At 60.6% G+C, this 54,450-nt stretch carries 61 protein-coding genes, 2 tRNA genes and 1 pseudogene; 27 read left to right on the forward strand and 37 right to left on the reverse strand.

Annotated elements, in window-relative coordinates:
- Positions 1 to 889: 889 nt before the first annotated feature.
- The 4 genes from Q1K70_RS06385 (at position 890) to Q1K70_RS06400 (ending at position 2,935) form a co-directional block, all read left to right on the forward strand.
- Positions 890 to 1,132: a hypothetical protein gene (locus tag Q1K70_RS06385; RefSeq protein WP_300157029.1), complete on the forward strand. Its 243-nt coding sequence runs from the start codon at positions 890 to 892 to the stop codon at positions 1,130 to 1,132.
- A gap of 74 nt (positions 1,133 to 1,206) precedes the next feature.
- On the forward strand, positions 1,207 to 1,503 hold the full coding sequence (locus Q1K70_RS06390) for a hypothetical protein (protein WP_300157032.1): 297 nt from the start codon (positions 1,207 to 1,209) through the stop codon (positions 1,501 to 1,503).
- Between the two features lie 453 nt (positions 1,504 to 1,956).
- Positions 1,957 to 2,415 carry a universal stress protein gene (locus tag Q1K70_RS06395; protein WP_300157034.1) on the forward strand — a complete coding sequence of 153 codons (459 nt, stop codon included), beginning with the start codon at positions 1,957 to 1,959 and terminating at the stop codon, positions 2,413 to 2,415.
- A 34-nt stretch (positions 2,416 to 2,449) separates the two neighbouring features.
- Positions 2,450 to 2,935: a VOC family protein gene (locus Q1K70_RS06400; protein ID WP_300157036.1), complete on the forward strand. Its 486-nt coding sequence runs from the start codon at positions 2,450 to 2,452 to the stop codon at positions 2,933 to 2,935.
- Between the two features lie 109 nt (positions 2,936 to 3,044).
- Here Q1K70_RS06400 and Q1K70_RS06405 read toward each other — a convergent pair.
- Positions 3,045 to 3,556: pseudogene (locus Q1K70_RS06405) on the reverse strand (transposase); the annotation flags it as partial.
- Positions 3,557 to 3,691: 135 nt separating this feature from the next.
- Here Q1K70_RS06405 and Q1K70_RS06410 point away from each other — a divergent pair.
- Complete coding sequence (locus Q1K70_RS06410; RefSeq protein WP_300157038.1) at positions 3,692 to 5,266, forward strand: glucan biosynthesis protein G; 1,575 nt, start codon at positions 3,692 to 3,694, stop codon at positions 5,264 to 5,266.
- Positions 5,263 to 7,713, forward strand: a complete 2,451-nt coding sequence (mdoH, locus tag Q1K70_RS06415) for a glucans biosynthesis glucosyltransferase MdoH (protein ID WP_300157158.1) — start codon at positions 5,263 to 5,265, stop codon at positions 7,711 to 7,713. The genes Q1K70_RS06410 and mdoH overlap by 4 nt, the downstream gene beginning before the upstream one ends.
- A gap of 88 nt (positions 7,714 to 7,801) precedes the next feature.
- Here the strand turns inward: mdoH and Q1K70_RS06420 are convergent, their stop codons facing one another.
- Positions 7,802 to 8,083, reverse strand: coding sequence for a PAS domain-containing protein (locus Q1K70_RS06420; protein ID WP_300157040.1), 282 nt, complete (start codon positions 8,081 to 8,083; stop codon positions 7,802 to 7,804).
- Positions 8,084 to 8,580: 497 nt separating this feature from the next.
- On the opposite strand from Q1K70_RS06420, the gene Q1K70_RS06425 reads away from it, so the two are divergent.
- Positions 8,581 to 9,705 carry a PQQ-dependent sugar dehydrogenase gene (locus Q1K70_RS06425; RefSeq protein WP_300157042.1) on the forward strand — a complete coding sequence of 375 codons (1,125 nt, stop codon included), beginning with the start codon at positions 8,581 to 8,583 and terminating at the stop codon, positions 9,703 to 9,705.
- A 411-nt stretch (positions 9,706 to 10,116) separates the two neighbouring features.
- Here Q1K70_RS06425 and Q1K70_RS06430 read toward each other — a convergent pair whose 3' ends face one another.
- From Q1K70_RS06430 to Q1K70_RS06570, 29 genes are all read right to left on the reverse strand, one after another.
- Positions 10,117 to 10,818: a hypothetical protein gene (locus Q1K70_RS06430; protein WP_300157044.1), complete on the reverse strand. Its 702-nt coding sequence runs from the start codon at positions 10,816 to 10,818 to the stop codon at positions 10,117 to 10,119.
- Positions 10,819 to 11,001: 183 nt separating this feature from the next.
- Positions 11,002 to 12,603 carry a hypothetical protein gene (locus tag Q1K70_RS06435; protein ID WP_300157046.1) on the reverse strand — a complete coding sequence of 534 codons (1,602 nt, stop codon included), beginning with the start codon at positions 12,601 to 12,603 and terminating at the stop codon, positions 11,002 to 11,004.
- A 9-nt stretch (positions 12,604 to 12,612) separates the two neighbouring features.
- Positions 12,613 to 13,530 (reverse strand): hypothetical protein, encoded by a 918-nt coding sequence (locus Q1K70_RS06440; protein ID WP_300157048.1) that lies wholly within the window; start codon positions 13,528 to 13,530, stop codon positions 12,613 to 12,615.
- Positions 13,531 to 18,438, reverse strand: coding sequence for a hypothetical protein (locus Q1K70_RS06445; protein ID WP_300157050.1), 4,908 nt, complete (start codon positions 18,436 to 18,438; stop codon positions 13,531 to 13,533).
- On the reverse strand, positions 18,438 to 19,586 hold the full coding sequence (locus Q1K70_RS06450; RefSeq protein ID WP_300157052.1) for a hypothetical protein: 1,149 nt from the start codon (positions 19,584 to 19,586) through the stop codon (positions 18,438 to 18,440). The genes Q1K70_RS06445 and Q1K70_RS06450 overlap by 1 nt, the downstream gene beginning before the upstream one ends.
- A complete protein-coding gene (locus tag Q1K70_RS06455; RefSeq protein WP_300157054.1) occupies positions 19,587 to 21,194 on the reverse strand; it encodes a hypothetical protein in 1,608 nt (535 codons plus the stop codon).
- The gene (locus Q1K70_RS06460; RefSeq protein WP_300157056.1) at positions 21,185 to 21,637 is read right to left on the reverse strand and encodes a hypothetical protein; all 453 of its coding nucleotides are present in this window, start codon (positions 21,635 to 21,637) and stop codon (positions 21,185 to 21,187) included. Before Q1K70_RS06460 ends, Q1K70_RS06455 begins: the two co-directional genes overlap by 10 nt.
- Before the next feature lie 7 nt (positions 21,638 to 21,644).
- Positions 21,645 to 24,008 carry a hypothetical protein gene (locus Q1K70_RS06465; RefSeq protein WP_300157058.1) on the reverse strand — a complete coding sequence of 788 codons (2,364 nt, stop codon included), beginning with the start codon at positions 24,006 to 24,008 and terminating at the stop codon, positions 21,645 to 21,647.
- Positions 24,005 to 24,565 (reverse strand): hypothetical protein, encoded by a 561-nt coding sequence (locus tag Q1K70_RS06470; protein WP_300157060.1) that lies wholly within the window; start codon positions 24,563 to 24,565, stop codon positions 24,005 to 24,007. The genes Q1K70_RS06465 and Q1K70_RS06470 overlap by 4 nt, the downstream gene beginning before the upstream one ends.
- 45 nt (positions 24,566 to 24,610) lie before the next feature.
- Positions 24,611 to 24,811, reverse strand: coding sequence for a hypothetical protein (locus tag Q1K70_RS06475; protein ID WP_300157062.1), 201 nt, complete (start codon positions 24,809 to 24,811; stop codon positions 24,611 to 24,613).
- 13 nt (positions 24,812 to 24,824) lie between these two features.
- Positions 24,825 to 25,217 carry a Bbp16 family capsid cement protein gene (locus tag Q1K70_RS06480; protein WP_300157064.1) on the reverse strand — a complete coding sequence of 131 codons (393 nt, stop codon included), beginning with the start codon at positions 25,215 to 25,217 and terminating at the stop codon, positions 24,825 to 24,827.
- Positions 25,218 to 25,266: 49 nt separating this feature from the next.
- Entirely contained in the window at positions 25,267 to 26,262 is a 996-nt protein-coding gene (locus Q1K70_RS06485) for a major capsid protein (protein WP_300157066.1), read from the reverse strand.
- 24 nt (positions 26,263 to 26,286) lie between these two features.
- A complete protein-coding gene (locus tag Q1K70_RS06490; RefSeq protein ID WP_300157068.1) occupies positions 26,287 to 26,940 on the reverse strand; it encodes a hypothetical protein in 654 nt (217 codons plus the stop codon).
- On the reverse strand, positions 26,933 to 27,319 hold the full coding sequence (locus tag Q1K70_RS06495; RefSeq protein WP_300157070.1) for a hypothetical protein: 387 nt from the start codon (positions 27,317 to 27,319) through the stop codon (positions 26,933 to 26,935). The genes Q1K70_RS06490 and Q1K70_RS06495 overlap by 8 nt, the downstream gene beginning before the upstream one ends.
- On the reverse strand, positions 27,316 to 29,028 hold the full coding sequence (locus tag Q1K70_RS06500) for a portal protein (protein WP_300157072.1): 1,713 nt from the start codon (positions 29,026 to 29,028) through the stop codon (positions 27,316 to 27,318). The genes Q1K70_RS06495 and Q1K70_RS06500 overlap by 4 nt, the downstream gene beginning before the upstream one ends.
- A gap of 2 nt (positions 29,029 to 29,030) precedes the next feature.
- Positions 29,031 to 29,669 carry a hypothetical protein gene (locus Q1K70_RS06505; RefSeq protein ID WP_300157074.1) on the reverse strand — a complete coding sequence of 213 codons (639 nt, stop codon included), beginning with the start codon at positions 29,667 to 29,669 and terminating at the stop codon, positions 29,031 to 29,033.
- Positions 29,669 to 30,142, reverse strand: a complete 474-nt coding sequence (locus Q1K70_RS06510; RefSeq protein ID WP_300157076.1) for a hypothetical protein — start codon at positions 30,140 to 30,142, stop codon at positions 29,669 to 29,671. The genes Q1K70_RS06505 and Q1K70_RS06510 overlap by 1 nt, the downstream gene beginning before the upstream one ends.
- A 23-nt stretch (positions 30,143 to 30,165) precedes the next feature.
- Entirely contained in the window at positions 30,166 to 31,626 is a 1,461-nt protein-coding gene (locus Q1K70_RS06515; RefSeq protein ID WP_300157078.1) for a terminase, read from the reverse strand.
- Entirely contained in the window at positions 31,613 to 32,044 is a 432-nt protein-coding gene (locus Q1K70_RS06520) for a hypothetical protein (protein WP_300157080.1), read from the reverse strand. The genes Q1K70_RS06515 and Q1K70_RS06520 overlap by 14 nt, the downstream gene beginning before the upstream one ends.
- Complete coding sequence (locus tag Q1K70_RS06525) at positions 32,044 to 32,295, reverse strand: hypothetical protein (RefSeq protein ID WP_300157082.1); 252 nt, start codon at positions 32,293 to 32,295, stop codon at positions 32,044 to 32,046. Before Q1K70_RS06525 ends, Q1K70_RS06520 begins: the two co-directional genes overlap by 1 nt.
- A 1-nt stretch (position 32,296) precedes the next feature.
- Positions 32,297 to 32,836 carry a hypothetical protein gene (locus tag Q1K70_RS06530; protein WP_300157084.1) on the reverse strand — a complete coding sequence of 180 codons (540 nt, stop codon included), beginning with the start codon at positions 32,834 to 32,836 and terminating at the stop codon, positions 32,297 to 32,299.
- Positions 32,833 to 33,189 (reverse strand): hypothetical protein, encoded by a 357-nt coding sequence (locus Q1K70_RS06535; RefSeq protein WP_300157086.1) that lies wholly within the window; start codon positions 33,187 to 33,189, stop codon positions 32,833 to 32,835. Before Q1K70_RS06535 ends, Q1K70_RS06530 begins: the two co-directional genes overlap by 4 nt.
- The gene (locus Q1K70_RS06540; RefSeq protein ID WP_300157088.1) at positions 33,182 to 34,027 is read right to left on the reverse strand and encodes a glycoside hydrolase family protein; all 846 of its coding nucleotides are present in this window, start codon (positions 34,025 to 34,027) and stop codon (positions 33,182 to 33,184) included. The genes Q1K70_RS06535 and Q1K70_RS06540 overlap by 8 nt, the downstream gene beginning before the upstream one ends.
- 325 nt (positions 34,028 to 34,352) lie before the next feature.
- Positions 34,353 to 34,859 (reverse strand): VRR-NUC domain-containing protein, encoded by a 507-nt coding sequence (locus tag Q1K70_RS06545; protein ID WP_300157090.1) that lies wholly within the window; start codon positions 34,857 to 34,859, stop codon positions 34,353 to 34,355.
- A gap of 180 nt (positions 34,860 to 35,039) precedes the next feature.
- Complete coding sequence (locus Q1K70_RS06550; protein WP_300157092.1) at positions 35,040 to 35,690, reverse strand: DUF6475 domain-containing protein; 651 nt, start codon at positions 35,688 to 35,690, stop codon at positions 35,040 to 35,042.
- Entirely contained in the window at positions 35,677 to 36,675 is a 999-nt protein-coding gene (locus Q1K70_RS06555) for a hypothetical protein (protein ID WP_300157094.1), read from the reverse strand. The genes Q1K70_RS06550 and Q1K70_RS06555 overlap by 14 nt, the downstream gene beginning before the upstream one ends.
- A 2-nt stretch (positions 36,676 to 36,677) precedes the next feature.
- Positions 36,678 to 36,956, reverse strand: a complete 279-nt coding sequence (locus Q1K70_RS06560) for a hypothetical protein (protein ID WP_300157096.1) — start codon at positions 36,954 to 36,956, stop codon at positions 36,678 to 36,680.
- Complete coding sequence (locus Q1K70_RS06565) at positions 36,953 to 38,896, reverse strand: DNA cytosine methyltransferase (protein ID WP_300157098.1); 1,944 nt, start codon at positions 38,894 to 38,896, stop codon at positions 36,953 to 36,955. Before Q1K70_RS06565 ends, Q1K70_RS06560 begins: the two co-directional genes overlap by 4 nt.
- Positions 38,897 to 39,089: 193 nt before the next feature.
- Entirely contained in the window at positions 39,090 to 39,374 is a 285-nt protein-coding gene (locus Q1K70_RS06570) for a hypothetical protein (protein WP_300157100.1), read from the reverse strand.
- A 10-nt stretch (positions 39,375 to 39,384) separates the two neighbouring features.
- On the opposite strand from Q1K70_RS06570, the gene Q1K70_RS06575 reads away from it, so the two are divergent.
- The 20 genes from Q1K70_RS06575 to Q1K70_RS06670 all read left to right on the forward strand — a co-directional run bounded on the left by Q1K70_RS06575 (position 39,385) and on the right by Q1K70_RS06670 (position 50,983).
- Positions 39,385 to 39,612, forward strand: a complete 228-nt coding sequence (locus Q1K70_RS06575) for a hypothetical protein (protein WP_300157102.1) — start codon at positions 39,385 to 39,387, stop codon at positions 39,610 to 39,612.
- A 419-nt stretch (positions 39,613 to 40,031) separates the two neighbouring features.
- The gene (locus tag Q1K70_RS06580) at positions 40,032 to 40,688 is read left to right on the forward strand and encodes a S24 family peptidase (protein WP_300157104.1); all 657 of its coding nucleotides are present in this window, start codon (positions 40,032 to 40,034) and stop codon (positions 40,686 to 40,688) included.
- The gene (locus tag Q1K70_RS06585) at positions 40,667 to 41,071 is read left to right on the forward strand and encodes a hypothetical protein (protein ID WP_300157106.1); all 405 of its coding nucleotides are present in this window, start codon (positions 40,667 to 40,669) and stop codon (positions 41,069 to 41,071) included. The genes Q1K70_RS06580 and Q1K70_RS06585 overlap by 22 nt, the downstream gene beginning before the upstream one ends.
- Before the next feature lie 137 nt (positions 41,072 to 41,208).
- Positions 41,209 to 41,598 carry a phospholipase D family protein gene (locus tag Q1K70_RS06590; protein ID WP_300157108.1) on the forward strand — a complete coding sequence of 130 codons (390 nt, stop codon included), beginning with the start codon at positions 41,209 to 41,211 and terminating at the stop codon, positions 41,596 to 41,598.
- A gap of 44 nt (positions 41,599 to 41,642) precedes the next feature.
- Positions 41,643 to 42,068 (forward strand): nucleoside 2-deoxyribosyltransferase, encoded by a 426-nt coding sequence (locus Q1K70_RS06595; RefSeq protein WP_300157110.1) that lies wholly within the window; start codon positions 41,643 to 41,645, stop codon positions 42,066 to 42,068.
- A 285-nt stretch (positions 42,069 to 42,353) separates the two neighbouring features.
- Entirely contained in the window at positions 42,354 to 42,908 is a 555-nt protein-coding gene (locus tag Q1K70_RS06600; protein ID WP_300157112.1) for a HEAT repeat domain-containing protein, read from the forward strand.
- Between the two features lie 70 nt (positions 42,909 to 42,978).
- A complete protein-coding gene (locus Q1K70_RS06605; RefSeq protein ID WP_300157114.1) occupies positions 42,979 to 43,179 on the forward strand; it encodes a hypothetical protein in 201 nt (66 codons plus the stop codon).
- Positions 43,180 to 43,182: 3 nt separating this feature from the next.
- Positions 43,183 to 43,662 carry a hypothetical protein gene (locus tag Q1K70_RS06610; protein ID WP_300157116.1) on the forward strand — a complete coding sequence of 160 codons (480 nt, stop codon included), beginning with the start codon at positions 43,183 to 43,185 and terminating at the stop codon, positions 43,660 to 43,662.
- Positions 43,659 to 43,853, forward strand: coding sequence for a hypothetical protein (locus Q1K70_RS06615; RefSeq protein WP_300157119.1), 195 nt, complete (start codon positions 43,659 to 43,661; stop codon positions 43,851 to 43,853). Before Q1K70_RS06610 ends, Q1K70_RS06615 begins: the two co-directional genes overlap by 4 nt.
- A gap of 23 nt (positions 43,854 to 43,876) precedes the next feature.
- Positions 43,877 to 44,401, forward strand: a complete 525-nt coding sequence (locus Q1K70_RS06620) for a hypothetical protein (protein ID WP_300157121.1) — start codon at positions 43,877 to 43,879, stop codon at positions 44,399 to 44,401.
- A gap of 2 nt (positions 44,402 to 44,403) precedes the next feature.
- Positions 44,404 to 45,141 (forward strand): hypothetical protein, encoded by a 738-nt coding sequence (locus Q1K70_RS06625; RefSeq protein WP_300157123.1) that lies wholly within the window; start codon positions 44,404 to 44,406, stop codon positions 45,139 to 45,141.
- Positions 45,142 to 45,144: 3 nt separating this feature from the next.
- Positions 45,145 to 46,389, forward strand: coding sequence for a recombinase RecT (locus Q1K70_RS06630; protein WP_300157125.1), 1,245 nt, complete (start codon positions 45,145 to 45,147; stop codon positions 46,387 to 46,389).
- A 2-nt stretch (positions 46,390 to 46,391) separates the two neighbouring features.
- The gene (locus Q1K70_RS06635) at positions 46,392 to 46,625 is read left to right on the forward strand and encodes a hypothetical protein (RefSeq protein ID WP_300157127.1); all 234 of its coding nucleotides are present in this window, start codon (positions 46,392 to 46,394) and stop codon (positions 46,623 to 46,625) included.
- 99 nt (positions 46,626 to 46,724) lie between these two features.
- Positions 46,725 to 47,594 (forward strand): hypothetical protein, encoded by an 870-nt coding sequence (locus tag Q1K70_RS06640; protein ID WP_300157129.1) that lies wholly within the window; start codon positions 46,725 to 46,727, stop codon positions 47,592 to 47,594.
- A gap of 58 nt (positions 47,595 to 47,652) precedes the next feature.
- A complete protein-coding gene (locus Q1K70_RS06645; protein ID WP_300157131.1) occupies positions 47,653 to 48,066 on the forward strand; it encodes a Gp49 family protein in 414 nt (137 codons plus the stop codon).
- A gap of 3 nt (positions 48,067 to 48,069) precedes the next feature.
- Complete coding sequence (locus Q1K70_RS06650) at positions 48,070 to 48,267, forward strand: hypothetical protein (protein WP_300157133.1); 198 nt, start codon at positions 48,070 to 48,072, stop codon at positions 48,265 to 48,267.
- Between the two features lie 458 nt (positions 48,268 to 48,725).
- Complete coding sequence (locus Q1K70_RS06655) at positions 48,726 to 49,250, forward strand: hypothetical protein (RefSeq protein ID WP_300157135.1); 525 nt, start codon at positions 48,726 to 48,728, stop codon at positions 49,248 to 49,250.
- Positions 49,247 to 49,798 (forward strand): hypothetical protein, encoded by a 552-nt coding sequence (locus Q1K70_RS06660; protein WP_300157137.1) that lies wholly within the window; start codon positions 49,247 to 49,249, stop codon positions 49,796 to 49,798. Before Q1K70_RS06655 ends, Q1K70_RS06660 begins: the two co-directional genes overlap by 4 nt.
- Complete coding sequence (locus tag Q1K70_RS06665) at positions 49,795 to 50,118, forward strand: helix-turn-helix domain-containing protein (RefSeq protein WP_300157139.1); 324 nt, start codon at positions 49,795 to 49,797, stop codon at positions 50,116 to 50,118. Before Q1K70_RS06660 ends, Q1K70_RS06665 begins: the two co-directional genes overlap by 4 nt.
- A complete protein-coding gene (locus Q1K70_RS06670) occupies positions 50,105 to 50,983 on the forward strand; it encodes a site-specific integrase (protein WP_300157141.1) in 879 nt (292 codons plus the stop codon). Before Q1K70_RS06665 ends, Q1K70_RS06670 begins: the two co-directional genes overlap by 14 nt.
- Positions 50,984 to 51,067: 84 nt before the next feature.
- On the opposite strand, the gene Q1K70_RS06675 is transcribed toward Q1K70_RS06670, so the two are convergent.
- The 6 genes from Q1K70_RS06675 to panC all read right to left on the reverse strand — a co-directional run bounded on the left by Q1K70_RS06675 (position 51,068) and on the right by panC (position 54,427).
- A tRNA-Glu gene (locus Q1K70_RS06675) sits at positions 51,068 to 51,145 on the reverse strand.
- A 13-nt stretch (positions 51,146 to 51,158) separates the two neighbouring features.
- A tRNA-Gln gene (locus Q1K70_RS06680) sits at positions 51,159 to 51,232 on the reverse strand.
- Between the two features lie 72 nt (positions 51,233 to 51,304).
- On the reverse strand, positions 51,305 to 51,652 hold the full coding sequence (locus tag Q1K70_RS06685; protein WP_300157143.1) for a hypothetical protein: 348 nt from the start codon (positions 51,650 to 51,652) through the stop codon (positions 51,305 to 51,307).
- Between the two features lie 44 nt (positions 51,653 to 51,696).
- Complete coding sequence (locus Q1K70_RS06690; RefSeq protein WP_300157145.1) at positions 51,697 to 52,191, reverse strand: DUF721 domain-containing protein; 495 nt, start codon at positions 52,189 to 52,191, stop codon at positions 51,697 to 51,699.
- Between the two features lie 67 nt (positions 52,192 to 52,258).
- Positions 52,259 to 53,428, reverse strand: a complete 1,170-nt coding sequence (gene metK, locus Q1K70_RS06695) for a methionine adenosyltransferase (protein ID WP_300157146.1) — start codon at positions 53,426 to 53,428, stop codon at positions 52,259 to 52,261.
- A gap of 144 nt (positions 53,429 to 53,572) precedes the next feature.
- Positions 53,573 to 54,427 carry a pantoate--beta-alanine ligase gene (panC, locus tag Q1K70_RS06700; protein ID WP_300157148.1) on the reverse strand — a complete coding sequence of 285 codons (855 nt, stop codon included), beginning with the start codon at positions 54,425 to 54,427 and terminating at the stop codon, positions 53,573 to 53,575.
- Positions 54,428 to 54,450: the final 23 nt, after the last annotated feature.

Here is a 54,450-nt window from a genome sequence, read left to right on the forward strand (position 1 = left end):
CTCCTCCAACCTTGCGTTTATATTGCTTTTCATCGTCCCTCTTTGGCCTAGGGATCAAAGGCTCAACTATCTCCCAAAACGCGTCCGACACTTCCCATGATTTTATGCTCATATGCCTGCCTCCGTTGGAGAAAAGCATACCAAAATCTGAATCCAACAGCAACTTATTTATGGATAAGTCCTAATTTATCAACAGCAATCATCCCGCCCCGGCATGACAATAGAAAGGGTGCGCCGGGGCGGGGCACACTTTGTGTTACACATGGCATTCTCCTTTCGCCCAGATCCCTCTATGCTTTCTTTTCTCGCATAACCCTAGACAGCACCCGCTTTAATTCCTCAAAATCTATGGGCGCGGCATAATTTACTCCATGTTCGTCACCTTTCGAAGGATATTCAGTGAGTCATCTTGCGTGTCTATGTTTATGTAAGCCGTAAATGTTTAGGTCCCAAGTTCGTCTCCGTTCGTCCTAAACTGCCCGCCGCAGACAGTTCGGATTTTTCGGCTTGTTGGCAGCATACTAATAGAAAGCAGTCCATACCGAAGTTGTTCATCGATCCGCCAACAGGTCTAGATTCATAACCAAATCGTCTTTCGAAGGACAGGACCGAGTCGACATGTCGGCCCGAGGATATGATCGTGTCGACAGATACTGGGTTGGGAGATGCTTATCGACCATCGCATGCCTTCACCCGCGACCTGGAAGATGCCAAAAAAAACTGTCTCTTTGGAAAATATAAGTTGTAACTATCTGGGGATATTTGTTTTCAAGTGTGCTCGCCTGGATGTGAGGCCTTTATTTTCGCCCAGTAGTTCCCATAGCCGATATCCTGTGGTATGGCGTCGGCAAGGTCTTTCTTGTCCAAACCTCTAAACCGGGAGGGATCTATGTCCGCCGATTTGCAGACATTTGTGAACATGCTCAAGAGCGCCATGCCTCACTGCATCAAGAGCGAGGACGACGCTAATCAGGTGATTACAATCATCGGTTCCGTCATCACCAATGCTATCAAGAACAAGGACACCGTTTACCTAGAGGGTATCGGCGAATGGCGTAGTGAAGCAATCGCTGGCAAGAAGAACGTCATTTTTACCCCTGACCGCATACTTATCGATGCAGCCAACGAGTAGCTCGGTATTATAGACGATGTAATTGAGGAGTCAGGATTGTTTTGACGCTGTGTGTAGCGATAAAGGAGTTTGTCATGCCGGATAACATGCCGTCCACCCCAAGGAAAACGGATTTCGTGACCACAACGCCACTCATGCCGAGCAGTTTGGATATCAAATGCAAATGTGGGAAAATGCTCAGTGTTTCCCTTGACGACCCTCATCTCAAGGAGACCATCATGGCCCATCCTTGCTGCAACGAAGACGCGCCTCTCGAAGAGTTGAAGCAGACCATCGAGCTCTTCTCGCAGTACATAGAAGCCAGGGCGACGCTTGAGGGCCGGGGATGGGATGTCGAGCTGTACGCCCCCCCGTGGAATTGCAAGGCCTAGGAGAGGCGTTCTCGGAGAACGTGTCACGAATACGTGGGAAACCCGGCGGCTTCCTTCCCATGAAAGCTTCCTTCCCATGAAACTTGATGAGAACGATCATGGTGAGGCCACACCACAACCAGAGTAATACATGCATCAACGTTCTGGAGGATATCTCCTGGGGATTTATAAAGGCTGATGAGATGGCCGGCCGCATTCACAGTACGATCTTGTCCGTCGCGTTGGAGGTCCTGGAAAATTGGGATGCTGCCAAGATTCCGGGGCCGGTGCCACCAGGATCGATAAGCCAGGGGACGGATGGACATTTTCTATGAGCTGAGTCTGGCTCTGCTTGAATGTGTCTCGAAGTAGTCCGGCGCCAGTGGACGCCCTGCCCGATCGATGAAGGCCAAGCTTCCTGTGTGGAAGTGGCGATACACCACCGGGCAGGGCTTCTAACCAATGGAGAACGCCATGGATCCAGTTACCATCCTTTGGCCTACTGACCTTTCCAAAGGTTCGCTCAAGGCCACGAGCCAAGTGCTCACCCTAGCGGAAAAACTGAACGCCCGAGTGGTGGCCTTGTACGTTTCGTTGGATTTGTGTTCGCTTTTTCCGGCGTACGGCAACTATCCAAGCCCCGAGCGTGTCCAGGAATTCCAGAGCTGGGATTTGGAAGCCGCCAGGATCAATCTAGAAGACATCTGCAATAGTCTGCTAAATGGTTGTCCGAACCTTGACCTTCGACTGGTGCGCGGTGACGCAGTCGAACAAATTCTCAAGGTGGCCCAAGAGGAAAAAGCTTCCCTCGTTGTCATGACCAGCCGGGGACAGAGCCTGGACAAGGACCCCGGCGCTGCGACTGGTCTTGGCAATGTTGCCAGGCAGGTGCTGGAGAAGTCCAGGGTGCCAGTGCAAATAGTTTATCCGTAATACCCCTCTCCACTCAAGATAAAGGAGAAGTGGCATGGTGAGGCCAGAAATGATCACGATTTGCCTTTGGTTCGACCGCGACGCAGAAGATGCAGCGAGATTTTACGCCAAGACCTTTCCTAATTCGTCAGTTGGTGCAGTGCACCTCGCACCTGGAGACTATCCATCTGGAAAGAAAGGTGATGTGTTGACGGTCGAGTTCACAGTGATGGGAATTCCCTGCCTCGGATTAAATGGCGGCCCAGAAGTCAAGCATAATCTAGCTTTTTCGTTTCAGATCGCAACCGCTGACCAAGCCGATACGGATCGCTACTGGAACGCTATCGTCAGCAATGGCGGCGAAGAGAGTGTCTGCGGCTGGTGCAAGGATAAATGGGGCCTGTCCTGGCAGATTACGCCACTGGCTCTGACGAGAGCGATTACCGATCCCGATCCAGCAGCCGCAAAGCGCGCATTTGATGCGATGATGCAGATGAAAAAGATCGACATAGCTGTAATCGAAGCAGCACGACGCGGTTGAAGCAGATTGCCGCTATCGTCGTCATAGGCTGGGGTTGTATTGGCCCAAAACGCAGTTCCCTGCATTTTGGGGCTTCCCCTGAACCAGGAATTGCAGGTCACTCCCATGACAACGCCAACAGGGGCGCATCTTCGGCCTTGTCGTAGCGCGGTGGCCGCTTGGTCGGGGACTTGGACACGCGTTCGGCCAGACAAGAGCGCGCGAGCTCAATCGCTTCGGCGATGCGCTTCATAGAGTATCGCCCGCGAAGGGCAAGGGTGAGCACAAGATCAGTTTTTTCTCACTCGATCTCGATGGCGTCCTTGAGGATTTCCACCTCCATCGTCTTCTTGCCCAAAAGCCGTTCGAGTTCACGAACCTGTTTACGCAGAGTCCGAACTTCGGCTGCGCTCACCACCTCGTCGTCAGGGAAACCGCCTTTTTACCGCCCTCGCTCGTGAGCTTCCTCCAGCGGAAGAGAAGATTGGGCGCGACGCCATGCTTTCTGCCACAAACGAGACGCTCAGGCCTGGCAAAAGCGACTCCTCGACGATGCGCAACCTCGGCCAATGCCCAGCCCCGATGCTGGACCATCTGCGCCACCTCGACAGCTGGGAACTCGTTAGCGCTCTGTCTGGACATACCTCCAGCACGACCTCCTAGGCTGGCGGACGTGTCCAGTCGAAATGAGGGCTACTCTATCCGGCTCGCAATTTTGTTGTTTCCAGAAAGAAATATGCTATCCTCCGACTATGACTATAGCAAGGAGGCAACATCGTGCTCAGCAAAGCCTCAATGCCCCCCTGGCGGTCGATAAGCCTCGGTTTGGCGATCCTACCCCTGGTACTGCTCCTGGTCCAGCCAGTCCGAGCCGAAGAGGCTTTTTCCTTCGAGAAGCTCACCGCCATGGCCCGACAATTGGCGGTCACGCCTTATCAGGCCCCGGGTCAAATCCCCAAGCCTCTCGGCGGCATCAGCTACGACACGTGGCGAAAAATCCGCTTCAAGCCTGAGGCCGCCTTGTGGCGCAAGGAGAATCTGCCTTTCGAGTTGCAATTTTTCCCTCCGGGATTCCTCTATGATCGCACGGTCACGGTCAACATCGTATCCGGCGGCATGGCGAGTCCCCTGGCCCTGGGCACCGACAGCTTCGATTTGAGCCAAGTGGAGGATCTGGCGCAACAACTTCCGTCCCGGATCGGCATTGCCGGCTTCCGAGTCCATACCGCTATCAACACCCCGACCTATCTTGACGAATTCCTCTTGTTTCTGGGTGCTTCCTATTTCCGGGCCGTGAGTCGGGGGGAAAACTACGGGCTGTCGGCCCGGGGATTGGCCGTGAACACCGCCTCACCCTCGGGCGAAGAATTCCCCTGGTTCCGGGAATTCTGGATCGTCAAACCGGCCAAGACCGACAAGGCCATCCGGATTTTCGCCCTGCTCGACAGCCAGAACCTGACCGGCGCTTATGCCTTTGCGGCCACGCCGGGCCAGGAAACCATCATCGACGTCAACGCCCGGATTTTTTTGCGCCAACCAGTGGCCAAACTTGGCATTGCTCCCCTGACCAGCATGTTTTTTTACGGCGAAAACTCCTTGCCGGGAACGCGCCAGGACTGGCGTCCCGAGGTCCACGACTCCGACGGCCTGCTCGTCCACTTCCGAAACGGGGAATGGCTCTGGCGACCGCTTGTCAATCCCGTCCATCTCCAGGGGAACTTGTTTACCGCTGGCCACGTCCGAGGCTTCGGCCTCCTGCAGCGGGATACGGACTTCGCCGACTACCAGGACCTGGAGGCCCGAATGGAAAACCGCCCCAGCGTATGGATCGAACCACAAGGAAACTGGGGAGACGGCGGGGTGGAGCTGGTGCTCATTCCCTCGGACAAGGAAATCCACGACAACGTGGTGGTTTTTTTTCGGCCCAATACGACGCCCGAGCCTGGAAAGGCCCTGGAATTCGCCTATCGCATGCGCTGGGGCAAGGCCCCGGACGATTTGCCGCCCGGGCCCCGGGTCACGGCTACCCGGACATCCGTTCCGAATCCGGACCAGCGCCTATTCGTCGTGGATTTCGGGGGCAAGGCCCTAGCCAGGCTCAAACCGGACGCCGTTGTCCAGGGCATCGTCAGCGCCGGCTCCGGCGGTACTATTCTTGAGCACCAAGTCTATCGGAATCCGGTCACTGGTGGGTGGCGTCTTACGTTTACCGCCGCCCTTGACAAGAGCGGCGCTCTGGCGGGCGTTTTGCCCGACAAGAGGCCGCCCGTGGAGTTGCGGGCCTTTCTAAAGCTTCCGGATGGACGCGTAAGTGAGACATGGAGCACTTCCATGACCCCGGTCGCTCCATGACGACAACAGTTGCCAATACGTCAGGCGCGGCCTCAAAGCACGCATCGCCGGCCGAAGCTGTGAGTCGCAGGTTGCTCGCCTATCTGCGCCGCCTGCCCATGGCCGAAGAACAGCGGTTGGAAACGGCCCAGGAGCTGACGCATGCGTTCTCGGCCGAGGGCAACGCTCCCGAGGACGCCGCGTCCCGGGCCATGGCCGCATTTTTTCGGCAGACCGGTGCTCCCGGGCCCCGACAGGACGCTTGCCCCACCCCCCGGATCCAACGCACCCCCATGGCTCCGCGATTCGGACCCGCGACGGGCAGTCACTGGGCTGGTCCACGTTTCCGGCCTGGGTCTGCGTGTTCGGACATCCCCTTGGAACATCGCCACCGTTTATGGACCAGGGTGGCCAACCGGCGACGTCTATTCCTGGCATTTTTGATCGTCGCTCCCACCCTGGCCGGGACCCTCCGCATGCGTGAGCTTTTCCCGAGCCAGGGACACACCGGCCTGGAAGTCGTTCTGTTGATCGCATTTTCGTTCCTGTTCGCCTGGATATCCATCGGCTTCTGGACGGCCATGGCCGGTTTCGTTCTCCTGGCCCGTGGCGTCGACCGTTTTGCCGCGACGACGGCAAGGGAGACCGACGCGATGGTGCGACCCGGCGTGCGCACGGCAGTGGTCTTTCCGGTCTATGGCGAGGACATGGACCGGGTAGCTGCCGGCATCGAGGCGGTCGCCCGCTCTCTGGGCGGGGCTGCAGGCGGGAATTTCGATTTTTTCATCCTGAGCGACACCAGGGACCCCGACGCCTGGGTGGAGGAGGAGAGAGCCTTTGCCGCCCTGAGGAATAGATTGATCGGGGTCGTTCCGGTCTTCTACCGACGCCGGCGGGCGAACATCAAAAAGAAAAGCGGCAACATTGCCGATTTCTGCCGTGGGTTCGGGGCCGGATACACCTACATGTTGGTCATGGACGCCGACAGCATCATGGCTGGAGAAACCATAAACCGCCTGGTGCAAATCATGGAGCGCCGCCGGGACGTGGGCATCCTCCAAACCATCCCTAGGCTCGTGGGAAAGGCCACGTTGCTGGCCCGGGTCCAGCAACTGGCGAGCAGCCTTTATGGTCCCATGTTCGCCGCCGGACTTCATTACTGGCTTATGGGCAACGCGCTCTACATTGGCCACAATGCCCTCATCCGGCTGCGACCGTTTACGCGCTACTGCGCCCTGCCTAGGCTGCGGGGTTCTCCCCCTCTGGGCGGAGAGATATCGAGCCATGATTTCGTGGAAAGCGGCCTGATGCGGCGGGCCGGCTGGGGCGTCTGGATGGTCTATGATCTGCCCGGGAGCTACGAGGAAACCCCGACGAACGTTCTGGCTGAGCTTGAGCGCGACCGGCGCTGGTGTAAGGGAAATCTCCAGCACTTACGCTTGGTTTTCAGCAGCGCCGTGTTTCCCGCTTACCGAATGCTGTTTGTCAATGGTGTCATGGTGTACGGCGCGGCCCTGCTTTGGTTCATCTTCCTGGCAGTGTCTTCGGCCGAAGCCGTTTACGAATCCTTCACCCCTCTGACCTATTTCCCCCCGACCAGATCCCTCTTTCCGAACTGGCCGATCTGGGAGCCCTGGTGGGCGGTGGGCTTGCTTTTGACCACAGGCGGGCTGCTTTTTCTGCCGAAGCTCGCCGGCGTCCTGCTGGTGCTCCTCAAGGGCCGGGCCCACCTCTTCGGCGGTCTGGCAAAACTTCTCGTAGGAGTCGGGATCGAGATTGTGGTGTCGACCTTACTGGCTCCCGTCCGCATGTTGGCCCATAGCAAGTTCCTGGTCTTGACTCTGCTCGGCCGGGATACCGGCTGGGGACGCCAAGTCCGGGAGGATAAGTCCCTCTCCCCGGGCGAAGCCGTCCGGCTGCATCTGGGCGGCACGATTCTGGCCACTTTGTGGGCCATGGCCCTTTATCTCCTGAACCAGCGATTTTTCTGGTGGGTAAGCCCTATTTTTCTTCCACTCCTCCTGGCAGCTCCTCTGTCCATGGTGACGAGCTCTCCCGGGGTCGGGCGCTGGCTGCAACACTTGGGGCTGCTCCTCATTCCCGAGGAAGTCGAGCCCCCCCAGGTACTTTTGGATCTCGCCAAGCACCATCGCGCCAACCAGGAAGCCGACCGGCCTCTGGGCATTCCCAGAGACCAGGGCTTTGCCTTGGCCGTGGTCGATCCGGCAAGTTGCGGATTGCGCCTGGGCATGATCCACCGACCTAGCCGGACAGGGGCGGACAGGGAAGCACGGCGTGAGGCGCTCGTAGCCAAGGCTGTCGCTCTCGGCCCCCTCGGCCTGGATATTGGAGATAAAACCAAAGTGCTCGACGATTCGGCCGCTCTGATCGAGTTGCACCGTCAGATATGGAGGCTGCCCGCTAAGGAAGTCCGCCGCTCCTGGTTGGCCCAGATCGATTGGCCGTGAAGCCATCAGCGAGGGGGAGGTGAGAGCGATGCTGCTGCTGACTTATCTTCAAAAATTGGCATAGCACTTACTGCAATCCATCTGTCTGTCACGATGCATGACTACGAACACAAACCGTAATATTATTAACTTCCTCTCTAGTTGACGAAACCATCATGACGAGATGCTCAATCAAAAAATCTGAACCATCATCTTTTATCGCCCTCCATTCTGGATCAAACGGCATTTCTCCAAGCAATTGTTCTTTCGTTAAACATAAGGTGTTCGATGATTTTGAATTTAAATCTATTACATTGCCATCATAAGAATGGATATCTATTCCTGCCGGCAATAAGGCAAAAACATTCACCAGCTGTTCATATGTAAGCATAAGAGCCTCTAAGCAAAAGGCTTTTTAAATATTATAGCTTCTTAGCACAAGAATACGATCAAATGAAAGAGATAAATTCAAAAATACAAAATAAACGACCAAGCACTCAGCTTTGATCGAGAAGCATATTCGGTTCGGCGTACAAACCCCTGAACACTGGAACGCCTAAGCCATCTTTAACTTTCGAACTCATTCCGCCTAGCATCTCGCTAGACACCAAAACTTGGATTTTATCAATCTCAAAAAATCGACATACTATGACATACAAATCTCATAAAAAATGATTTGCCTCACCCATTATTGCCAGGCAAAACAAATAACTATATACTGATTTACGCCATAAAACCTGATCCGCTCAAGGGAAAATGGGGGCCGCAGACAAATCTCACCCGGCAACGGGATCAACAAAGGACTGACTGTTGTTTTCCTCCCTATCCTTGCATGCGATCCGTATTCTGTTATGGTTAGGCAAAGCCTGTTCTTCAAGGAGGCATACCATGTCGCACCGTAATTCCAGCATGCCGGGACCAAGTCTGTGGTGTGTGATCACTCTGGTCGTGTTCGGAAACATGATGGCAGGACTCGGCCCCGCCTTTTGCGCCAAACCAGACATGGCGTCCATCAGTCTGCCGCCCGGATTTTCCATCCAGATTTATGCCGCAGTGCCTGGGGCGCGCTCCATGGCCCTTGGTGCAAAGGGCACGATCTTTGTCGGCACTCGCGATGAGGGCAAGGTCTACGCCGTGTCCGGGAAAGACCCGGGGAATATCACTGTGCAGGTCATCGCTTCGGGACTGACCGAACCCAACGGCGTGGCTTTTCGGGACGGTGACCTCTATGTGGCCGACGTGGACAAGATTTTACGCTTTCATGATATCGAAAGTCATTTGAACGATCCCTCAATACCCGAACGCGTGCCTGCCAGTCTTCCAAGCGACAGGCACCACGGCTGGAGGTACATCGCCTTCGGACCGGACGGGAAACTATACATACCGGTCGGCGCGCCCTGTAATGCCTGCCGCCGCGACCCGCCTTACAACACCATCCAGCGGCTCGACATCGCAACCGGCCAGCAGGAGGTCTTTGCCCGGGGTATTCGCAACACCGTGGGTTTCGACTGGCACCCCTTGACCGGCGAGCTCTGGTTTACGGAAAACGGCCGGGACTGGCTCGGTGACAACACCCCTCCCGACAGCCTCAACCGCGCGCCCGTCCCCGGCCTTGATTTCGGTTTTCCCTTCTGCAATGCCGGCCAGCCCGACCCGGAATTCGGCAAGGATGCGGACTGCTCGCGTTACGCCCCGAATGCAGCACACATCCAGGCCCACAGCGCCGCCCTGGGCATGAAGTTCTACGCCGGCAACATGTTCCCCCAAGCGTACCGCAACAGTATTTTCATCGCCGAGCACGGATCCTGGAACCGCTCCACCCCGGTGGGCTACCGCGTGGCCGTGGCTACCATCAACACTGACGGCACGGCCCGCTACGAGCCTTTCGCTACAGGCTGGCTTCAAGGAAAATCCGCCTGGGGTCGACCGGTAGATGTGCTTGTCATGCCCGATGGCGCGCTGCTGGTCAGCGATGACCGAGCCGGCCTGCTCTATCGGATCACCTACAGGTAATGTGTTTGAATGCAATTCTCCACCCCAGAGAAGGTAGTGATGAATGGTCCGAAAAGGCCCGGGCAGGTCAGAGCGGCCTTTGCAAAAGTTGAAAATGAGGGTGGGCAACAAAAAAGCCCGTGGGGCGCTGTGACAGCACATCCACGGGCTTCAGGAGGGGCGAAAAAACTGCGGAAGAAAAAGAGGAAGGCGTCAAGACCCCGCTATCGCGGGAACTTGACGCCTTTGAATTCGTTGGCGTCCCCAAGGGGATTTGAACCCCTGTTACCGGCGTGAAAGGCTGCTGGCCCCTCTGGCTTCCACTCTGAAAATCCAGCAATCACGCCATTTTTATCCCATCATCCCCCATTTCTAAAAACTCTCTTCCACTACCATCTTTACGGCCACATTTACGGGGTATCCTGGAGTCCGCTAAGGCCACGCCACCCCGGATAAGACCTTATCCACGGCCACGGCATCGCCGGCAGCGTCAACCGCCGTCTGCGCCCTGGTGCATGCCCGGTACAGGGCATCCGTCCAGAGAGCAATTTCCGCCGTGAGAGCCCGGAACGATTCCGACGTGTGCGCCACCGGATTCCCGCTGGCATCATCCCAGGTGAAGCCATTGGGGAGGGCCATGCCGCCGGCCAGCTTGGCTTCCAGTCCCGTCATCCAATCCCGGACGGTCTTGTTGACCTTGTAGACATGCCCTTGGCTGTCGGTGAAGGTGCCGAACATGCGGGCGTCGGTCCACCTGTCGAGCATGGCCCTGGCCGTGGCCTTGATCGCCTCCATGTCGTCAGCCGGGGGGGGAACGGCCCTGTCCTGGCATCCCCAGCCAAGAGCGTCCGCCACCGTGACGCCGATCCTGGACAGACCTTCCCCTTGCCCGAGCATCCATTGGTCCAGGTGCCTGGCCGTGGGCGTGCCGGTCGCATCGTAATCCGTCCGGACACGATGCCCGGCAACAGTTTCGACCTGGGTGTTAAGGGGCAGGTCGCCCTGGGACGCCCACCCGTACCGCTCATCCAGCAGGGCCTGCACGAACGCAAGCGCCTGGCCGTGATACGCTGGGTCAGCCAGAAGGTTCAAAACATCCTGGCGAGAATTGATGATCACGGGGAATCCGTTCATATGGCCTCCTTATGAAAGGGTGTAGTAACGATCTATCCGCTTCACGGTGGCGACGAGCGGACTGTTATTCCAATTCGAACTACGTGAGCCGCAATTCGCACTGTTATTCCAATTGCCGCCCAAGATCGCACGGGAGACGCATCAGCCAAATATTCGCGGCGCGAGACGCGTTACGGAGCGTCGTTATGCGGCCAGCGGCTCCGCGACCCCGCGAGCCCCGTAACTCGCAATCAGACCCAGCGGACCGCTAGCCCAAGACGAACTACGTGAGCCGCAATTCGCACCGCCAGTCCAATCGCCGCCCAAGAGCGCACGGTTGGGCGCTTGGTAGTGCTGACCAGCCACGCCCGAGTCATTGCCATCGAAGGCGTTGACCCAGGCCGCCGAGGACGCGCCGCCGCCGGCCTCCTCGCCCCACTGCCAGAGGTTGCCACAGCAGTCCTCACAGCCGACGTTGCTGATCATGCGCCGGCCGGCCGTGTCGGATTTCCCGCCCGTGGTGCCAGGGTCCGCACTACCAGTGATGTTGGTCCCCTGGTTACTGCCCAGGCTGGCGGCCACGAACTCGGTTTGGGTCAGCATCCGCTTGCCGATCTGGCCGAGCCACTGGCTGAATTTGTACCAATGGAAGGCCGGGCTGCTGGTCCCGTCAGCGCAGGTGGCGTTGTAGGCCGACACGAGCTTGCCGCCGCTGACAGAGGCCAAGTAGATGTCCACCCATTTGCCGAGGCCATCCACGTACACCATGCCCTCGGGGGCGCAGACGGGCCGGAACTTCGCGTCCCACACCGATGCCGGCAGGATGTCCCCGGCCAGGTAGCCGGAAAGCGTGTGGCCGCTGATCGTGCCCACGGCCGCGCACAGGCAGTGGAAGCCGCCGATCTTGCGGGAGGTCGTGGCATCAAAACCGCTGGGGTATGTGGCGTTGGCGGAAACCAGCAACTTCAGCGATCCAGCGTTGATGCAGGCGTAGACGTAGAAATCCTTGCCCGCTCGAGCCGAGGCCACGGTGTAATCGGTGGTGACGCTGTCCCAGGTGGCGGCCAAGGACAGGTCCAGGACCTGCTGCGCGGTCAAGACCAGGTACGTGCCGTTGACATCAACCAGCATCCGGTTCGGGCTCAGGATTATGAGCCTGTCAGCCGCGACCGAAACGGTTTTGGCCGCAAAGCGGATATCCCTGGCGAAGATTCCCGGGACATTGCTGGTGGGCGTCGGCAGGTTGGCAGACGGGACCTTCCCGTCCGTGCCCAACGGGGCAACGCCGCTGGCGACACCCTTCGCGGAGATGGGGATTGCGCCGACGTCAGCCGAGTTCTGGATTCGGGTGGAATACCAAACTCGCACGAGGTTGGCCGTCAGCGTGTGTCCCGTGTCCATCGCAAGCGTGACGGTTTGGCCAGCGATCCCAGATACAAGACCGTACTTGATCCCATCCGTGCCGCAATCTGCCTTGATGCGCATGCCCACGGTCAGATTGGCGGCATCATCCGTGCTCACCAAAAAGGTGTTCTCGGTAGCATAGGTGGAGGCGACCGGCCCCTTCCATATCGTGGCGACAGCACTCAGACCGGCCGGGGTGACGGCCCTGAGAGCGTCGGCCCCGGCCATGGCCTCTGCGATGGTGGAGAGTTCCACCAGCCCGGCGGCTGTTTCCGTGGCCGCGCCGGTGGAACTCACGGCCAATCCGTTGAGGTTCTGTAAGAAGGCATTGAGCCACCGCTTGGCGCTGGTCCCGATACCGCCTTCGCCGTTTGCCCGGGGAACAATGTTTTTGGTCGCCATGGAATCTCCTTATCTGGGCTGAATGTCGCCATTGGCATCCAGGTCGAATTCGGCGCTGTAACCAGGGATAACGGCCGGCATCATGTCTCCGCTGTCATCCAGGTCAAAAAAATCCGTCATGCGCGTGGTCAGCCTGACCCAATTGGCCGAGGTGTCCGGGGCTTCGCCTACGATGTCGGTGCCGATGCACCGGTAGGTATTGCCATCGGTGTATGCCGTGATGTCCGGGAAGCTGTACGATGTGCCCGCGTCCCACGGAGGTGCGGCGCTGTTGGCCTCGGCCGATGTGGCGTAGCCCTGGGCGGCGCTGGCCGCGGCGACGGCAACCCCTTTGGCCAATTCCGTGGCAGCGGCGTCGTCATCGCATGCGATCCTGTCAGCTGCGACCTGATCCGCATCAGCCTTTGCCGATGCCGCGCTTTCGGCAGCCTGCTGCGCGGACGCCGTGGCGGTTGCCAGGTCTCCGACAGCATCAAGGATGTCCTCGGCCGACATCGGGGTGTCCGTGTTCGTCTCGGTGACCTTGATCGATCTGTCCAGCTGCTCCTGAATCTGCTGCGAGATGCAGACCAGACGGTCCAAGGCGGCTTCATGCGATTCAGCCGGAAATGACCCGCCTTCGGTGTAGTCTGTCTCCTGTTTGAGCTGGAGGACACGTTTGAGCAAGATCTTCTCGCCGACAGGGGGAGGCCCCTTGCTGCCGGAAACGGCGTAATCGCCGATAAGGGTGACCATTCCTCCCCCAATGTCACCGACTCCGGAAACAGCGAAGTCCGTGTCCAGTGTGAGGGGAGTCTCAATGCCTTCGGCATCCAAGAGAATGACAACCATGTCGGAAGCATCGAAGACGCGAAAGGTGTACGGGAACGCCACCTGACCGCCAGTCCCTGAATACAGGACCTTGTTCGTCGTGGATTCGATGGTCATTTACTGGTTCCTTCCTTTTTCCCTGAGCCCAAGAGTCATCAGGGCCTGCAACCTGGGGTTCTCCTTCATGAGACGGATTTGCGCCGCTTGGCGGTAGACCTGGATTTCCCGCTGGATCGTCATTTTTTTCTGCTCATCATCCAGCTGCTTGTAGGCCCTGGTCCTGATGATGTGCTCCAAGTCCGCCTTCATGGTGCGTCCAACGCCATCGTCACCAGGGTTGCGCATGACCTGGGTGGAAAGTTCAATGAACCGGTCATACTCCTGGGGGGTGAGCTCCAGGGGAACGCCCTGGAAGGATTGCGTTCGCCTCGGGATGGACGGTCCCCACTCCAGACGAAGCAACTCCTTGTCGATTTCGGACACGTCCCCGGTCTGCACCTTCAGGGGAGAAAGCCAGCCCAAATACAGCCCCTCGCCGGCAGCGTGGACTTGGTAGGGGTCGCCCCAGATATCCCGCTTCGGCGGCAGGCTGGAGGACAGGCCCGGGATGCGGGACTTCATGGCGTCCACCCATGACCAGACAGCCTTGACCTCTGGGTCTGTCTCCACCACCACGTCGCGCAAAATCGAGGGCACGAAGCTGGAAGCGAATCCCTGGAGCATCCGAGGGCCTTTTGATTCCGGAAACGTGACGGCGTTCATGGCATCCGCCACGCCCTGCAGCCATGTCTTACTGGTGATGGTTTTGGCCGTGGCCAGGGCCAGGGCCGTGAACAGGGTAGGCAAGTCGCGTTCCTGCCCCACCTGGTCCCATTCCTGGATGATCATGCGGGCATTGGCCGCCATGGAAAATAGCGTGCCCACCGGTTCGGTGCGGTCGTAGGCCACCCACTGATCGCCAACCTTGACGCTGTTCGGCTGGTAGACACGCCGCCAAGCCTCGCGCTCTTTGGGTTCGCTGGGTCCGTCTCCGGTGATGAGGCCGGACGCGTTGGCCATGACGGCCAGGCCCATGATGGACGATCCCAACGCCACCCGGGCCAAGGCCAGATCACGCTTTGCCCCGCCAGACTGGAAGTCATCCCAAAAGGATTTCTTGATGAAGGCGATGGGGGTACGATCCAGGCTGTACTGCAGGATGTTGTAGGGCGTGGACACGAACGGCATGAGCAGCTTGAGGAACAGATTGGAATTCCTGAAGCGGTTGAGAGCCGACATGGTGGACCCCATGTCCTGGGTGAAAGTCTGGACCCTGGCGAAATCCAGGGCGGCCTTGGCCATGTCGGCCGGCGGCGCATCCATGAGCTCCTTGGCCCTGGCCGTGATGTCTTCCCCCTGCCGGCCTTCAATGGCGGCCTGACGGAAAGCCAGGCCGGCCAGGCCTTGGCGGTAGCCCAGGAACTTGAAATATTCGTCTTCCGCGCCAAGAGCGCGGCCAGGAATGCCGAGACCTGTCCAGATGGCGTCTGCAGCCTTGTTCCAGGACTCGGGGATGTTCTTGCCGATCCAGCCCGGAGCCCCCTGGCCGAACATGGGGGCATAGTCCTGCTTCTGCTGGCCGCCGAACTTGGATTCCCCGGTTTTCATGGCCTCCCAGGCCAGTTTGAGGGCATCGGTCTGGTTTTGGACCAGGGCAAAGGCCATGGCCTTGGCTTCCAAAACACTCACGTCGCCGTCACCTTCGGATAGCCAGCCCCAGGGAAGACCGGTCGTGTCCCGGGCCGTCTTGAATCCCTTGCCGATGAGAGAGGCCACGGCCCGTTCCGGGATGGCCATGCCGGCCACCAGCATGTTGCCCATCATGTTCGCCACATGGGTCTTGGGCGAAGAGAGCATGCACATATAACGGTAGGCGAGAAACCAGTCCCCGAAGGTCCGCTGCCGTACATTATGGACTAAGGTGTCCACTTTGTGCATGGGGACAGGACCTTGTTGGGCGGCATCGACCAGGGAATTCGCCGCCTCCTCGATGAGCCGTCGGCCGCCGGCCTGGTCGGTCAGCTTGGCCATGTCCTCGCCGGTCAGCTGGTTCATGAGCGCAGGGTCGAGGAATTGCGTGGAAGCAAGCATCTTCCATTGGTTGAGGGCGCGACCGGCCTCGGCCCGCAGCCCGGCCACGTGGGCCTGCAGCGCGGCGTGCACCTCCATGCGCCGGCGGAAGGCCAAAAGCGAAGCGTCGGAGTTGTCGCCGCCCTTGATGTCCCTGGCTCGGCGCATGAGGTCCTCGGCCGAGGCATTGAGGATCACCCTGGCCGCATAGGTCTTTTCCGCGTTCCAGCCTTCGCCGCGCATCCTGGCCAGCAAGTCGGCTTCGGTCATGCCGAGATCGGAAGCGGCCTGGGCCGTGGTATCGTGGCTCCGTTCGTAGCGTCTGGCCGCATCGATGTCCGGGGCCAAGACGGTCTCGACCTTGTTGATGAGCCCGGCAATGTCCTCTTCCGAGTTGATTTTGCTGTAATTGATGCCCAGGGATTTGGCCTTGAGCGGCGGAGGAAGGTTGTTGTCGATGACGTCAGGCTCTATGGACTGCAGCTTATCCTGGACCTCGAAAGGCACGTCCTTGTCGCCGAAGCCCCAGCGGCCGATTTCTTCCCAGTTCTTCGACTCGGAAACAGGCCGCACGCGGTCCTGCTCTCTCGGCCCCGGCGCGCCGATGCCCTTGAAGGTACGCCCTTCCTGCAGGGCCTGCTGCACCAGCTGATCGAAGTTTTGCGGCGCGCGGCTCTCGGGCAGGACGCCCAAGCGATCCAGCGTCCGGTCAAAGACACCCTTGACGCGGCCAACAAACTCACCCCAGGGAGTTTCGCCCTGACCCATGAACAAGCCCTGGCTGAGGTAGGACCGGGCCACCTCGTCCGCCCCGAATTCCGCGAAGTCCACCCCCCTGGCCTCGGCCCCGGAATCCTTCCAAAACTGCCGCAACTCCTGCTCGACCTGGGGGAACTGCGGCAGCAGGCGTTCCACGATGTTGTGACCGCCAATCTCATGCAGCAGGTCCACGGCCGGCATGTGGCCGTCGTAGAGCTTCACCAGATCACGGAACACGCCTGGCTCAACCTCCTGGTTGGGCGTGTGGCTGCCGACGATCTTGCCTTCTCCGGAAATGCCGTACTGGCTGGAAAGCTCTTTACTGGCCAACATGAGCGCCGGAACAACCTCGACCTGCACCCGATCCGACAGGCCGGGGATGTCCTTGACCAAGCGTTTGGCCACTTCATAGGTGGCCTGGTCCGTCTCCCCGTTCATCATGGCCCGGTGCAGGTTCATGATGTTGGCATCGCTCATGGCATCGTAATCAACACCAGGCAGGCGCTGGTTCCAGGGCGTGCGCGTCTGCGGCGTGGCGATGCCCATGCCCATGCCAACGCCGAAGGCTTCGGCCAGTTGGCCCGGGGCGGTGACACCCTCGGCCAGGGCCTGGCCAGAGAAGGCCGCCCCGGTCGTAGGCGCGCGCAAAGCCATGGGCAGGGCGTTCGTCGCGGCCAGGATGCCTTTCATAATGCCCCAGGTGGCGGCCGACTTGGCAGCCGTGGGCAAGCCGCCTTCGGTGTAGCCCTTGAGGCCGGCGAAGGCCGGACCCATGGCGAACTCCATCATGCCCGGGCCGCTCCCCAGGATGCCGCCGACCACGTTGGTCATGTAGTCGTCGTATTTGACCTGCCCCAGGAAGTGCTTGGCCCAATAGTCGGACTGCTCCATGAGGGCCTGGAACACGCCGCCCTTGTCGGTCCCGGTTGCCGCGGCGACATCGCTGGAAAGATCGTCCAGAGTGCGGAAGAAACCGGCCATGCCGGCATAGGTGTTGCCCAGGGCCTTGGACCCGTAGTCCTTGGTTCGCTGCCAGGCCTCGGAGAAAATGTCTCCCGTGGCCTCCAGGGGGGTGCGCTGGTTTCTGGCTTGCACCACGGGGGCCTGACCGAATCCTGGAATGCCGCCAGTCCCATTGGAGCCACCAGAGTAGCCCGGGACCTTCAGCACGTCGGCAAGTTCCTGGTCATTCGAAGCGGTCAAGGCGGCTTTTCGGCCTGTTTCCACTCTGACCATGCTTTTCTGCAAGGCAAACAGCGTGTTCGGATCATGCAGGTCAAGCGGTTGATCGGGGCTGACCCCCATGTCCTTGGAAACGGTATTTATGTATTCCTGTGTCTTGTTCTCGTTCGGGGGAGCGTAGCGGCTCACGATCCCGGTGACAGTATTCAGGCCATGCTTGTCCTGGTAACGCAGCAAAAGGTCTTTCTGCGCTGAAAGGCCCTCTTCCATGGTCCCGTAGCTTTGAAAGCTGGTGCTGCTGGCCCGGATATTCCCCGGGTTGTTGTTCCTGAGCCAGACAGGGGCCTTGCCGCCGGGGAATGAAATCGGGGAGGGTTGGGGCAGAGTCTTCCCGGCCGGGGCTGCGGTAGCGGTCGTGTCGGGAACGCCGGCCTGCCCGGATTCATCCTGGCCATACTGCTGTGCCTGCTTCTCGTGGAGTTGCTGCGCGTAGGCCGTGGCGTCCTCGGGCGTGGAAAACTTCCCCAGATGTTTCCCCGTCTGGTGGTACTGCTGAATGGCTTCATCGTCGGAGAGAATGCGGCTTCCGTCTTCGGCCGTGGTCGGAATGAGGATTTCCCCGTTCCCCTCATTAAAGGACATGGAACGGACCGTGGAAATGGTGCCATCGGCATTCTTGATGACAGGCCGATTGTTGAGGTCGATATTGCCGGCCTCTGTCGGCTTCGGCATGGCCGGCTCTTCGGCTGTCTTGTTGAAAGACTGCTGAAAAACGGAAAGTTTCGCCTTTTGCTCCTCCACCTTGGCGGCCACGTCCTGGCCCTCCGGAGACTGCGCCCAGGTCTGGAACGGATCAGGCGGCGGCGGCACGATCCCGGCGTCCACAAGGGAATGCTCGGCGTCCCGGATGATCCGGTCTTCAGCCTTCGTCTGGTAGGTGTCCCAGAAATTGTCCTGCTGCTGCTCGTCAAGCATTATGACCACCATTTGGCTTTGACGCCGCTGTTATAGACTGAGGTGACGCCACCCAATAAACTGGAACCGGCCTTGGCCAGGGAACCCCAATCCGTCGAATCCGCCTGGCTGGAATACTTCTCGGCCGCATTGGCCGAACTGGTGCCGCCGGTGACCTGATCCATGATGTCGTATTGCAGCCCCCAGATTGTGTCCTGGGTGCTCTGGTCCAGCTTCCAGACCGTGCGCCAACCCTGTTCGCGGTACTGATCGGCGGTGCGTTCGGATTCCGTTTGCGTGACCAGGGTGTTGTATTCCAGCTTGGTATCAATGGCGTTCAGCTTGGTATCAAGCTGCTGCTGGTAGGCGTCGTTTTTGATCTGCGCTTCCTGAAGCAGGGATTCGCCCTTGTTCATGGCGTCGGTGACGACTTCCTGAGCCTGGATGTGTCCGGTCTGCCGGGTGGTGGCCGCATCATAGCCGGTCTGAAAGTCCACGTCGGCGATCTGGGAACCGGCCTTGAGTTTGAGGTAGGAGACCTTCTTGGCGTTGATGTCGTCTTGCTGCTGCATGACCTCGAGGGCGCTTCCGGTCATCTCCCGGCCCTGGGCCGCGATCTTGGCCGCCAGTTCCCCCTGCTGCTGCACGGCCTCATCGCGGAGTTGCCCCAGCTGGAAATCCCGTTCCGACTGGAGTTCCCTGACCTGGCCTTCACCCTTGGCTTCGGTGTACTTGGCCTTGGCCTCGGCCGTGGCATTGGCAATGTCGGCCTCCGTCAAGGCGGTCTTGAACAGGTTCCCGACCTGGGTCAGCGCCAGGTCAACGGAGAGTTTCGCGGAAGTGGATGCGTCCTGGATGGCAGAGAGCTTTTCCTGATTGGCAAAGAGCTTCCCGTAAGCCAGTTCCACGGGGGTCCACGCCTCCACCCATTGCGCCTCGCGGTCGTAGGTGAAGGCGGTGTATTCAGACTCCATGTCGGATTCGTTCTGAATCCGCACGGCATCAAGCACGTCCCGCTGCGCGTTGATGAAGGAAGCGTCAGCCTGCTTTTGGGCGGCATCAGCCTTGGCCGAAGCAGCATCCGACTTGCTGGTGTCGAAGAGGGAAGAACCGACCTGAACCCCGGTGCCAACGATGCCGGCCCCGGCGGCTACTCCTGCGGCAGACATTTATTGGCCCCCTTGCTTGCCGAGGTTGAGACCGAACATGCGCTGGGCATCCTGCATCCGCCTCATCTTGGCCGCCAAAGCTTCCTGGGCATCCTTGAAGGACGTAGAAAGGGTGATGACCGTCTGCCGGTCTATTTTCCCAGCCCGGTAGTCTTCGATCATCTTGCTATACGCGCCGTTGATGACGTCGATATTGTCAGGCGTCTGGCCGCCGAAATAACCGGAAATGGCGTCGTCGATGGCCGGCGGTGCCTGGATATGCCGTTTGGCCACTTCCAAGGCGGCGTCCCTGGGCTTCAGGCCGTTTTGCACCAGGTCATCCACTTCCGTCGTGGCGGTGTTGAATTCCTGAAGCTGCTGGTCGTAGGCCATGGAACCAGATTTTGCCGTCAGCAAAAGCCCTTTGAGCTTGCTTTTGGCGTCCTTGATCTGGGGGTTCTCATCGCTTCGGTTCTTGCCCATCCAGTATTTGGCCTCTGATTCATCAATGCGTCCGTCAGCGAACGCCGAAATGACGTCCTGGTCGCTCAAATCTCCCCCGGCGTACTTCTGCATGAGGTAGATTTGTGTATTTTTGTCAGGGGTGAACTTCTTTTCCGCACCGTTGATCTTATCCAGCAGGGTGCGCCCCTGCTCAGGGCGAAGAATTCCCCGGTCAACAGCCTGGGAGACATCAGACTGGGCAAAGGTTCCTGTCCCGAGCTTGCTGTAAAACTGGTAGAAGTTGTTGTCCTGGATGCCGGCAAGCTGCTTTTCAGCGTCAGCCTGCGCCCTGGCTTCATCCATGGTCATGGCGCTTTTGGCGGACAAGACCTGATGGGAAAGACGCTTCAGGCGTTCGGTGTCGAATTTGCCCACGAAGTCGCCAGCCTCCCACGCCTTAATCATCCATGGGCGTGTGGAAGGGTCGGTCAACTGGCTGGTGACGTTGAGTTCCAGCGCATCCTGCTTGCTGGAAGTCGCGTTTTTCTGGGCAACATCCGGAGCCACGAAGCCAGAGGCCGCGGCCCCGGCCCAGTTCTTGTCGATTTCCCCCATGGCGGCCTGCAGGTCTTCCGGGGTCCTGGCTCGCTGGGCTTGCCCCTTGGCCTTCTGGTCCTGCTGCTCGGCCACGTCCAAGCCATACTGCTGGCGCACCTTCCAGGCCTGCACTTTGGCCCGTGTCATGATGCTGTTGGTGCTCTTGTCCAGCATGAGCGAAGTGTATTGCTGGGCATCCGCAGTAGGGGCTTTGGTCAATAAATCGGACTTCGCCTGATCCAGCTTCGTCTGCAGATCGGACAACTGCTGGTCGGTGTTTTCTCCCGTGACGTTTTGCGAGAAAGCCAAAAGGTGGTCATTGGCCGCCTTGTCGAAATCAACGTCCGTCTTGTTGGCATACAGGTATTCATCCTGACGAATCCGCTTGGCAGCGATATTCGCCAGTTCATTGCCAACCGCCGACAGCGTGGCCCCGGCCTGGCCGAATTCCTGGGACTGCTGGCCCTCCTGCTGCGCGGCAAACAGGTCGGCTTCCGAACTGGCCAAAGGGGCTTGTTCGTGCTTGACCATCACCCGGGGCGTAGACGGCTGGTAGCCGCGGGCCAGGGCCGGAACATTCAGCGCCATGCCTGCCTCCTGGAAAAAATGACGTAATCGGCTCCATCAGGGCCGAAGGCCTTCAGAATCCCTTCCCGCTCGAACCCCAAGTGCTCTGCCCACTTGATGGCCGGGGCATATCCCTGGCGCACGGTGCACTGCAGACGGCGCAAGTGCATCGCCTTGAAGGCGGCATTGAGAAATGTCCTGGTGGACTTGAGTACGGCCACGGGGAAGTTCTCGATAAGGGGACTGGTGCGCATCCAGGCTTCGCCCACGCCCGGCCAAAACAGGATGACCCCACCACAGCACACGACGTCAGGCCCGGACATGATGGTGATGGCCGGATGCCTGGACAGGTTCTGGGCAATGGCCCTGGAAAAGGTCCCCAGCCCCTCCACAAAGGCGGCATCGGCTTCCCGTAGCTGCATTGTCATGGCGTGGTCAGGGTGAAAGACTTCGGTGCGCAACATGACGGCCTCAGATCGTGTTGGTGGTCAACTCGTAGATGATGGCCAGGATGGTCATGGGCAACGGCTTGTCTTGGACGATCAGGAATTGGCCGTCCCGGCTGTAGTCGAGACCGGTCATGATGACCTTGTCACCCGTGAAGAGTGCCGGGGGAGAGCCCATGGGATCGGATGGCGTGCGGAAGGGGACATCAACCAGGGCATCTTCATCCCGTCCAAACCGCAGCCCCAACGAGCGGAGCAACCGGACCGCGACCTTGGTGACGCGTTTCAGCTTACCCTGGGCGGTCCCATCGTCCCCGCCGGCCTCTATCCGCAGCGGCTGCAACACGGAATCGTAATGCAGGCCAACATGCACCGTGGAACAGGCATGGGGTAGCTTGACCGCTCCGGAAGCCACGGTCTGCGTCGGCATGACCGCTCCGTCGCCCAAGATATCGACCGCCAGCCCTTCCAGATGTTCCAGGCCGGAAATCGTGGTGGCCTTATCCCCCTTGTAGGTCAGGCTGCAGTCCAGGAAAATACCGTCTTCCTGGTCCTGGTTGTCGAAGGGTGGGGTCATGAATTCGATGTACCGCGCGGCCTGGCCATCAACCGTGCGTTCAACAACCAGCCAAAGCTGGTCATGGTCGCCGGCGGTGATGGAGCATACCGCCAGGGCCTTTCCGGCCATGGGATGCCGATGCCAGCCCACAACTTGCTCGGACCTATTGTAGGTGAAACCGATCAGAACCCCATCCCCCCGGACGCACCAGAGGATGGAATCCGGCTCTTGGACATAAGCCATATCCAGGATGCCGCCGGCGGTGATGTGCTCGGCCAGGATGGAAAGGTCCGCCGCCGTGAAACCGCCCTGGTTGTAGTCGTAAGCCATCTCTCGGAGCTTTCGGCCGGAACGTTGCACGAACAGCACCACGCCGCCGACCTGGGCGGGAGAAATGGCCGCCGATCCGTAGGTGGTTTCCTGTCGGGCGGTGGCCGAAGACGGGGTAAGGGCGGCATCCGAGTCCACGGACCCCATGCGCCATTCCCCGCCCATGGTCCCGATCAGCAAGACTCTACCCGAGCGCAGCCAACGGATGCTGTTGATCTGGGAAGAGGACAGTTCCACCACCACGGGATCGGCATCGTCAGCCCCTGGCGTGAAGTTCTCATAGTCGCTGCTGGCGCTGCCCCAGACGGTCTGAGGCTGATCAGCCGAACCGCCGAACCAAAGGCGGCCTTCGTGGAAGGTGACCGCCTCGGGATAGCCTCGGAAGTCGGACCATGCCCCCTCGCGCCACGTGGATGTGGCGGTGGTCGCCCCCAGGGGCTCCAAGATCGTGGCCGCCGCGTGGGTGGGGTCGGTGAAGGACGTGATTTTGCAATACCCGACCGTGCTGTTGTGGCGAATACGCCAAAGCGCCCCGACATGCTTGGCGTCAAAGAGGTCCTTGGACGCGACCAGGGTGCACGTCACGTTCGCCTGGGGGCAGGACACGGCATCGACCGCCATGGAGGCGTCGGCCGTATGGAAAAATCGCAAGTAGGCTGTTCCGCTGGCGGACGGCGTGAACTTGAAGGTTTGGTAGCCAGTGCCGCAGGCAGTCTGCGCGATGAGTTCCCCACCGCCGTCCGTCGTGCCCAGCATCATGGAGACCGGGCCGGCCTTGACGGTGAAGGTCAGGGGATATTCGGTTCCAGCGACTACGGGGAAACTCTGCTTGATGCCGGCAATATTGGTGCCGTCACCGATCAGGTTGCACCATCCGGACGAATCCCATTCGATGGCGGAAGGGCTTGTGGATATGTCGGTCCAGCCGTTCAGGTTGGAGTCGAAACCGCCGTTGGTGATGAGTTCCCCGGTGGCTGATGGCGTCAGCGTGATGGACGCATCTTTGTTTTCGTCCTGATAGGGTCCATCAACGAACTCCACGACATCAATGGACCAGTCCGTGTTCCCCTCGCGCGAAAGCTTCATAGGGGGGTGAGACTGGTGCACGATGTAAAGAACGTCTGCGGATTGCGCGAAAGACAGCCCGGCTAGGTCATCGGCCGCGTAGGGAGATTCGATCTCATAAGGGGCCGATCCCGTGTCATTAAGGACCTGCCCTTCATCGGCAAAGAACCGGATGTACTGGTCCCCGAATTCCAGCACATAGGTCTGGCTGGCGGAAAACTGGAAGGGGATGAGGCGCACCGCTTTGTCGCTGAACTTGGCAGCAGCCACAAAACGTGTGCCGGGCCGCCGCGTGATGCCGCCATGCGGCAACGTGATGAAATTTTCCAGACGGGCGGCTCCGGTCGCGTACTTCTCCAGGTCCGTCCGGCCTCCGAGCCGCGGACTGAATTCCCCGCCGGTCAGGCTGTTCTGGATGTAGGTGACCTTGCTCATCGGGCATCGGTCCAATAGGTGTTCACGCTCTGGTCTATCCTTTGTTCCTGGGCCGCCAAAAGCTTCTCATTGGCCAGGGCCGTCAGGTATTCCTTGTAGAAAAGCTCCTGTTGGGTGGCATTGCCCGATATGGCGTAGACCAGTTCCGAGGCGAGGCGCAGGGCCACGACTTCGGCCAAGGAGGCAGACAGCCTGTTCATGTCCGTCAGGTGGCGCACGTAGAGGATGGAAAGGGCTTCCAGGTCGGAAACGATGGTCGAGCCTTCGAGGCGATAGGACGCCGAAGCATCCCCATCCACCTCCACGACGCGCAGGCAGTCCGCCGGCAGCTGGTAGGCATAGCTGAAGCCCCATGCCGGCGCGTCCGCCAAGCGGGCCAGTGTGGCCCGGGCCAAGGCACAGGGCCAGGGATATTGCCGCAACACATCGTCCAGACACCGCGAAAAGGCCTCGTTGCACCTGGATGCCTGGGCCGATCCGTCCGTCAGGGACAAGATGGACGCCGCGCCGATCTTGGCGAGAGCCGAGTTGCAAATGCCTATGACGGATGTGGCCATGTTTTCCCCGCGAAACGGGGCCGGCCGAAACCGGCCCCGGGTTTGTTATTCGTCCGGCGGATTCTCGCCGGTCTCGGGGTCTTCGGCCGGCTTGACTTTCTTGCCGCGCCGTTTCGGAGACAGCACCTCGAAATGATCCAGCATGGGGTGATCCTCGGGCAGGTCCAAAACGGTTTCCTGGCCCTCGGCAAACAGCTGGTCATTCAGGTAGCATGGCCTCAGCGCCCGAACCTTCATCTGGGGCATGGTTCAGTCCTCCTTACGGATTGGCCTGGCGATCCAGGATGATGCCGGCCGTGATCTTGCCCGTGGTCGGCGCGGTGCCGGTCACGGTGAAGTAGAGCCGCACGTACCGCAGACAGCCCTGCGGCAGTTTGGCCTTGAAGATTTCCTTGTTCAGGGTCGTCAGGGCGGCCAAAAGGTCGGTCTCCTGCGCGGGGAGGTCCACCGGCGTGGTGAAGGCGGCGTCGGTGGCGGTCTGCAGCTTCACTCCCAAGCTGGTCAGGTTGTTGAAGGCCTCGGACACGCGGGCGAAGACCTCCATGCTCGACCGGCCGGCATCGGCGCTCCCCAGGTCGATGACGTTGGTGGAGGCGGCCGACGCCGTGACGGCCTGGTCCTCGGAGAACATCTGCTGTTTGTCCATGTACATGGCGTTTCTCCAAGGGGCCGACTCGTGCCGGCCCCGGGGTTGGCGTGGTTTAGCTGACGGCCGATTCGGTGTTGAGAATGGCGTCACAGCGGTTGACCGGGATGCCGTCGAAAGAAACGACGTGCTTCCCGGAGACCTGCTCCATGGTCAGGGTGGAGGCGGCCACCTTGTTGGCGATCTGCCGGCGCAGGAAGCTGCGGACGGTGCGCGAGCAGTAGAAGACCGGCCGGCCCATCTTGATTTCGGGAAGCAGTTCGATGGCCTGGGTCATCAGGTCGATGAGATCGGCACCGCTGGCGGCGTTTTTCGTGAGGGCGGTCACGTCGATGTTGGCGACACGCACGACGTACCGCCAGTCACGGACGGTCATGCCGATGTCCCACTTGTAGTGGGTGCGGTAGCCCTGGTACTTGCCGCCGTTGGCATCCTCGAGGGTCACTTCGCCCAGGTCGTTGTGCTGCAGGCCGGCCTTGCTCCCCTTGGGGAAGATGCCGTGAATGGTGTTTTCGCCCCAGCAGACCAGCCAGACGCTGGTGTTGGTGCTGCCCGAGCCCGATCCGGACAGGACGTTGCCGGCGGACTGGGAACCGGACAGGGCGTTGTAGCGCGGGGCCAAGCCCAGGAAGCGTTCGGGGTTCACGGCCGTGTTGCCGTAGAACACGGTGGACGCCATGGCCTGGTTCATGGCTTCGATGAAGGCTCGGTCCTCGGAGAGCCGAAAGGCCGACGTGTTGCCGTTGAGATCGGCCAGGGCCTTGTCCACCTCGGCATAGGCCTCGAGCATGCCGCACGAGTCGGTGACCTGCGCGGTCGAGCTCTTGGACGGCTGCACGCCATAGTTGAGCATGCGCCAGGTGGCCGAGGGCAGGCCGGTGCGCACGGTGGTCTTGTGCCCGGTGGGCAGGTTGCCCTGGACGAAGGGCATATCGTCCAGGATGGGGTTGGTCAGATTGAGCAGTTCGGCCACGGCGTCGATTTTGCCGTCAGGGTCCAAACGCTTGGCCCAGTCGGCCAGGGTGATGAAGTTGCTGCCAAGGGTGGCCATGGTTCACCTCGTGATGGTTGACGGTTATTTGGACGGGTACAGGATGTCGGCCACGTTCTTTTCAGCGGCCCCACCCGGAGCGCCTTTCCCCTTGGCCTTGTCCTCGGACACGGCCTTGCCGATCCGTTCGAACATCTTGACGATGGCCGGATGGAAGGCGGCCCCGGACTTCTCGAGGACGGCAAGGACGTCCTTATCCGCGAACGCTTCCAGCCCCTTCTTGGCCACGGCAATGCGGCTGTCGTAGTCGCCGCCCCATTCCTTGGCCAAAGACTCGACATTGGCCTGATTGGCGGCATCGAAGGCCTTGAAGGTCTCCTGGGTCTGGCGCGCATACAGTTCCAGGGAGGCCTGAAACTGCTTGGGAGTCATGCCCTGGGCCTTGGCGAACTGCCGGAAGCCTTCGATACCCTTCTCATCCAGGGGAACGGCTTTGAGGTCTTCCGGGGCTGTCCAGGTGTACTGCGGCTCCTGTCCCTGCTGCTGTCCCGTGCTATCACCGGCTTGGCCCGTCGCCGTACCTTGGGTCTGCTGCCCGCCGGACTGGGTCGTTTGGCCCTGGTCCGTCGTCTGTTGTCCCTGCTGCGGCGTCGTGGTCGAAGCGCCGGCCTGTTCCCCGCTCTGCGTCCCCGCTCCGGTGTCACCCTGCGGCGTGGTCAGCGTGTCGGTGTCAGCCATGTTGTTCTTCCTCTTCGATTTTCTGAGTTGCGGTTTTCAGATCGTCAGCCAAAAGCCGGCGCATTGCAGGGTCATGGATGGCCCCCCGCACAGCCGCCAGCATCATGCCTTCGGGCGTATTGATGCCGAGAGTTTCCAAAAGGTGCATGCCCACGGAACGACGGCCCAAGGCGTAGATGTCCCTGGAGTTGCCATTGAACGCCGACCCAAGCACGGCCGTCACGCCAAGGAGGTCCTGGAGCACTCGCCAGCCATGAGGAGAACCGAGGAACGTGCGGTGGTAGTCCTCAAGACGCTGTCTCTCCTTGGTCTCTGCGGCTACATTGGCTTCCTTGGCCCGGCGCGCATCGTCAGCCAGCACATCGCTTTCAAACGTCATTGCGGCGTCCCCTGTTGGCCCTGGCCCTGTTGCTGGGCCATCATGGCGGTCAGCGCATTGGGTTTGCTCATGTCCGCCTGGGCAAGTGTTTGGGCCGTTTCGGCCTGCTGTTGGGCGGCCAGGGCCTGCTGCTGCTCCTGCTGCGCCTGGGCCTGGGCCTGCCGTCGCTGCGCCACTTCATCGTCAGGACGCACGATCTCGGCCGGCACGTTGTAGGCCGAAGCGTATTCGTCGATGGCCTTGTCAAGGTCGAGCTTATCCAGCACGCCGGGAGACATTTGGGCCATGGGGGACACGACCTGGAAGAACCGGTTCATGCCATCGGCCCCGGCCATGCGCTGGGCCTGGGACAGAAGGCCGATGTATTCGACCTTGATGGGGGCTCCCTGGATTTCCTGGGGAGGATCGGGAAGAACCACCTCGGACGGATTGACCACCGTGCCGTCCACGTTGCGGCCGCGATGCCAGAGGATGTCGAAGGTGCGGGAAATGGTCGGGTCGAGCAGTTCCGTCTGCTGGCGTTCGATGACCGGCCCGAGCATCAGAATCTTTTCTTCGCTGCGCTCCATGACCTCGGTGGCGGTCATGTTCGGCTGCTGCAGCAGCATCAGGAAGACGTCATTGAAAAACCCCTGGCCGATGCGCTCCTCAAGCTCCTTGATCTTGACGCCAGTGTTCTGCACGTCGAAATTGACCTGATACAGCGGCCCCATCGCGTCCTTCCCGCCCTGGTCGGTATAGGTGACGCCAGAGGGGAAGGTGTTGATCCCGCCCATGCCCTTGAGCGTCGAAGGAGCCAAAAGGGGCGGGTCAGCCATCTTGTGCAGGGCCTTGAGCTGCGTCTTCTCCATCTCCTGGAGCATCTTGATGTCCGGAAGGATGTCCTCGGCCTGTCCCCGGCCGTAGACCTCCGAACCGGTGGTGTCCCAGCGAGACACCATGTAGGGCATGACCCTGAATCCGCCTTCGGCCAGGATTTCCTGGTCATCATACGAAACCCAGACGGATTCGAATGGCATATCCTGGGCGGCCGCGCTGTTGGGATTCCTCTGCGCCCTGGGCTGTACGATATGGAGCACGCGGCTGTATTCGTAGGGCTGGGACTGGGCCAGGGTCCGCACGCGCTCGGGGCAAGCACTGTCCCATTCCTGGACCATGGACTTTGCCGTCCACCAGGTCAGACGATTCACCGTGTCGATGTCGCCGTTTGGTCCGGCGGCCAGGAAGTATTCACCGATGGTGAACGGCCGGAAATTGATGAGGGTGGTGTCGGATTCTCCCTCGAACATGCACCCGTTTCCGAAGCAGCCGAGCTCGGCGAAGATGCTGTGCGCCGCGGCATAGAATCCGCCCTTGGCCAGAGCCATGTAGATGCGCTTCTCCACGGCCTGCAGCCAGGCTTTCACCGCCCCCAAGGCCGCAAGGTCAGCATCGGCCAGTGTCAGCCGGAACCAAGGCTGCATGGGGCTGGTCAAGCCGCTCTGCATGCCGGCCGCCAGCCGGCGCAAGGCAGTGGTGGCCGTGGAGTTGAAAATCTTGCTGGTGTCGTTCTTGGCGGCATCCGTGGGCTTGCTGGACGTGCTGCCGGTCATAAACCCCTTGCGAGGCATCACGTACGCAATCAGATCCTCCCACTTGGTTTCCCAGGTCTGGCGGTCGGCCTTGAGTTGCGCAAAGCGCTCGAGGTATTGCCTGGCCCGTTCGTCCATGACTACTGCCCCAGAAGGGTTTTGCGCCCCACGGTCGGCGTCCCCGTCGTGCCAAGGCCACTGGTCAGGATGGTGGCCTTGCGCCCGGCGGCCAGACGACGCCGTTTTTCGGCAGCCGCGGCGTTGGCGTCGGTGGTGGAATCCATGTTGTTGTACATGGCCGAAACCTTGTCCGACTTTTCCTGCTCGGCCGCCTGCTGCTCCAAGAGCGCCGTTTGCTTGGCCGCCTCGTCCGCAGCAGCCTGGGCCTCATCGGCCTGCTTCTGGGCCATGGCCTGCATGTTGGCGTTCATATCGTCTATTTTCTTTTGCCGTGCGGCCGCCTCGGCGTTCGCTCGGGCCTGGGCATCATTCACAGCCTGTTCCAGCCGTGAATTCGCGCTGTTGGCACCTGAGGCAGCGGAAGCGGCGGCCGCACGCTGTTGCGCCGCTGTCTGGGATGCATCCGAAAGGTACGATTGCTGGCTACTGTACTGTCCCGTTTGGGCGTCCTGCTGTTGAGCCGCCATGAGCACCATCATGCCCTGCGCCGCTGTCTGCGGGCTGGACATGAGGTAGGCCGCCACAGGCATGACAGACTGAACGTTTTGTCCCTGGCTCGTGTCTTCCTGCGGGTACAGATAGGGCGACGATCCGGCCATTACGAAGTGCCTCCAAGCAAGGTTTTGTAGAGGGAAAGCGTGCTGTCATCGCTGCTGAGCAGGGACGTGTTTCCTGTGTTTGTCTTGTTCTTGTAGCCCTTAACCAAGGTATCGTAGGCTGCCTTGTCTTGTTCGTGCTGATCGATGAAATCCATCTGCTCCCGGCTGGAATAGGACATGGGCTTGACAGAGACATATCCGCCATTGGGGTTGCTCGAGTCCGGGCCTGTCTCGTAGTATTGCGTTTCCAGCGGCATGTTCATCACGTAACGCATGGCCCGTTGAATCAAATCAGGGTCCATGTCGTTCGTGCCATCAGCGGCGGTATGGTCCGTCTGGTACGACTGCAGCGCGGAAGGGAGCGTGGTCACCGCCGTGTTGTAAGCAGTGGCCCTGGTCTGCCCGGCATAAAGCGGGTCCATGAGCCCATTGGCATCGCCCACGCTTCCGCCTGTCCCCATGCCCATATTCATCGTGCCACCTGCCATGTCCCACCTCACGAAAACATCTGGTATTCTGAATTTGCCCGGCCTACAGGAACGCCATCATTCCACTTTTTGGCAACCGGGGCGGCGAACGACAGGGCCAAGGAATCACCCCTGTTGGGAGATGGTAATCCTCGGTCCTTCATATCTTCCTTGCTCTCCAGCTGGATTTTCCCATCCATGCGGGGAACCGTTTCAGGCCCAATGATGTCGTCATAGAGAACTGCATCATGGGGATCGATAGCACCGCCCGCCTTGAGCCAATTTCGCATTTCGCGCCACATGTAGGCTCGGAGATTGAGACAACCCTCGTCTGGTGATGTCCCTGAAAACCACACGAGCCTCCAGGAACGGCCAAGTGTAGTGCCGCCGCTGACGATGCCCGTGCCATATCCGGCATCAACGAAGACAGCGTCGGCTTTGTGCTCGTCTTCGAGGTACGCAACGCGCTGGGCCACGGCCATGTCGTTGTCGTTTTTGGCCATGGTCTGAAGAACCTTGAAGTGCAGGCCCTGGCGCAACCCAATCACCAGTTCATCGTCACCGGACCATGCCGGATCGACGGTCAAAATCTTGGGAGCGAAATTGAACTGCTCAGGCCGAAGGACCCGGTTGCGGGCGGCGTCGGCGTCGTCGGAGGAGATGAACTGGCGGGCCGACTGCGAGGGAAACTGGCCGCGAACGCGTACCTTGAAAAAGTCGCTGTCTTTGCCGTGATCTTCAAGCCACTGCTGGATTTTTTCTTTATTGGTCCCAGGAACGGTGCGGCTGTCAATTTGCCAAGTCATCCAGCGGTGCCTATAGCGCCGGAAGCACTCACGGAATCTCCCGCTGTTCTGCGTCGGGTTCCCGAATACGAGCCAGAGGATGACCGTATCTTCGTCCGTCAGAGCGCCTTCAGCGACTTCCCAGACCTTGTCATGAATCTTAGAAGCCTCATCGAACAAGAGAACTATTATCTTGCCTTTGTTGTGCAGTCCGGCGAAGGCTTCGGTGTTGTTCTGGCTCCAGGGAACGAAATCCATGCGCCATGAGTCGGAATGTTCTGGGTCAACAGACTTGATGGACGTGGCCTGTGTGTCAAACCAATGGCCCGTAATGCTACGGCGAAACCATGTGCTTATCTCTGGAACAGTCTTGGTGCTCAACTGGTTCAGCGTGTTGGCCGTGCACACAATCTTGGCGTCATCCCAGCAACTCATGGCCCAATTGCTGATCTGGCCCATAAGTGCGGACTTGCCGATGCCATGGCCGGAAGCAACCGCGATCTGCACCGGCTGATAGCGCGTATCGAGGTTGGACAGGCGGTCGCTGATGGCGTGGTGGATATCGCGCTGCCATTCGCGCGGGCCGTCTGAGCCGGACAAATCGTCAAGACCCCAATCCCAAGCAAACTCGGCCCAGGAAAGGGGATCGTATTGGCACCGTGCGGCGTGCGCGATTATCTCGTTGTCCTGCTCAGCTACGTTCACCAGCACGTTCCTTTGCACGGCGAAGACGGTCAGCCAGACTCAAGTTGACGTTGACGGTCGATTCCGACCGATCCTTGTAGACCTCAGGACGTAGCGCCTTGAGGCGAAAAATCAGTAGGGTGTCCGAGAACTCGCGGATAGCCCCACACCGCTTCCCTTTATGGAACACTGGCCGAAGCGTGCCCTTGTAGGCCCGGCGGTCCGCCTCGGCTTCCAGGCGTTCGGTGTATTCGGCCAGGGCATCGTCCCACGCTTTATGGAAGGCTGGATCGTTGTCGTAGGTGTCCCTGGCGGTGTCCCGGTGGATTCCGGCGGCCTTGGCGGCCCTGGTCACAAAGCCGTACTGGGCGAGGTGCGCCAGGAACTTGGCCCGCTTGTCGGCCGTGAATTTTTCGGGGACACCCTTACGCCTGGCCATTACTGCCCCTTGCGCTCCCGCACTGCGTCACGGATGTAATTGACGCTTGTCTCAATGCTGGCGATGCGCTCGAGCCACCGTTGCTGTGCTTGGTCGCTGGCCTCAACGATGGCCAAGCGTCGGTCCAGTTCCGCTTGGTGCGCCTGGATGGAGCCAGACCAATAGCCGATGGCGATGAGGTTGATGACAACCGTCAAAGCCATGCCAATCCAGGGAGCCATCCATTTGTTTTTGCAAAGCGCCTCGCCCACCTTAGTCGGCCTCCTTACTGTATGGAGCCAACCTCCAAGGGGCCGGCAGTAACTCCCGCAACTCGCCGGGAGACAGCACCATATCCTGGGGCGGCAGCATGCCGTGCTTGCCAAGGATGTAGGCCACGGTCTGGGAGCAAATGGGCCGGCCCATCGTGACGCGGAATTTGCCCCAGATGCGGCGAACCAAAGACAGGTAGCCGTAACGAAAGGACTTGCGCTGTGCGACCATTCGCAACGCCGTGACTTTGATGCGCAGCCCAAGCGCTTCACTGCATTCGATGGGGTGGATCAGGATTGTTCCGTCGTAGTCGTCGAATCGATCCGAAGCACGCTTGATATCGACACCCCATTCAAGGGCTTCGACCAGGAAAATGGAGTCGCAGATTTTAATGCCGAGGCTGGAATGCGATCCGCCCGGGGCGAAACGTCTTATCGCACGAGAGAGAAGCGAATCGCCGACCCACGTCACGGCAAACACGTCCAGGGACGGACGCAACTCCTCGTAAATAATGACACCACGGTCAGGAGGATAGGTCATTTTCCTACCACCTCCGCTATTGCCGTCACCCGATTTCTGGCCCTGGTGTACAGGTTGAGCGCCGCCATAAGGTCACCGCGACTGGCCACGGCCTCCAGGTCTACGATGTCGTTTTTAAGGTCCTCCAGCCCAGGTACAGCCCCTTTGGCCTGCAACGCCGTGTAGCTGTCCCACAGCCATTCGACGCCGGCTTTGATCCTGGCCGGTAGGGTGGACACGTCGGTGCTGGTCGCAACCCCGTCCGGCCCGAGGGAGGTGGAGGACGAACCTCCCTCGGTGGACAGGATGGCGGGAACGCAGGCTGACAAGAAGCAGGTAGCGGCTATGATCAGGATGCCGAGAAACTTACACATTGCGAGCCCCTATAGGCTTGGCGGTCATGCGGCCCCATACGGCCAATGAGGCAAGAATGGTCGAGAGATACGGGGAGAGGTCGGGAACGGTGTAGATTTGGCCGCCGATGCGGATGGCTACGTCCCAGGCGTTGACGCCGAGCAGTTGCAGCCCGAGCATCCCGAGGACGCCGTAGATGGTCTTTGACTTGGCCAAGGCCTTGAGAATCACGGTCAGCCGAGCAACATCCGGTAAATCCGCTCGTACCGCATCGCCCATCGTCGTGCCGTCGCCCGGCATATCCGGCAGTCGATCAACCGGCATTCGAGGTGCAGCGGGTTCAGCCGGTGCTGGAGCCACGACCTGAGCCGGCGGCGGATCGGTGAGAAATCGGACACCATTGACCTCCTCGGGCCATTGCCCCGTCCGGATCATCTCGGCATTGCGCTTGACCCGGGCAGGCGTCTGCTTGGCCCAACGGGAGGCGAGCATTTGGGTGGCCGCCGTCTCCCAGTCACGGGACTGAATGGCGTGGATGGTGGCGAAGAACTTGGAAGCGCCCGGGGCTCCCAGCTGGTAGACGCTGGAGACGATGGCCGCTTGGCGAACCTCGTCGAGGTCGCGCCACTTCGGCCACCGGCGGTCGAGTTCGGCTAGAACGGCCTGAATCTCATCGGCAAGGGCAGCGTCGGCTTGCTCGGTGGTCCAAACCAACCCCTCACACTCCTCGGCCGAGTATCCATGGGCCTCGAGGTTGTAGCCGTCTCCGATGGTCCATATACCCCGGGGATCCTTGTAGGCGGTGAGCTTCCGGCCCTCTTCGAGTTGGATAAGACGGGTGGTCTTCGCAAGCCCCATGTCGGCCCCCTTCCCGGCGCGGGCCGGGGTGATGGGCCGAGGCTAAACCCACGTATTGGGCGGATGCAGAATTGGGCAGTTTTGTAGTCGAAATAAGCAGTTTTTGACTATTGACAGGGTTTCCTGTGCCGGCGCTCTTGGTCTTCTAGCCACCTGTCCAGAGACGCCGGCCGGGCTTTCCAGGGTCCACGCCCATCCGTTCGCCAAGCCGGAAGCCCTTCATGCTCCACCAGGGAGGGAATGGAATTACGACTCTCCCCGATGGCTCGAGCTATGGCTTCCGCCCCCTTGATCAGCAACTCCCCCACGTCTCTTCCCCTTTTTTCTAAGCGCGGAGCGTTTGGGCCAGGCCCAGGTATTCGCAAATGACTTGCCATGCTGCGTCAGCGCCAACACAAAGCTCCACGCGGTAGCCGTTGGAGCGCAGGGCGGCATGCCACTCCAGTTGCTCCGGGCTGGCCTTCCCGCCAACAGCCTTCATCTCGACGTAGAGGCCGTGCCAACCATCCATGGGCACAGGCAAGCACAGGTCCGGCACGCCCCGACGCACGCCTTCGGCTTTGAGCTTCCCTGCCGTGGCCTTAGTCCGGTGCCCTCCGTTCGGGATGGCGTGGAGAAGCCGAAGCGCCGGCACACTCGGGGCAAGGGCATCGGCCCTGGCGATCACAAGGGCCTGTTCGTCATGCTCGGACCTCTTTGCCGGCTTGGGCTTCTTGGGCTGCACAGGGGCCAGAATGGGGCGCGCACCCTCCGCGTGAAGCTGTCGAGCAAGCCACGGCTTCAGCCCCCCTGCCTCGCGGATTTCGGAGATGTGGACGCGCGCCTGGGGCATGCTACGGCCTCGCCTCGGCTTCGTCTTGCCTCGCGCAAAAACTGGCGCGTTCTGGCCATTGGCATTCGTTCACCTGGGAAAGCGGCAAGGGCTTCACGGCTTTCCCCTCCCAGTACAGCTTGCCCCGGCAGACACCGCCAAAGGCGCAGCGGATGCCAGGGTGTTTGTCGCAGGGGCGGGTCATTGCCGGACTTTCTCCGGCGAAGGCATCATGCGGGCCAGACCGTCCCCGATGGATAACGGCTCCTCCCGGTGCAGCATGGACACACCCCCTGACGCGATAGCCGCGGCCTTGGCCTTGTCCCCGACAAGGGCTGGAGGTCCGAACCGGGAATTGTCAGCCGCCGCCATCAGCTCAAAGCGCCCTGGCAGGTGGCCAAAGACCTCGACGCGCTGCCGAGCGTAGGCGGCATACATCTTGGCGAAGTCCTTGCGAAACCATTTCTCTTCGGCGGCGCTCAACTCCTCACACATCTTGGCCCATCCGCCAAAGCCCTGGGCAATAACCGCCTGCGTGACCGGATCGTCGAAGGCGACGGACGTGTAGCCGCCATGTTGCTCAATGGCCCGGATGACCTTTCCAGCCTCGACCTCGGCCTTGTCGTCGCAGGACCCGCCCTGCAAGTGTTCCAAAAACTCGGCCACGGTCGGCATTTTTTGAAACTTCCGCGTGGCAAGGATGGCCATGGACGCCTGACGCACTTGGTCCAAGGAAAAAGCCTTCATGGCCTCAAAGCGCATTTCCAGTCCGTTCGCCGAAAGCTCGGCCCCGAAGTTGTCGGCCAGGCCAAGCATAATGGCCACGAAGGGCTCAAAATCACGATCCTGCATGCTGCCTCCTATTCGCAATAGCCATCTGCGCGGCCATGGCGTTGCGGTTCCCCAGGGATGACCCCGTGCGCGGTCCGCGATTGTCATACTGTCCGTTGAGGACTTTCCCGAGGTTGGCCCGTTTCACGAGCCACGAGAGGGTGGCGAAGAAAGGGCGTCCTTCCCTTCCGGCCACTTGCCCACAAAGGAAATCGCTGGCTTTGACGCGTTGGAAAAACGCGCCCCACCACGCAAGGCTTTGCCTTGTCCCGTCTTCTCGCCAGCGAGACTTGAGTTGGGCCTGATTGTCTGCGGCCCAGGACTCGACTCGGGGGAGTTCCGGAAGGGTCTCGTGAAAAAGCTCGATGATTTCCCGGTGAGGGCAGTCGTCAACCCGTGCCCGTTTTGGAGCGCTATCTTCCCTGGCCTGTCCCTGGCCTGTCTCGGGTTCAATCTGCACGGGGGTGTCGGTGAGGCCGCCGGAGGGCGGGCTTGCCGACAAACCTCCCTCGTCAGAGGGAGGTTCTCTTAAATCCTGTTCCTGCTCCTGCTCCTGCTCCTGATTAGGCATAGTCTTACGGAAGGTCTTCGGTAAGGCTTCGGCAAAGGCTTTCGGCATGTCTTTCAATAAACAGTTAACATGCTGAATAAGTTCAACAACAAGACCACACTCAGGGAGCAATTCAAGGCTGTCGGCCCATGATTTGACTACATTCGGAGACTCGGGGCGATTGTATTTGAGGAAGTTCGGAAGCCACACGAACGAAGCCTTTTCGTCGTGCTTGGCCATGCCCTTCGAGCAGGCTTCCAGAAAGGCTTTGCGGAAGGCTTCCAGTTCCCATTGAAGTTCCGCCGCCATTCCAGGGATGGAGTGGCGCATTGCCCCAAGGGCAGTCATGTTTGGGTGCGTGAGCAGGAAGAAAAAGACGAGTTTCCCGGCATCGGTCAGCGATGAAAACTTGGCATCGTTCCAGATGCGGGGATCAACCTTGCGATACCGGGCCATACTTACCCCTCTGCCCCTTCCAACCGTTTTTCGAGCCGAGCCAGCTTCTCGCACACCATCGTGTCCACGGCTTCCACGCCGATGAGCAGCCGCATCTGGTGCAGAACGATGATCGCGTCAGCAATCTCTTCCGCCACATGCTCAGGCCGGCCACGCTTGCGATGCTGGAGCTCAACGGTCAGTTCGGCGCATTCTTCGATGCACTGGTCAATCTGGGCCTCAGCCCCCCAGGTATCGAGGGCGCGGCGGCAGATGGTGACAAGGGCGAATTGGTCGGTCATGAGATGGTCTCCACGGCCAGCGCCGCCGCCACCGGAGCCACCCACACGGGGGTGGAGCTCATCGAAAACGTCTCTCCGGACCAGGCCAGCAAAAGCGTGGTCCCCATCACCCCGGCGATGGCTGCGGCCGCCGGGGGAGGAACGGCGTTTCCAATTCTTTCTCTCCAGGCCTGATCCGACAGGCCGTCGAGCTCGAGGCTTTCCTCGGGGTCGACCAGCCCCTGCAGGGCGGCCAACTCCAAATTCGTAAACGGCCTGTGCCACGTCCCATCGAGGGCGCGTATCACGGCAACCAGGCGGTCGGCCGGGGCAGGCAGGCCAATCGGGTCAGTTTGCGAAATTTCGCAAGTTCGGGTATCGGCCACGGACCAGGGACCGCGATCATGCTTGGCATGGCCAATAACGGCCGCGCTCGGCCCGTCCCAAGTCGTGACGCCGTAGTGGCCACCGCCGACATAGTGTTCCCGGCCCTCGCGCCAGACACGCGGGTCAGCCACCGCAAAGGCCCCGTTGCTGGGCATGGACTCGCCGATGACCGCTCCGGTGGGATCGGTCCACGTGCGGACGCCAAACGCCCCTTTGCGCATCTCCTGGCCACGAGGATCGGCGACGACGAGTCCACCGGCAGAAGGTCCGCCCCCGCCGGTCACAGCCGGAGAGGTTTCGTCGAAACGAACCACGCGAAACACGTTGTTGTGCCGGACCCCGCTTACCCGGGGATCGGCAACGGCGTAGCGTCCCCCGCCCGGAGCGCTCTGTCCGGACACGGCCCCCATGGACTCGGACCAGGGCAAGACGCCATACTGGCTATACTCGTGGCCTAGGGCGCAACGGGGGTCAGCGACAGAAAAGCGGCCGTTGGTCGGAGTCCCCCGGCTGGTTACTGTGCCTGCCGGTGATTCAAACGGGATGACCCCGAGGAAGTCTCCTCGCATTTCGCGGCAGGCTCGAGGGTCTGCCACGGAATACCGGCCGCAGGTCGGGCCAGCGTTACCGGTGACGGTCCCGGCTGTCGCCGCCCAGGGCAACACGCCGAGGACGCCGTCCTGATAGCTCCGGTCCGGCACAATCCCGTAATCCGCCAACACGCCGTCCTGGACCCGCAGCTTCGACAGGGACCGCCAATCGGACCCGGCCTCGACAAACGCCAGCCTCACCCACGTCTTCCATTGCAACGCCGGCATCCGGTGCATGGGGCCGGCCACCGCCGCCCCGGGCAAGGGCATCCGGCCCAGGACGTCGCCCACGGCCCGCAGCGGCCTCCGGTCCGGCTGATACAGGAACGGCGGCACTTTCTCCCGGTGCCGGGCAACCAGCAGGAACCGCTTGCGGCTTTGGGCCAGTCCGCCGAGCTCGCCGCAATCGTGCGTGGTCTCGGCCACGGCATAGCCGTAATGCCGCAGGAGCGCGCCTATCTGGTCGAGGAGGTGGCGGCCCCGGGTCGCGATACGGGGGACGTTCTCAAAAAGCACGAGCTCGGGCGGGTCATCGCTCCACGCTTCGAGCATGAGCCACACGCCGCGCACGGTCAGGCGGTTGAGGGCCTGATACCGGCCGGACTGGCTTTTTGTTTCGGAGAGCAGGCCGGAGAATCCCTTGCAGGGGGCCGAAAGAAAAACGATGTGCGGCCGCTCATTTCCCGCTGCGCGCCGGATGTCGTCGGGCCCGGCCTCGCGCCAGTCCGGCCCGGGCTCCCGACCGTGGAAATCCCGAAACTGGCCCCGGTCCATCAGGTCCAGACACGTGCCGGGCACACCGGACAGCCGCTCGAAATCGGCGATGGCCGCCGGGGACACGTCGATACCGCCGAGGCACCGGAAACGGGCGCGCATATTTCCGATGGCTGCCCGGCCCTTGTTGAACCCCTTCGCACCACCGCCCAAGCCACAGAACAGATGGAAGTGGGTGATTTCCCTTATTTCTATGGGGGATTGAATCATTAATGCGCCTTCCTGGCCCTGACCGCTTCCTTCCTCCTCGCCGCCACAAGCTGGCCCTGCCACTCCCCAACACCACAATGCAGACAAGGAATCGCCTCGATATCAAGGTTCGCCCGGCACAGGGCCGTGTCGGGGATCGGGGCGGATTGAGGACAAGACGGTGAACGCGTCGTCATGGTGATTTCCTCAATTTTCAGAAGGTTTCACGTGGTTCGGAAAGCAGCTTAAACGCCTTCCATATCCCCGCGTTCAGGGACGCTTCGTTGGCGGCAAGCCCCTGGAGCAGCAGGTTCTTGCAGAACACGGACAAGGGGACGCCGGCAGCCGCGGCCCGGCGGTTCAAATGGGCCACAAGTTCCATGTCCAGAGCGTTAAGGGTGATGCTTTCGGTACCGCCTCGCACCGCATAGCGGGCGATGGGCTCCGGAAGAGTGGACGCCGCGTCCGGCTCGGGCTTGCGCTTAAACCAGTTCAGCATGGGAGGCTCCGTGAAAATGCTGCATGTGTCCGTCGAACAGGACGCTGACGGATTGCTGGTAACCATGGTGGTCGTGGACAAGGCCCTGGCCATGTTCCGGCGATTCCGCCGGCCGGTCGGGACCACCTATGCCGCGGTCTGCCAGGATGCTGAGAGGATGGCGTTGGAGCGGTGGCCGGGCGGAATCCAGTACAGGATGGCCCTGCCAGTGGGGGATTGCGGGGATATTCACGGCTGACGCCTCCAAAATATCGCCCCCGCCAGAAGCCCAAGGAGAAACCCCAGGTAGATGGCGCACAAGGTCCACGCCGCCATCAACCAGCCGTTGGGAGCGCAAACAGGGGACATCAGGCGGCTCCTGACTGGTCGGGTTGAGGGGCGGCGGGAAGGGGGGCTGGGCGTCGGTCTCCGTAGAGGAATGGCCAGAGCTTTTCGAGGTTTTTGGAATGCATCCCTTGGCGTTCACCCTTCTGGACTCGCGTTATGGCTTGAACGCTTTTGATCCCGGCCTCTCTGGCAAGGCGGCAAGCCGACCAGCCCGTTTCCTGAAAAAAAGTGGTGAGGTCTTCGGTAAGGTTCATGAGGTCATCATAGCTAATTAGCTATGCTCGTCAAGAAAGAATAAGCCAAACAGCCATAGCCAAAGAGCTACACAATATGCATACTTCAGCCATGGGATTTGTTGAAAACTTTCTTGACGAGCTGAAGGCCGCGCGTGATTCGCGTTTTGGTGGCGTTAATCAGAAGATGGCCAAGGCGGCGGAATATGATCCTACCAATTTGGGAAGGATTTTGCGTGGCGAAAAGACCAGTTGGCTCAGTTCGTTGGGGAGGTTGGCCGATGCCGCTGGGTTGGTCGTAACTCAAAAAAACGCAGCGACTGGCGACGAGTACGCTTTCATCCAGATCGCCGAAGCCAAACCATCGGCTGGTGGCGGATCATTGGAAACCAGTGGAAAAACCGAAGGGTCTTTGGCGTTTCGTCGCGACTGGTTGGGCTCAAAGACCAGGACCAGCCCGGAGCGTCTTCGAGTGATGTTTGTGGCCGGGGATTCCATGAGCCCGACCATTTCCAACGGCGACGTCGTTTTAGTCGATGAAGGCGGCCAAGGGAAAGAGTTGCGTGAAGGAAAGGTCTACGTCATTCGTAAGGGTGATGAAATTTTTGTGAAGAGATACCGGCGCGGTGTTGGGAAGCAGTTATTCTTGGGAGATAACAGAGAAACTTCCTACAACGATGTGGAAGTTTTTCCGGGGGATGAAGACGGATTTGAAGTTATTGGGAGGGTGATATGGGCTGGGAAAGAATTATAAAAATATTCAAAAAAGAAAGATACATCCCTGATGAAAGTAAGTGGAGAGACGATTATAGGGACGGGTCTTTTGACTCGAAAGATGCAATAAATATAGCTTACGATTATAAGTTAGAAAGATACCTTACGTGGATGGATCCAAAATCATTAGCGGCGATGTCCAGGGAGATAGACAAAGCAAAACAAAAATTCTTTTCAAAATCAATCAAGTATTTTGTAATTGCAATTTTTTTGTCGTGGCTTGTCGGATATGAGGATTGTAGATCGAGGGTTGAATATTTCTTTGAACCTGCGTCTATTGAATATTATTGTAAACTGTATGATGGAGTTGGAGCCTCTATGGAAATTTCGAAAGCAATCAAGAAATTTTTGTCTCCATTCTGATGATAGTATCTCGCAACTTCCTTTTCCCGCTTTTTCTCATACTAGTGGCACTTCCTGTTCAGGCTTACGACCTTACCATCAAAGACGCCCCGGCCCAGGTTTACTTTTCGCCCAAGGGCGGAGGGCAACAGGCCATCGTGGACGCCATCGGACAGGCTAAGGAGTCAATCTATGTCCAGGCCTACAGCTTCACGAGTGTGCCCATTGCCAAAGCCTTGGTTGACGCGGCCCGGCGCGGGGTGAAGGTAATCGCGATCCTGGATAAGTCGCAGCGATCCGAGCGATATACCGGCGCGACCTTTCTGCGAAACGAGGGTATTCCCGTCTGGATCGACGCAGATCATGCCATCGCGCACAACAAAGTTATGGTCTTGGATGGGAATGTGGTGGTAACGGGATCATTCAATTTCACCCGCGCCGCCGAAGAGAAGAACGCGGAAAATCTGTTGATCATCCGGGACCAGAGGCTGGCCAAGCTCTACACAAATAACTGGCAGAAGCACCGGGAACACTCGAAAAACTACTGATCACGCGCCTTCCATTTTTCTGACCAATCCGCTATAAAATTGCGATGAAACGCCATATCTACCTTGCCGGCCCCCTGTTCACTCACGCCGAACGCGCCTACCTCGCCGCGCTCCGTGACCGCCTGCGTCAGCTTCCAGGCGTCACGGTGACCTGGCCGGGCGATCTGTTCGAGTCTGACCACCTGGCCATGCTCGGCCCTAAGGCCAAGCAGTACATTTTCGAGGGGTGCCGCGATGCGATCCATGAGGCCACTCACGTAATTTCCCTGCTGGACGGCACTCAGGTGGACGACGGAACAGCTTGGGAGATCGGTTACGCCTACGCCCGGGGATTGCCTATCCTGGGGCTTCGGACAGATTTTCGACAGGCGGGGGACACAGCGCATTCGGTCGCCAACGCTATGATAGAATGCTCCTGCCACGCGATTTACCGCTCAGCTGACGAGTTACTGGCAACCCTGGCTAAATAGCTGCCTTGTTATTCGCTTTCCAACGTCCCCGCTCCGGCGGGGATTTTTTTTTGGAGCCTTCTATAGCTAAACGGCTTGGGCTTGCTTGACGTCTCTAGCCATTTAGCTATTATCCCCCTCAACGAGCCCACACCGCGAGACACCGCCGAACCCTGGAACGTTCGCGGCCCGGCAACGGAGCCCCAAAGGGGCAGTCACCGGGACCAGGGAGGAGGCGGACACGATGCGAGGGCGAAATTTCGAAAATTTCCAGGCTTACAACGGACACCAACCACAGGAGACACGATGAAGATCAACCTCAAAATGCGCTTTGCGGCCGTCCTGACGCTGGGCGGAGACACGTCGAAACTGCCGCCGGAAGACCTTGTTTCCGCCGCCGCCTCCCCTGACTGGCGCGTCCGTCAGGCGGTCGCCCAGGCGGGGGCCAGCCGTACCGACATCCCGGCCGAGACCCTGGTGGCCCTGGCCGCCGACGATGACTGCGACGTCCGTCAGGCGGTCGCCCAGGCGTTGGCCAGCCGTACCGACATCCCGGCCGAGACCCTGGTGGCCCTGGCCGCCTCCCCTGACTGGCGCGTCCGTCAGGCGGTCGCCCAGGCGTTGGCCAGCCGTACCGACATCCCGGCCGAGACCCTGGTGGCCCTGGCCGCCGACGATGACTGCGACGTCCGTCAGGCGGTCGCCCAGGCGGGGGCCAGCCGTACCGACATCCCGGCCGAGACCCTGGTGGCCCTGGCCGCCGACGATGACTGCGACGTCCGTCAGGCGGTCGCCCAGGCGGGGGCCAGCCGCGGCCTCACGGAAGAGATGCTGCGCATGCTCATGGAGGCCGTCGCGTAGCTGGAGAAGACGCGAAACACGGCCGCCGCCTGAATCCATCGGGACATGGCGGCGGCCAGGAGGAAAGGCCATGTGCTACCACGATATGCCCACCGAATTCCCGCCGCTTGGCTGGCACGACATCAAAGACGTGGCCAAGGTCGTAGTTCTGGCACTGGCCGCCATCTTCCTCATCTCCCTATTCGCTCCGCTGCAGCTTGGCCATTGGCGCGCCGTCGAACGGCACACGGAAATTGCGAGTGCGGCGGTCGAGCCGCGCGTGTGGAGGTAGGTCATGGAACCGCAAAACATCACCCCGGATCAGGCTGTCATTTTCTCGCAGCACGTGGCGGCCGGCGTATTCCAGCCCGTGGCGACGTTCCCCGATGAGCCCGAGGCGGAAGCGTATTTCAAGCATTGGCGTGACGATTTTCAGCGCGAACACGGGAAGCTCCCGGCGCGCGGCGTGGACTATCGCATGGAATGGCGGCCGCTGGAATCGGAGCAGTTCACGGCAGACTTCGCCAGGGTCGAGAGCGGGGCCTACAACATCCTTTCCGACATCCGGCAGGTGCTCAACGCCACGGACGGCAGCGAGAACCCGGAACTGGTGCGCCGCGTCTGGTATCTGCACGAGGCCATGGGCCGCATCAACGCCATCTGCGCGTCCATTGCGGACGGGGGGAAGCTCCCCTCCGGTCGGTCCCTGGCCGTGGAGATTGAAGGGATTTCTCGGCAGGCGCTGACGAAGGCATGCGTGGGGGAACGGCGATGACCACCCTCTCCATCGACCATCGTCATCCCCACGTGACGCGTGCCATTGACGCCATGCGATCGGGCGACCTGGAGCGCACGGGGATTTTCGCCACGCACCCGGAACTAGCTGTCAGGGTTGTTCGCCGGGTGTCCATGGACATGGGCAACCGCATCGCGGCCAGGGCGCTTGGTTTGGAGGCAAGGGCATGAGTTGTCCGCAGGACCTCCCGAGCGTGACCACGATCCTTTCCCCGTGGTCAGACTTCAGTCGCGTCCCGGAAGAGGTCCTGGCGAATGCGGCAGAGCGGGGAACGCTCGTGCACCAGGCCTGTGCCTGCCGGCTGATCGGACTTTGGTCCTTCCCGGTGCCAGCCGAGATCAGGGGCTATCTGGATTCCTTCGAGAAATGGTTGCCCATCGTGGCTGACGTTGCCCTTTGCGAGGGAGAGCTTGCCGACCATGATTACGGCTATATGGGCCATCCTGACCTGATTTGTCGTCTCCAGGGTGACGCATCCCTTGCCGTCATCGACTTCAAGACCCCCCTGGCAAAATCCAAATCTTGGCGGCCACAGCTTGCCGCTTACCGGGAACTGGCTGTCAAGCGCGGCCTCGACGTGCGCCGGGTGATGTCCGTGCGCCTCAAGAAAGACGGGGGCCGCCCCATCGTCAACGAGTCCACGGCTACGGTGGCGCATGACTTCGCGGTCTTCCGCAACGCCCTGGCCTGCTGGAAATACTTCAAGGGAGGAAACTGAACATGACTGCTATCGATTTCGGCGCGGCGCTCCGCGAACCGACCCCCGGCATGCCGCCGACTGCTCCGGCTGTCTTCGAGATGCCGACGACAGCGCCGGCCCAGGCCAACCCCTACGACATGACTCCGGTCAAAGCGGCCCTCGCACCGTATACGGCCGAGATCGAAGCCATGCAGACCAAAGCTGCGGCTGTTGTCATCGAATCCGACGAAACCAACACGCTGGCCATCGAAATGGGTCTGCAGGCCAAGAAGCTGGGGGGTGCCATCGAGAAGGCACGCAAGGCATTCGTGGCCGATCCCAACGAGTACGTGCGCGGCATCAACGCCCTGGCCAAAAGCTTCGGCGAAAAGCTGGCCGCCATCGAATACGGCCTCAAGCGGAAGATCGGGGACTACCAGCAACGCAAGGAATTGGAGCGGCGTAAGGTCGAGGAAGAGGCGCGCCGGCAGACGGCCGAGCTCCAGGCCAAGCTGGATGCCGAGGCCAAGGCCGCCAATGTGGAGCCGGTCAAGATCGAAGCCCCTGTCGTGCCCAAGGCTTCCGGTCCCGTGCGCACGGCGGAAGGGACGTCCTACCAGCACACGGAATGGCGTTTCGAAGTCCAGGACGATGCGGCCATTCCCCGAGAATACCTGATGCCGTGCGAAACCAGGATCAGGCAGGCGGTCAAGGACGGCGCGCGGAACATCCCCGGCGTTCGCATCTTCGAGCACACCGAAACCAGATTCAGGAGATAGGTCATGGCCACCACGTCCATCGATGTCTTCAGGGGCACCCTGAAGAAAATGGAAGGCGAATTCGCCCTCGTCCTTCCCAAGGGTGTCACTCCCGAGACGTTTACCCGCGTCGTCATGACGGCCGTGCAGTCCGAACCGACGTTGATGCCGCATCTAAACACCGATCAGGGTCAACGATCCATGATCGCGGCCGCCATGAAGTGCGCCCAGGATGGCTTGATGCCTGACAAGCGGGAAGCCGCCTTCGTGGTCTACAAGGGGCAGCCCCAATACATGCCGATGATTGGCGGCGTGCGCAAAAAGCTCATGGCCACGGGACTGTTCAACGGCATCCCGGCGCACGTCGTCTACGAAAATGATCACTTCGTCTACGAGCTCGGCGACAACGAGCGTCTGGAGCATCGGCCCGTCCTCAAGGACCGAGGAGAACCCATTGCCGTCTATGCCATCGCCATCTTCAAGGACGGTTACCGCGAGCGCGAGGTAATGACCGTCGAAGACATCGAGAAAGTCAGGGCCGTTTCGGCGGCGCAGAATGGTCCCTGGAAGACGTGGTGGGACCAAATGGCCATCAAGACCGTTACCAAGCGGCTGGCGAAGCGGCTTCCGGTCAGCCGGGAGGTCGTGGAAGTCCTGGATGCCGACAGGGAAGAGTTCGAGGGCACCACATACGACGTAACGGCCTCACCCGTTGATGTTTCCGAGTTCGACCGGCTGGCCCAAGCACGCGGCGCGGACATGGGCGCGCTGTCCCGCTTCACCGTGGCCACGGCCAGCATGAACAAGTGCCCGGTTGATGACGTGAAGGCCCAGGCCATTGCCAATTTCGACAGCTTTTGGGCCGCCTTCGAGACCTGGCAGACAAAGCAGCCGGCCGCGAACGGCAACGGCCAGAAGAAGCCCCGGGCCACGGCCTCCATGCGGGAAGGGGCCGCGAAGGCGGTTGTGGACGCGGGCCTGGACCTCGCCGCCATCGAAAAAGACTTCGGGGTTTACTCCAAGGACTGGAGCCACACCCAATGCGAGCAGGCCAAGAAGTTGGCGGCCGACGCCCTGTCCGCCGCTGGCGTGGTCCCCGATCCCGAGGCCGATGCTGATTCCGCCGACCAGGAGCAGCCCGCCGAGACACCCCAGGACCTCCCCGAAACCGTCGAGTGCCCGAACACGGGCAACGTCGTGCGCCTCGCCGTGGAGTGCGCCGCCTGCGGTCAGATGGGACTGTGCCCATCCACGGACGGGCAGGAGTAGCTATGAGCACCTCAGACATCATGATTCTCCCGGGCGTCAAGATGGGCGTCAGCATCAATCTCGAGACCACCACGCGAAGCGGCCGGCAGATGACGGTTTATGTCCGTGACTTTGAAGCCCCGGTCATAACGGATCAAACCGGCATAGACGCCGCCATAGGCCGACTGGAACGCAACGTGCGCGAAGCCCTGGAATCCCTGATCTACGGCGTCAACGGACGATCACCACGGCCATAACCCCACTCGACCGCACCCCGGCGGTCGGGGTTTGGAACCGGCCGGGAATCCCTCAGCCCGGCCGGCATCCAAGCCAACAACTCAAGGAGGATATTTCCCATGCCCGAGACCCTGCCCACCACAGAAACAGCCAAGGCCCCGCCGCTGCACTCCGTGCCGACGAAGGCCAAGTCCCGCAAGCTGGCCGATGGCGGGACCGTCCCCACCAAGTCCTCGCCTGCCCCGGTCGAAGCCGCGGTTACTGACGCCCCCCAGGAGCCAGCCCAGGACCTGTCCCTGGCCACGTTCGCCGCCGGCGTCATGACCACGATCCCCTATGAGCAGGACGTGGCCCTGGCCTACTGGCACGAGTCCGTCATGGACCGGGCCGAACGCGCCCGGGACCGTGACGGTCTTCTGGCCCGCATTGCCGAGCTCACCGATGAGGTTACCGCCTATGCCGACGAGATGGGCGAACTCCTGGACGACCTCAAGCGGGCCAATCTGCCCCCGGACCTGCACTGTAAAGCCAAGGACCTCTTGGTTCTCATCGAGATCGACAAAGGCATGACCGTGTCGGCTATCGCCAACGGGATTCAGACGGTGGCTTACGACATGAAATCCCGGCTCATGGATAAGTACAAAGGCAAGGTGAAGACGGTCCTGACCTGCTCCCCGGACCCCACCGACTACGATTCCATGATCATCACCGGGGAGGTCAGCCCCGAGATGCCGGCCCAGCCCACAGGCGGCCGGCTGACGCTGGCTTCGGACGGCACCGTGGTCACGCGGCGCGAGTCGGCGGCGGCCTTCCAACTCAAGCTCCAGGAACCGGAGCCCGATCCGCTGGCGGAGATGTTCGGCAAGGCGGACGGCGAAGCCTTCGGGGCTCTCCTGCGCGCTAAGGGGGTGAAGGAAATCACCCTGGGCGAGGGCGACAACAAGGTGAAGGTCCGGCTGGCCGGGAAGGAAACACAGAAAGCGGCGTAACCATTGGTACCACTTGGAATAATCCAAGACCAAAACTGGGAATAAAAAAGGAGCTGATATGACAAAGACCTACCTCGGCGTGAAGATGGTGACGGCCTGGGAACAGGAAAAGGACGGAAAACCCGGCTACGCGGTCAAGTATTCGGACGGCTACATTTCCTGGTCGCCCAAGGACGTGTTTGAGGCCGCTTACTTCTGCCTTGAGGACGGCCACAACAACAAGATCGTCCAGAATGACGTTGACGCCTTCATCGGCAAGATCACGGACAGTCAGCTTGACGAGAAGACCACCATCGTTACGGCGGAAACTCTGACCGGATTCCGCCAGTACGAAGTTTCGAGCTGTGTCGATCCGGCCAACTACGACCACGCTCTCGGCGTCAGCATCGCCACCGAGCGCATCAAAGACCGCATCTGGCCAATGCTCGGCTTCGTGCTCCAGTGGGCCGTCAAGGGCTTGAAGGCGGCGTAGGCCATGGGACGAAACGACATGATTGAAGTGGAGGACCTGGAGTTCCGGCGCGAGGCCGGGGCGGCCATCATCGTCGAGTACGACGGCGAGGAGGTCAGCCTTCCCCAAAGCCAGATTGAATGGCCCGAGGACGCGGCCTGCGGCGACCTCATCACCGTCACCATGCCCGAGTGGCTGGCCATGGACCGGGGGCTTATCTAGCCCCCCGTCTCCAACCTGGCCTGTCCCGCGAGGGCCAGGAAATGAGGCGAAGGGGAGAGACGGTGCGGCGTGGTGGGAACACGCTGATGCGCGAGTTGAAAAGCACAGCGCGAACGGCCTCAAGACCTGTGGGGATTTCATCAGCGGGGGAGCGAGGTCCTTGCGACTAGCCCAGCTTCCTGCTTCCCGGCTGAATCAGGCAAAGCCGGTTCGAATCCGGCCACCGTCAAGAAAAATGGAGGAGAGCATGAAAGACCCGGCGAAGAAGCCCAAGCAGAAGAACTTCCAGCGCATCAACTCGGTCAAAATGGGTGGCGGACCCCACGGTGGACGGTGCGCAAAGCACGCCTGCAAGGCCTGCGGGACGGTGCACGGGTTCAGGAAGTGTCCGTTCTGCGGGAAGAGGTAGGCCCATGGTTGTCATTCTCGTCTGCGGTTTCGGGCGCTGTGGATCATCCATGGTCATGCAGATGCTGGCGGCCGGCGGCATGCCGGTGGTTGGCGAGCATCCAGCCTATGAGGACATGGATTGCAATCCGATCACGCTGCCCATGATTCCGCGCCTCGACGGCAAGGCTGTTAAGCTGCTTAATCCGCATCTTGATCCCATCCCGGTTGGGCCAAAATACCGGGCCGTCTGGCTCGACAGAAATCTAATGCAGCAGGCCAGGAGCACGGTCAAATTCCTGCGCGGCGTGGCTGGAATCCCGGTCAAGCCTCGTGACGTCAAACGGATCGCTCGGGCTGGCGAGAAGGACCGCCCCCGTGCGTTGGCGGCGCTACGCCAGGCACTCCACGGTGAGCCGCTGGTGCTGCGGTTTGAAGACATCCTGGCCGATCCGCTGGAGGCAGCGCAGCAGTTGGCCATGATTTGCCATCGGGCGATGGATGTGCAGGCCATGGCGCGCCGTGTTTTGCCGCGTTCGCCCCAATGCCGGCCGGATATGCTGATCGAATCGATGTTGATGGAGGCACGTCCATGACCTACCCACCCAAATCCCTGCGTCAGCAGGCCGCCCACGAACGCGGCACCGTCCAGATCAAGTTGACCTGCGTCGAAATCGCCCTGATGCAGCTTGAGCAGGTCTTTGCCCATGAGCCTGGGGCCATGGATCACCTGCGCAAAATCCGCCGCTGGTCCATGCGCTGCTGGGAGAGCACGGGAGCGCCGGCGCAAAAGCTGGTGGATGGCGTGTGGGTTCCTGACGGCAAAGGAAAGCCGCTTTCCGCCGCCATCCTGCGCCGGGCCGATGTCGAGTCAGCGGCCGTGGATGAGGCTCGTAAGTCGGTCATTGGAAAATGTGCGACCGTGGACACCTGGGCCGCGTGGCTCATCTGCCTGGACGCGCTGATCCATGACGTCATCTGCACGTGGCATCCGGATGGCCTGCGGGCCTGCTGGCGGTATCTGGGTATGACATGGGAGACGCTGACGCGTCGCTTCATGAGCCAGTGCGAGGACCAAGGGAAGGCGGAAGATGACGGCATGGCGATCTATCTGCTGATCGTCGAAAGGAACGGGTGGGCGTGATGATGACCGCCGCTCAGGTAGCCGAAAAGCTTGGCATGCACATCAACACGGTCTACAGGCTGAAGCGGAAGCTTGGAGGGGTCCAGCTTGTTGCCGGCGGACGCCTGATGTTCTCTGAAAAACGGATAAACGAGATTCTGGAGCCATCCAATGCCCTATCCATTGAAGAACGGGAAGTGGAAAGCAACCCGTATGATAAACGGCAAGAGGAAGGAAAAAACGTGTGCAACAAAAAGGGAAGCTCTCACATGGGAAGCCGCCCAAACCGAGGAAGTATGGGACGCACGCCAGACGTGCATAACGTGCTTGGAGTGGTGTAACGCATACCTCTCCTATGCACAGGAGCGCTTTTCAAAAAAGACGTATGAAGAAAAACGCTTCGCCTTCCGCAACTTGATTCGCTTTGTCGAAAAAGACACTCCTGTCGAAGAAATACCCATGAAAAAAATCCTGGACGCTTTGCGAAACAGGGCCAAGTCCAGAAGCGGAAACGCGGCGAACAAGGACAGGAAGAACCTTGCAGCCGCATGGCATTGGGGAAGGAAGTACCTCGCCTTCAACGAGAAAAACCCGTTCTTGGCGGTTGACCGTTTTTCCCACGATGAAAAGGGGCGTTACGTTCCGACGCCGGCCGATTTTGACAAGGCCATGGCAGCCGCTGGCCCTGAGGATCGCGTCTTCCTTCTTACGGCCCTCCATACCGGTGCGCGCCGCGGGGAGCTTTTTCGCCTGACGTGGCCGGACATCGACTTGGCGAATGGGACCATCCGGCTCGGGACACGTAAGACAGCCACCGGGGGAATGGAGTATGCGGCCATCCCCATGACGCCGGAACTTCGGCAGGCCATGGCCGAGCACAGGAGGAAAGGCCCCCGCTCCATGACCGTCTTCACCACGGTTGAGGGAGACGACTTCACGAGCCGGCAGCATTACATGGCCAGGCTCTGCAAGCGGGCTTGCGTCAAGCCGTTCGGGTTCCACGCTATCCGGCATCTGTCAGCGGTAATGATGTACCATGCTGGCCAGCCGGTCAGCGTGATTCAAGCCATGCTCAGACACAAGAACGCGGGGACCACGGAACGATACCTGAAGAGGTTGGGCCTGGACCCTGAGAAGCTGCGCAAGGCGGTCGAGGCCGTCTTCTCGAAACCGCAGATTGACCATCTGTCTGAGGTAAAAAAATAGCCCTCCCGGCTGCAACCTGGAGGGCTATGGGAAGGTGATTTACGGCGAAATTTACGGCGTCCGTAGATCAACCTTGGATTTGCTTGGCGTCCCCAAGGGGATTTGAACCCCTGTTACCGGCGTGAAAGGCCGATGTCCTGGACCAGGCTAGACGATGGGGACGCAGATTGCAACTTGGCTGGGGGACTAGGATTCGAACCTAGGTTGATGGAGTCAGAGTCCATAGTCCTGCCGCTAGACGATCCCCCAGCAGGATCAAGAGCCAATCTCTTTACAGAAAATTCGGAGGACCGTCAAGAACTTTCTTGGCGGTCCCGGAAATCAGGACGCCTTGGCCAGACGCCGCGTCCGCTTCTTGAGCTTGTTGACCTGACGACGCAGAATTTCCTTCTGCTTGCGGCTGCCGTCGCCGGAAGCCTCGGCGCGCTTGGCGCGCAGTTCGCGCATCTTGCCCTTCATGGACAAAATCTTCGTCTTGTACGGAGAGACCTTCGGGCCTTCCTCGCCGCCGATGCCCAGCACTTCCTTGATCTGCACGAGCAGCTCTTCCTTGCCCAGGCCAGAAGCGCCCGTGATCTGCGGAATCTGCTTCAGCACCAGATCACGAAGTTCCTTGGCCGTCATCTTGTCCAGCGGCTTCTTCAGATCAAGCTGCAAACCTTCGCTCATATTCGCCTCCACGAGAAATGTATCGTTACGCCGTCTTCAGCCGCCTAGCCCGCCTTCTTGCGGCCGCCACGGCGAACCTTGCCGGACGGCTGCGGCCCGGCCTCGAAATACGCGACATACTTCGCATAGCAACGCCCGACCGGCGTCGCCGGATCGAACCTCCCCAACTGTCCGCCCAGATTCTCCGGCCTTTTCGCCGGCGGCGTGGAAAAACGGGGAGGCGCGGCCCGCAGCGCATCCAAGGAAACTTGGTCTCCTAGCAAGTCGAACCGCACTCTGTCAAAGGCTTCGTGCCCCAACGCGGCATTGACCAGCGACAAAATTTCCGGCGCGGCGAAATGCATCTCCTGCATGACTACCGGGTCGTCCGCGCCAAGGAGCAGATCCCGGCGGCGATGCCCCAGCGGGCGCACCAATTCCGCCGTCTCCGGCCCCACGATCTCGGCCCAGCGCCGGCACACGGCCACGAAATCATGGCGGGCCGCCGCCTCCTTGCCGGAAACGAACCGGTCGATGGATTCGGACAGGCGGCGCAGCATGGGATGGGCTCGCGCCGGCCGGCGGCGTCCGGGGCGCGCCCGGACGCCGCCGGCGCGGCGAAGGGAATTACAGCTTGAGCGCCGTCTTGATGTCGGCGGCGGCGTCGGTGCGTTCCCAGGTGAACTCGGGGCGCTCCCGGCCGAAGTGGCCGTAGCAGGAGGTCGGCTTGTAGATGGGGCGCTTGAGGTCCAGACGCTTGGAGATGTAATAGGGGCGCAGATCGAAGACCTCGCGCACGGCCTTGGTCAGCTGCTCGTCGGGGATGTCGCTCGAACCCATGGAGGTGACCAGCACCGACAGGGGCTCGGCCACGCCGATGCAGTAGGCGATCTGGACTTCGCAACGGCTGGCCGCGCCGCTGGCCACCAGGTTTTTCGCCACGTACCGGGCCATGTACGCGCCCGAGCGGTCCACCTTGGACGGGTCCTTGCCCGAGAACGCGCCGCCGCCATGGTTGCCCATGCCGCCGTAGGTGTCCTGGATGATCTTGCGACCGGTCAGGCCGCAGTCGCCCATGGGACCGCCGATGACGAACCGGCCGGTGGTGTTGATGTAGACTTTGGTGTTCTTGTCCACCAGGGACTCGGGCAGGGTATGGAAGATGACTTCCTGGCGCACCGCGTCCACGAGGTCGGAGTAGGAAATGTTCTCGTCGTGCTGGCAGGCCACCACCACGTTGTCGATGCGCACCGGCTTGCCGTCGACGTACTCCACGGCCACCTGCGTCTTGCCGTCGGGGCGCAGGAAGTCGAGGATCTTGTTCTTGCGCACATAGGAGAGCCGACGCGACAGCTTGTGGGCCCAGTAGATGGGGGCGGGCATGAGGGTCTCGGTCTCGGTGCAGGCGAAGCCGAACATCATGCCCTGGTCGCCCGCGCCCTGCTCCTCGGGCTTCTCGCGGGAAACGCCCTGGGCGATGTCCACGGACTGTTTGTCCACCGAGGAGACGACGGCGCAGGTCTCCCAGTCGAAGCCCATGGCCGAGCTGTTGTAGCCGATCTCCTTGACCGTCTCGCGCACGATGGAGGGGAAGTCGGCGTAGGCCTTGGTGGTGATCTCGCCGGCGATGAACGCCAGGCCGGTGGTGACCAGGGTCTCGCAAGCCACGTGGGCGTCGGGGTCCTGAGCCAGGATCGCGTCCAGGATGCCGTCGGAAATCTGATCGGCGACCTTGTCCGGGTGCCCTTCGGTCACGGATTCGGAACTGAACAGGTACCGGCCCTTGGCATTGATCATAAAGGATATCCTCCGTGTGCCAGCGGTCCGATCACGGCGGACATGGCGTTTTATTACAGTAAGACAGTAGACGACGATTGAAATTTAGTCCGATAGCCGGCGCGCCGTCAAAAAGCAAGTTGCAAAGCCGCGACGCCATGCCGGCTATCCGGTGACGCCGGCCAGCCTGTTGTCGATCAGCCGCGCCCGGGAGAACTTCACCGCCGTGGCGAAAAGCGCCGGCCCGTCGATGACGTCCAGGGAATAAAGGCGCTGGGGATGCACGCAGGCAAGATAGTCCAGGGTCGCGGACGGCATTTCCCGGGCGAAATAGGCGGCGGTCTCCGCCAGCATGCGCCCGGCGTCCCTTTCCCCGGCCGCCACGCGCGCGGCGGCCAGGGCCAGTCCCTTATTGATGTGGGGGGCTTCGGCCCGCTCCTGCCGCGTCAGGTAGACGTTTCGCGAGGACAGGGCCAGGCCGTCGGCCTCGCGCACGATGGGCGCGCCCACGATCTCCACGGGAAAGCCCAGATCGGCCGTCATGCGGCGCAGGATCGCCAACTGCTGCCAGTCCTTTTCCCCGAACACGGCCAGGCTCGGCTGGGCGAGCAGGAAAAGCTTGGACACCACGGTGCACACGCCCCGGAAGTGGGTCGGCCGCGAAGCGCCGCACAAATATCCCGCAAGCTCGGGCACCTCGACCCAGGTGGCCGCCTCGGGCGCGTACATGGCCTCGGGCGCGGGCGCGAACAGCACGTCCACGCCGGCCTCGCGCGCCAGGGCCGCGTCGCGGTCCAGGTCGCGGGGATAGGCGGCGAGGTCTTCGCCCGGTCCGAACTGGGTGGGGTTGACGAACACGCTCGCCACCACGCGCTCGGCGCGCTCCCGGGCCAGGCGCAAGAGGCTGGCGTGCCCGGCGTGCAGCGAGCCCATGGTGGGCACGAGTCCGGTCACGACGTCCCGGCGCAGCCAGTCGCGGCAGCGCGCACGCAATTCCTGAGGGTCCTTGATGATGTCCACGGCAAGCCTCCCGCAATTTCGCG

Source organism: Solidesulfovibrio sp. (genome assembly GCF_029978005.1).
GTDB lineage: Bacteria > Desulfobacterota > Desulfovibrionia > Desulfovibrionales > Desulfovibrionaceae > Solidesulfovibrio.

What these genes read in the sequence shown, in the direction of transcription:
- Q1K70_RS06470 (WP_300157060.1), bottom strand. Translation starts at nt 24,565, where the DNA reads ATGGCCACATCCGTCATAGGCATTTGCAACTCGGCTCTCGCCAAGATC.
- Q1K70_RS06640 (WP_300157129.1), top strand. Translation starts at nt 46,725, where the DNA reads ATGCCCGAGACCCTGCCCACCACAGAAACAGCCAAGGCCCCGCCGCTG.
- Q1K70_RS06660 (WP_300157137.1), top strand. Translation starts at nt 49,247, where the DNA reads ATGACCTACCCACCCAAATCCCTGCGTCAGCAGGCCGCCCACGAACGC.
- Q1K70_RS06595 (WP_300157110.1), top strand. Translation starts at nt 41,643, where the DNA reads ATGAAACGCCATATCTACCTTGCCGGCCCCCTGTTCACTCACGCCGAA.
- Q1K70_RS06480 (WP_300157064.1), bottom strand. Translation starts at nt 25,217, where the DNA reads ATGTACATGGACAAACAGCAGATGTTCTCCGAGGACCAGGCCGTCACG.
- Q1K70_RS06530 (WP_300157084.1), bottom strand. Translation starts at nt 32,836, where the DNA reads ATGACCTATCCTCCTGACCGTGGTGTCATTATTTACGAGGAGTTGCGT.
- Q1K70_RS06465 (WP_300157058.1), bottom strand. Translation starts at nt 24,008, where the DNA reads ATGAGCAAGGTCACCTACATCCAGAACAGCCTGACCGGCGGGGAATTC.
- mdoH (WP_300157158.1), top strand. Translation starts at nt 5,263, where the DNA reads ATGACGACAACAGTTGCCAATACGTCAGGCGCGGCCTCAAAGCACGCA.
- Q1K70_RS06500 (WP_300157072.1), bottom strand. Translation starts at nt 29,028, where the DNA reads ATGGACGAACGGGCCAGGCAATACCTCGAGCGCTTTGCGCAACTCAAG.
- Q1K70_RS06395 (WP_300157034.1), top strand. Translation starts at nt 1,957, where the DNA reads ATGGATCCAGTTACCATCCTTTGGCCTACTGACCTTTCCAAAGGTTCG.
- Q1K70_RS06425 (WP_300157042.1), top strand. Translation starts at nt 8,581, where the DNA reads ATGTCGCACCGTAATTCCAGCATGCCGGGACCAAGTCTGTGGTGTGTG.
- Q1K70_RS06390 (WP_300157032.1), top strand. Translation starts at nt 1,207, where the DNA reads ATGCCGGATAACATGCCGTCCACCCCAAGGAAAACGGATTTCGTGACC.
- Q1K70_RS06510 (WP_300157076.1), bottom strand. Translation starts at nt 30,142, where the DNA reads ATGAATATGGGCATGGGGACAGGCGGAAGCGTGGGCGATGCCAATGGG.
- Q1K70_RS06690 (WP_300157145.1), bottom strand. Translation starts at nt 52,191, where the DNA reads ATGCTGCGCCGCCTGTCCGAATCCATCGACCGGTTCGTTTCCGGCAAG.
- Q1K70_RS06495 (WP_300157070.1), bottom strand. Translation starts at nt 27,319, where the DNA reads ATGACGTTTGAAAGCGATGTGCTGGCTGACGATGCGCGCCGGGCCAAG.
- Q1K70_RS06430 (WP_300157044.1), bottom strand. Translation starts at nt 10,818, where the DNA reads ATGAACGGATTCCCCGTGATCATCAATTCTCGCCAGGATGTTTTGAAC.
- Q1K70_RS06520 (WP_300157080.1), bottom strand. Translation starts at nt 32,044, where the DNA reads ATGGCCAGGCGTAAGGGTGTCCCCGAAAAATTCACGGCCGACAAGCGG.
- Q1K70_RS06445 (WP_300157050.1), bottom strand. Translation starts at nt 18,438, where the DNA reads ATGCTTGACGAGCAGCAGCAGGACAATTTCTGGGACACCTACCAGACG.
- Q1K70_RS06635 (WP_300157127.1), top strand. Translation starts at nt 46,392, where the DNA reads ATGAGCACCTCAGACATCATGATTCTCCCGGGCGTCAAGATGGGCGTC.
- Q1K70_RS06630 (WP_300157125.1), top strand. Translation starts at nt 45,145, where the DNA reads ATGGCCACCACGTCCATCGATGTCTTCAGGGGCACCCTGAAGAAAATG.
- Q1K70_RS06565 (WP_300157098.1), bottom strand. Translation starts at nt 38,896, where the DNA reads ATGATTCAATCCCCCATAGAAATAAGGGAAATCACCCACTTCCATCTG.
- Q1K70_RS06455 (WP_300157054.1), bottom strand. Translation starts at nt 21,194, where the DNA reads ATGGCGCTGAATGTTCCGGCCCTGGCCCGCGGCTACCAGCCGTCTACG.
- Q1K70_RS06605 (WP_300157114.1), top strand. Translation starts at nt 42,979, where the DNA reads ATGTGCTACCACGATATGCCCACCGAATTCCCGCCGCTTGGCTGGCAC.
- Q1K70_RS06420 (WP_300157040.1), bottom strand. Translation starts at nt 8,083, where the DNA reads ATGCTTACATATGAACAGCTGGTGAATGTTTTTGCCTTATTGCCGGCA.
- Q1K70_RS06485 (WP_300157066.1), bottom strand. Translation starts at nt 26,262, where the DNA reads ATGGCCACCCTTGGCAGCAACTTCATCACCCTGGCCGACTGGGCCAAG.
- Q1K70_RS06435 (WP_300157046.1), bottom strand. Translation starts at nt 12,603, where the DNA reads ATGGCGACCAAAAACATTGTTCCCCGGGCAAACGGCGAAGGCGGTATC.
- Q1K70_RS06460 (WP_300157056.1), bottom strand. Translation starts at nt 21,637, where the DNA reads ATGTTGCGCACCGAAGTCTTTCACCCTGACCACGCCATGACAATGCAG.
- Q1K70_RS06545 (WP_300157090.1), bottom strand. Translation starts at nt 34,859, where the DNA reads ATGCCCCAGGCGCGCGTCCACATCTCCGAAATCCGCGAGGCAGGGGGG.
- Q1K70_RS06645 (WP_300157131.1), top strand. Translation starts at nt 47,653, where the DNA reads ATGACAAAGACCTACCTCGGCGTGAAGATGGTGACGGCCTGGGAACAG.
- Q1K70_RS06385 (WP_300157029.1), top strand. Translation starts at nt 890, where the DNA reads ATGTCCGCCGATTTGCAGACATTTGTGAACATGCTCAAGAGCGCCATG.
- Q1K70_RS06650 (WP_300157133.1), top strand. Translation starts at nt 48,070, where the DNA reads ATGGGACGAAACGACATGATTGAAGTGGAGGACCTGGAGTTCCGGCGC.
- Q1K70_RS06615 (WP_300157119.1), top strand. Translation starts at nt 43,659, where the DNA reads ATGACCACCCTCTCCATCGACCATCGTCATCCCCACGTGACGCGTGCC.
- Q1K70_RS06490 (WP_300157068.1), bottom strand. Translation starts at nt 26,940, where the DNA reads ATGGCTGACACCGACACGCTGACCACGCCGCAGGGTGACACCGGAGCG.
- Q1K70_RS06505 (WP_300157074.1), bottom strand. Translation starts at nt 29,669, where the DNA reads ATGGCCGGATCGTCGCCCTATCTGTACCCGCAGGAAGACACGAGCCAG.
- Q1K70_RS06685 (WP_300157143.1), bottom strand. Translation starts at nt 51,652, where the DNA reads ATGAGCGAAGGTTTGCAGCTTGATCTGAAGAAGCCGCTGGACAAGATG.
- metK (WP_300157146.1), bottom strand. Translation starts at nt 53,428, where the DNA reads ATGATCAATGCCAAGGGCCGGTACCTGTTCAGTTCCGAATCCGTGACC.
- Q1K70_RS06560 (WP_300157096.1), bottom strand. Translation starts at nt 36,956, where the DNA reads ATGACCGACCAATTCGCCCTTGTCACCATCTGCCGCCGCGCCCTCGAT.
- Q1K70_RS06570 (WP_300157100.1), bottom strand. Translation starts at nt 39,374, where the DNA reads ATGCTGAACTGGTTTAAGCGCAAGCCCGAGCCGGACGCGGCGTCCACT.
- Q1K70_RS06535 (WP_300157086.1), bottom strand. Translation starts at nt 33,189, where the DNA reads ATGTGTAAGTTTCTCGGCATCCTGATCATAGCCGCTACCTGCTTCTTG.
- Q1K70_RS06600 (WP_300157112.1), top strand. Translation starts at nt 42,354, where the DNA reads ATGAAGATCAACCTCAAAATGCGCTTTGCGGCCGTCCTGACGCTGGGC.
- Q1K70_RS06585 (WP_300157106.1), top strand. Translation starts at nt 40,667, where the DNA reads ATGGGCTGGGAAAGAATTATAAAAATATTCAAAAAAGAAAGATACATC.
- Q1K70_RS06655 (WP_300157135.1), top strand. Translation starts at nt 48,726, where the DNA reads ATGGTCATGCAGATGCTGGCGGCCGGCGGCATGCCGGTGGTTGGCGAG.
- Q1K70_RS06540 (WP_300157088.1), bottom strand. Translation starts at nt 34,027, where the DNA reads ATGGGGCTTGCGAAGACCACCCGTCTTATCCAACTCGAAGAGGGCCGG.
- Q1K70_RS06550 (WP_300157092.1), bottom strand. Translation starts at nt 35,690, where the DNA reads ATGCAGGATCGTGATTTTGAGCCCTTCGTGGCCATTATGCTTGGCCTG.
- Q1K70_RS06555 (WP_300157094.1), bottom strand. Translation starts at nt 36,675, where the DNA reads ATGGCCCGGTATCGCAAGGTTGATCCCCGCATCTGGAACGATGCCAAG.
- Q1K70_RS06610 (WP_300157116.1), top strand. Translation starts at nt 43,183, where the DNA reads ATGGAACCGCAAAACATCACCCCGGATCAGGCTGTCATTTTCTCGCAG.
- Q1K70_RS06625 (WP_300157123.1), top strand. Translation starts at nt 44,404, where the DNA reads ATGACTGCTATCGATTTCGGCGCGGCGCTCCGCGAACCGACCCCCGGC.
- Q1K70_RS06440 (WP_300157048.1), bottom strand. Translation starts at nt 13,530, where the DNA reads ATGACCATCGAATCCACGACGAACAAGGTCCTGTATTCAGGGACTGGC.
- Q1K70_RS06450 (WP_300157052.1), bottom strand. Translation starts at nt 19,586, where the DNA reads ATGTCTGCCGCAGGAGTAGCCGCCGGGGCCGGCATCGTTGGCACCGGG.
- Q1K70_RS06475 (WP_300157062.1), bottom strand. Translation starts at nt 24,811, where the DNA reads ATGCCCCAGATGAAGGTTCGGGCGCTGAGGCCATGCTACCTGAATGAC.
- Q1K70_RS06580 (WP_300157104.1), top strand. Translation starts at nt 40,032, where the DNA reads ATGCATACTTCAGCCATGGGATTTGTTGAAAACTTTCTTGACGAGCTG.
- Q1K70_RS06400 (WP_300157036.1), top strand. Translation starts at nt 2,450, where the DNA reads ATGGTGAGGCCAGAAATGATCACGATTTGCCTTTGGTTCGACCGCGAC.